The organism is uncultured Microbacterium sp. (genome assembly GCF_963521645.1).
Lineage (GTDB): Bacteria > Actinomycetota > Actinomycetes > Actinomycetales > Microbacteriaceae > Microbacterium.
This window is the reverse complement of the sequence record NZ_CAUQVQ010000003.1, coordinates 1-57671: the sequence shown is the minus strand read 5'-3', so window position 1 is coordinate 57671 and position 57671 is coordinate 1. Positions and strand designations below refer to the sequence as shown.

Here is a 57671-nt window from a genome sequence, read left to right as displayed (position 1 = left end):
GAAGAGGCGTGGGCGCGGGTTGCCCTCCTGCGGGACGGCAGTGAGCGTCCCGACTTCGACGTGACCGAAGCCGAGCGCCGCCAGGCCGCGCACACCGACGGCGTTCTTGTCGAAGCCTGCGGCCACGCCGAAGGGCGACGGGAAGGTGAGCCCGAGCGCGTCGACCTGAAGCGAGGGGTCGGGCTTGGTGAGGGCACGGGTCGCCCAGGAGAACGGCGGTGCTCCGAGGACACGGATCACGACCATGCCGGCGTGGTGGGCGAACTCGGGATCGAAGCGCGACAGGACAGCGCGGAAGAGCAGCGGATACATCCCTGCCAGATTACCGCTCGACAGGCTCCCGCTTCGCGTGATCGGCACGGAGGTCGGTGATCGCGCTCTCGAAGTCCTCCAGGGAGTCGAACGCCTGATACACGCTCGCGAAGCGCAGGTAGGCGACCTCATCGAGATCACGCAGAGGTCCGAGGATCGCGAGCCCGATCTCGTTCGTGTCGAGCTGGGAGACGCCCGTCTGACGGACCGCCTCTTCCACGCGCTGGGCGAGGACAGCGAGGTCCGCCTCGGTGACGGGTCGCCCCTGACATGCTTTCCGGACGCCCGAGATCACCTTCTCCCGGCTGAACGGCTCCATGACTCCCGAACGCTTGATCACGCTGAGGCTCGCGGTCTCGGTCGTCGTGAAGCGGCCCCCGCACTCGGGGCACTGGCGCCGTCTGCGGATCGACAGTCCATCATCGCTGGTGCGGGAATCGATGACCCGGGAATCCGAGTGACGGCAGAAGGGGCAGTGCATCTGACCGATCCTACGCGGTGAAACGCGCCTCGATCGCCTCGCCGTGTGCAGGAAGCACCTCGGTGTCGGCGAGAGCGACGACACCCTCTCGGACGGCCGCCAGCGCCGCCCTGTCGTAGCGGATGACCTGCTGCGGTCGCAGGAACGTGTAGGCGCCCAGACCCGGTGCATACCGAGCCTGTCCCCCGGTCGGCAGCACGTGGTTGCTTCCGGCCATGTAGTCGCCGAGGCTCACCGGTGTGTGCTCGCCGACGAAGACGGCTCCCGCACTCGTGAACGACGCAGCAGCCTGCTCTGCGTCGACGAGATGGAGCTCGAGGTGCTCCGGCGCGTAGGCGTTGCTGAACGCGGTCGCCGACGCGCGGCCGTCGACGAGGACGATCGCCGACTGGGGGCCGTCGAGGGCCGCGGCGACGCGCGTCGCATGTCTCGTCGCGGATGCCTGTGCGGCGACCTCGCGGGCGACCTGCTCCGCGAGCTCCACGGAATCGGTGACGAGCACGGCAGAGGCCTGCTCGTCGTGCTCGGCCTGGCTCACCAGATCCGCCGCGATCAGACGAGCATCCGCGCTCGCATCGGCGACCACGAGGATCTCCGTTGCACCTGCCTCGGAATCCGTGCCGACGACACCCGCGACGGCTCGCTTCGCGGAGGCCACATAGTTGTTGCCCGGTCCGGAGACGACATCGACGGGGTCGAGGCCGATTCCCGAGACACCGTGCGCGAACGCTCCGATCGCGCCCGCGCCGCCCATCGCATACACCTCGGTGACGCCCAACAGCGCTGCCGCAGCGAGGATCGTCGGGTGCACGCGACCGCCCTGGTCCGCTTGAGGCGGTGAGGCGAGGGCGATCTCGCGCACACCCGCGACCTGAGCCGGCACCACGTTCATGACGACGCTCGACGGGTATACGGCCTTGCCCCCGGGGATGTAGACGCCCACCCGGTGCACCGGCTGCCAGCGCTGCGTGATGATCGCGCCTTCGCCGATCTCGGTCACCCGAGCATCCGGCACCTGCGCTGCCGAGGCGAGCCGTACGCGACGGATCGCCTCTTCGAGCGCGGCACGGATCTCGGGCTGCAGCGCCTCGAGAGCGTCGGAGATGTGAGAGGCGGGCACACGCAGCTCGTGGCCGGTGACGCGATCGAAGCGCTCGGCCTGCTCACGCAACGCGGTCGCGCCTCGTCGCTGCACGTCGTCGACGATGCGGGCGGCGGTGTCGAGCGCTTCGGCGCGGGCCTGGGACGCGCGCGGCACGGCCGCGAGCATGTCAGCCGGCGAGAGCTCGCGCCCCCGCAGATCGATGGTTCGCACTGTCAGCCTCTCGTGATGTCTGCGATGTCGTGCAGGTATCCGATGCGTCCGTCGTCGTGACGAACGACGTATGCGCCACCGCGGTCCTCGATCACGAGGACCCACGCGCTCGGGCCGATGCGGAAGATGGCGTCGCCGCGCTCGTCATGCACGTCGCGCTCGGTCTGCGCGAGGATCCAGAACGGCTGCGTCGCGACCGAGTCGTCCCAGGCACGCCGGTCGTCATCGTCGATCGTGGGCATGACGGTCGTCTCCGCATCAGCCGCCCGCATCTCGGCGCTGTCGCCGAAGTTGTCGACCGAATCCTGATCGCTCCGCTCGACGGGCTGGGGGGCACCGATCTCCTGGGCGGTCGTGCCCATGAGCGACTCGATGCTCCCCGTGTCCGACACGATCTCCGGCTCCTGGTTCCAGGTGCGCCGGGAGTACGTCGGGACATAGTCGTCGCTCGGTGCCGGATCTTCGGTTCCCGTGTCACCGCCCGAGGCATGAGATGCGAGGGGCACCTGCTCGGCGAGGTCGAGACGTGCGACTTCATCGGTCGCCTGGTCCCGCGCGGAGTCCGTGTCGAACCGCTCGGAGCGCAGTGACGGCGTCGACGTCTGCGCTTCGTATGAGGGGGCCGTCTCGCCGAGGGGAAGGTCCGCATCGTGTCGCGCGCTGTCGTCGACGATGACCGGTGCCGCTGCAGCGCCACCCTCGGCCGTGCCCGCGTGCGGCGCGACGTCGGAGTCCTCCGAACCCGCAGGCGCGGGCTCGACCACCGGGCGGGGACGCGCGATGACCGGTCGGACCGGGTTCGCGTTGCGGTGCGCGAGAGTCACGAGCCGACCGTGGAAGTCTTCCTTGAGCCCCGGGATCAGCGGCGCGAACACCGTGAAGACCACGAGTGCGAGCGCCGCGATCAGCTGCACGATGCCGTTCCAGCTGAGAACGACGGATCCGATGTCGATGCTGACCGCCACGGAGTTCCAGAACTCCGCCAGCCAGAAGACGGCTGAGACCGAGAAGGCGACCGAGGCGAACTGGTCGATGCCGAGCGAGCCGACCCGGCGGATGCCGTCGGGCGAGAATCGACGGAGGACCAGGAGGAAGACCGCGACCGTGGGGAGGCCGATCGGCAGGATCCAGTGGATCCCGGTACCCCAGATCGAGGCTGGGCCGAAGTACGGGAAGAACGAGGCGACGAACCCGACGGCCCACGCTCCGACGATGAGCAGCTCGCGGAGCGTGAAGCCGAGGATGCCGTACTCCGGCGTCACCTCGTCGTCGTACAACACACCGTCATCGTCCGAGAATGTCTCGTCGGAGTCGGCCTCGTCGTGCGCGAGGAGGTCATCGTCCGTGCCCGAGGGCTCGTCGTTCTGGAACGGGGATTCCGTGCTCATGAAGGGGTCCTTTCGTCACGGTGCGTCACCGGGGGGGGTCTGCACCCAACGCGTCCTGATATTACCCGGGCAGTCCGAACGACCGCTCGGAAGAGCGCCGCGCGGAGACTCCGATCACCCCAGGCAGTTCGGCCCGAGCAGCGACTTCAGGTCGCCGAACAGGTCGGCAGAGACCTTGACCGGCATGGGCACCTCGAACACCTTGGCGGTGCCGCCGCGGTGCACGCGCAGCATCACCTCGGTCTCGCCGGCATGACGACGAAGGACATCGGCGAGCTCGTTCATCACGGGCTCCGTCGCCCGCTGCTCCGCGAGCACGAGGGCCAGCGGCCCCGCGGCATCGAAGGAACCCACGTCGGGAGCGAAAGCAGACTGCGCGTGCAGATTGAGCCCGTCGTCACGCTTGGACACCCGACCTCGCACGGCCAGGATCGAATCCTGCTGCAGTATGTGCTGGAACTCGGTGTAGGTCTTCCCCATGAACATCACGGTCACCTCGCCGTTGAAGTCTTCGACGGTGATCATGCCGTAGGGATTGCCACTGGCCTTCGCGACCCGGTGCTGCACGCTCGTGACGAGGCCCGCGACCGTGACCTGCTCGCCGTCCTGGAGATCCTCGGAGTTGATGAGGTTGTGGATCGAGATCGATGCGTGCTTCGCGAGCGGCACCTCGAGACCCGCGAGCGGGTGATCGGAGACGTACAGCCCGAGCATCTCTCGTTCGAAGGCGAGCTTGTCCTTCTTGGTCCATTCCGGGCGGGCAGGCACCTTTGCGGGCGCTGCCTCTTCCATTCCGTCGTACAGGCTGTCGAAGTCGAAGCCGATCGCGCCCTGCGCCTCGTTCCGCTTGCGGTCCACGGCGGCTTCGACAGCATCCTCGTGCACCTCGATGAGCGCGCGGCGCGAGTCTCCCATCGAGTCGAAAGCACCGGCCTTGATCAGGGACTCGACCGTCCGCTTGTTCGAGACATGCAGCGGGACCTTGTCGAGGAAGTGGTGGAACGACGTGAACCTCTCGTCCTTGCGCGCCGTGACGATGCCGTCGACCACGTTGCTTCCCACGTTGCGGACGGCGCCGAGGCCGAACCTGATGTCGTCGCCGACGGCCGCGAAGTAGTTGATCGACTCGGACACGTCGGGCGGCAGCACTCGGATGCCCATGCGGCGGCACTCGTTGAGATACAGCGCCATCTTGTCTTTGGAGTCGCCGACGCTGGTGAGGAGTGCGGCCATGTACTCGGCCGGATAGTGCGACTTGAGGTACGCGGTCCAGTAGGACACGAGGCCGTATGCTGCCGAGTGCGCCTTGTTGAAGGCGTAATCGGAGAACGGGAGCAGGATCTCCCAGAGGGCGTTCACCGCGCTGTCCGAATACCCGTTGGCGTGCATCCCGGCTTGGAAGCCCTCGAACTGCTTGTCCAGCTCGGACTTCTTCTTCTTGCCCATCGCGCGTCTGAGGATGTCGGCCTGACCCAGCGAGAAGCCCGCGACCCGCTGCGCGATCGCCATGACCTGCTCCTGGTAGATGATGAGGCCGTAGGACTCGTCGAGGATGTCGGCGAGCGACTCGGTGAACTCCGGATGGATCGGCGTGATCGGCTGCATGCCGTTCTTGCGCAGAGCGTAGTTCGTGTGCGAGTTCGCTCCCATCGGGCCCGGACGATACAGCGCGATGAGTGCCGAGATGTCACCGAAGTTGTCGGGCTTCATCAGACGCATCAGCGAGCGCATCGGGCCGCCGTCGAGCTGGAACACGCCGAGCGATTCGCCGCGGCCGAGGAGGTCGTATGCGCCGCGATCGTCGAGTTCGAGGTGCTCGAGATCGAGCTCCTCGTTACGGTTCATCCGGATGTTGTCCAGGGCATCGGAGATGATCGTGAGGTTGCGCAGACCCAGGAAGTCCATCTTGATGAGGCCGAGCGTCTCACACGACGGGTAGTCGAACTGGGTGACGATCTGCCCGTCCTGCTCGCGTCGCATGATCGGGATGATGTCGAGCAGCGGCTCGGACGACATGATCACGCCGGCGGCGTGCACGCCCCACTGGCGCTTGAGGCCCTCGAGGCCGAGCGCACGGTCGAAGACGGTCTTGGCCTCGGGATCGGTCTCGATCAGCGCTCTGAACTCGCTCGCCTCCTTGAAGCGAGGATGGGCCGAGTCGAACATGCCGTCGAGCGGCATGTCCTTGCCCATCACGGGCGGCGGCATCGCCTTGGTGAGACGCTCGCCCATGCTGAACGGGAATCCGAGCACACGGCCGGCGTCCTTGAGCGCCTGCTTGGACTTGATGGTTCCGTACGTGACGATCTGCGCGACCCGCTCGGACCCGTACTTCGCCGTGACATAGTCGATGACCTCGCCACGACGGCGGTCATCGAAGTCGACGTCGAAGTCGGGCATCGAGACGCGATCGGGGTTCAGGAAGCGCTCGAAGATCAGGCCGTGCTCGAGGGGATCGAGGTCGGTGATCCTCATCGCGTACGCGACCATGGACCCCGCGCCCGAGCCGCGGCCGGGGCCCACGCGGATCCCGTTGTCCTTCGCCCAGTTGATGAAGTCGGCGACGACGAGGAAGTAGCCCGGGAAACCCATCTGCAGGATGATCCCGGTCTCGTACTCGGCCTGCTTGCGCACCTTGTCGGGGATGCCCGCGGGATAGCGGTAGTGAAGCCCCGCCTCGACCTCCTTGATGAGCCAGCTGTCTTCGGTCTCACCGTCGGGAACGGGGAAACGCGGCATGAAGTTGGCCGCGGTGTTGAACTCGACCTCGCAGCGCTCGGCGATGAGCAGGGTGTTGTCGCACGCCTCCGGGTGATCGCGGAACATCTGCCGCATCTCCGCGGCCGTCTTGATGTAGTACCCGTCGCCGTCGAACTTGAATCGATTGGGGTCGTCGAGCGTCGAGCCGGACTGCACGCAGAGCAGCGCCGCATGTGCGTCGGCCTCGTGCTGATGGGTGTAGTGCGAGTCGTTCGTCGCGACGAGCGGGATGCCCAGATCCTTGGCCAGCCGCAGGAGGTCGGTCATGACCCGGCGCTCGATCGAGAGCCCGTGATCCATGATCTCCGCGAAGTAGTTCTCCTTGCCGAAGATGTCCTGGAACTCCGCCGCGGCCGCTCGCGCAGCGTCGTACTGCCCCAGCCGCAGTCGCGTCTGGACCTCGCCCGAGGGGCATCCCGTCGTCGCGATGAGTCCCTTGCCGTAGGTCTGGAGCAGCTCGCGGTCCATCCGAGGCTTGAAGTAGTAGCCCTCCATGCTCGACAGCGAGCTGAGGCGGAAGAGATTGTGCATCCCCTCGGTGCTCTGACTCCACATCGTCATGTGGGTGTAGGCCCCGGATCCCGAGACGTCATCGCTCTTCTGATCCGGCGATCCCCACTGCACCCGCGACTTGTCGCTGCGGTGCGTCCCGGGCGTGACGTAGGCCTCGAGGCCGATGATGGGTTTGACCCCGGCCGCATTGGCCGCCTTGTAGAACTCGAACGCCGCGAAGGTGTTGCCGTGGTCGGTGACGGCGATCGCCGGCATGCCGTAATCGGCGGCCGCCTGCGTCATCGCGCCGATCTTCGCCGCGCCGTCCAGCATCGAATACTCGCTGTGGACATGCAGGTGAACGAAGGAGTCGGATGCCATGCTTCGAGTCTACTTTCGGCATCCGACACCGGACGTCGTGTCGGATGCCGTCGACCGGTGACGTTCGGCGATCACCGAGGGGTGCGGGTCGCGAAGGCGACGGCTCAGGATTCGAGCGGCGCGATCACGAACCCGTGAGATCGAGCCGCATCAGCACGCGCGGAAAGCCGTCGAGGACGGACGCCGTGTCGGCCGCCTTCACGAAACCCGCGCTCTCGAACAGCGCGCGGGTGCCGACGTACGCCATCGTCTGATTCACCTTCCGGCCGCCGTTGTCGACCGGATAGCTCTCCACCGCGGGCGCGCCGCGCGTCTTCGCGTACGCGACCGCTCCGTCGATCAGCGCGTGGGAGACGCCCTGTCTCCGATACCCCGGCCGCACGCGGAAGCACCACAGCGACCACACGTCGAGCTCGTCGACGTGCGGGATCAGCCGGCTCCGCGCGAAACTCGTGTCGCGCCGGGGATGCAGCGCAGCCCACCCGACCGGCTCGTCGTCGAGATAGGCGACGACACCGGGCGGCGGATCCTGATGGCACAGGTCACGCACACGATCCGCGCGAGCCTGCCCCTTCAGCGCCACGTTCTCCGCGTTGCCGATGCGATAGCTCAGGCAGAAGCAGACGTTCGACGCGGGGTTCTTCGGTCCGACGAGTGTCGCGACGTCGTCGAACTCCGTCGCGGGGCGCACCTGGATGCTCATGCGCCCAGTGTCACGCACACCGCCGACAGTGTGTCGACGACGTGCTGTCACTCCCCGCGAAGGACGTCGAGAGCGTGTCGGAAGTCTTCGGGATACGGCGACTCGAACTGCACCCAGTCGCCCGATGCCGGGTGGGCGAAGCCCAGCCGGTGGGCGTGCAGCCACTGACGTGTGAGGCCGAGGCGCGCGGAGAGAGTGGGGTCTGCGCCGTAGAGGGGATCTCCCACGCAGGGATGACGGTGGGCGGCCATGTGCACCCTGATCTGATGCGTTCGGCCGGTCTCGAGGTGGATCTCGAGGAGTGACGCGCCGGGGAACGCCTCGAGGGTCTCGTAGTGGGTCACCGACGGCTTGCCGTCCGGGGTGACCGCGAACTTCCAGGAGTGGCTCGGATGACGTCCGATGGGGGCGTCGATCGTTCCCTCCAGGGGGTCGGGATGCCCCTGCACCACCGCGTGATAGACCTTCTCGACCGTGCGCTCCTTGAACGCGTGCTTGAGTGCGGTGTACGCAGTCTCGCTCTTGGCCACGACCATGAGGCCGCTCGTGCCCACATCGAGCCTGTGCACGATGCCCTTGCGTTCGGGGGCCCCGCTCGTCGACACCCGGAATCCGGCCGCCGCGAGGGCGCCGACCACGGTCGGTCCCTCCCATCCCAGCGAGGGATGAGCAGCCACGCCGGTCGGCTTGTCGACGACGATGATGTCGTCGTCGTCGTACACGATGCCGAGATCGGGCACCGCGATCGGAACGATCCGGGGCTCCTCCTTCGGCGTCCACTCCACGTCGAGCCATCCGCCTCCGCGGAGCCGGTCGGACTTGTCGAGAACCGCACCGTCGAGGCGCACGCCGCCGGCGGCTGCGACCTCTGCCGCGAACGTCCGCGAGAAGCCCATCATCTTGGCGAGGGCGGCGTCGACACGTGTTCCGTCGAGGCCGTCCGGAACGGGGAGAGAGCGTGACTCCACGGTCAACGTCCGTCGGACGCGGTCGCCCCCGCGGCGGCACTCGGACCGCCGTGTTCGCCGGTCGCCGGATGGTGCTCATCGGCGACGGCAGCGGCCTCGGCCTGCTCATCATTCTCGACGGGGGCATGGTCGCGCTCGCGCGTTCCGTCGAACCGCAGCCCCACGACCACGAGCAGGGCGACCGAGATCATGCCGGTGACGATGAAGATGTCCGCCACGTTGAAGATCGCGGGCATCATCCACGGCATCGAGATCATGTCGACGACGTGACCCATCGGGAAGCCTGGCTCCCGCAGCAGACGGTCGGTGAGGTTGCCCAGCACGCCGCCCAGCAGGCCGCCCAGGACCACGGCCCAGAGGCGCGATCGGAGACCGAACGCCTTCCACACGATCACCCCGGCGACGACCGCCAGCGCGATGGTGAAGATCCACGTGACATCGGCGCCGAGCGAGAACGCCGCACCGGGATTGCGCACGAAGTACAGCTGAAGGAACTCACCGAGAACCGGAACCGGCTCATGCAGCGGCAGGTTCTCGACTGTGAGGTACTTCACGAACTGATCGGCGGCCAGCACGACCGCTGCGAGAATCGCAACGATCGCGCCGGCCGCCGACCGACGAAGGGGAGGTCGTCCTGGCAAAAGGGGCGACCTACAGTCCGATCGCGGAGACCGGGGTGGAGTCCGTCGACGTCGACTTCTCGTCGAGATCGCGGAGCTGGCCCTCGATGTACCCGCGGAGCTGCGAGCGGTAGTCGCGCTCGAAGTTGCGGAGCTCGGTGATGCGAGCCTCGAGCGTGTTGCGCTCGCGCTCGAGACGAGCCGACTCTTCGCGCTGCTTGGCCTCGGCCTCGGTGCGGATGCGGTTGACCTCGCCCTCCGCCTCGGCGATGAGCTGGGCGCGCTTGGCCTCGCCCTCTGCGACGTGCTCGTCGTGCAGACGCTGAGCGAGCTCGATGATGCCTGCAGTGGCCGTGGCGGAGCCGGACGGAGCCGGCTCGGCCTGCGCTGCGGGAGCAGGAGCGGGAGTGGCCTCGGCGGCGGGAGCCTCAGCGGCAGCGGCGACGGGCGTCGCGCCGGACTCGAATGCTGCCAGCTTGGCCTTCAGCTCGGCGTTCTCCTCGAGGGCCTTGCGCCACTCGATGACGATCTCGTCGAGGAAGTCGTCGACCTCGTCGGGGTCGAAGCCGTCCTTGAAGCGGACGTGCTGGAACTGCTTGGTGACGACGTCATCCGGGGTAAGTGCCATGGTGGCTCCTTCGATGAGTTCGGTTGCCAGTTTCGAGAATGGCGTGGTCGAGAAGTGGCGCGAACCCGGGGGGCGCGCCTGGGAGCCAAGCATAGCCCCCGAGTCTGATCGTCGCGACGCCGCGACACCCATGCGCGGTGAAGTCGCGGGTGGATCAGAAGAAGATACCCACGATGTTCATCAGGATCAGCACGATGAGGATTGTGATCGAGAACCCGAAATCGAGAGAGATGGATCCGATGCGCAGCGGCGGGATGATCCGTCGGAAGAACCGGATCGGCGGATCCGTGATCGTGTAGACCACTTCCGCCGCGACCAGGCCCGCCCCCTTGGGACGCCACTCCCGATTGAACAGCGGGATGTAGTCGAGGATCAGGCGCGCGAAGAGCACGAGGAGATACAGCAGGAGCATCAGGTGGATGATGCTCGCGAAGACGGCGACGACCCCCACGGGTTACGAGTGGTCGAAGCCCGCAGACTCGGCGTCTGCGTGCGCGATGCCTCCGTGACCCGAGACCGCGATGTTCTCCGGAGACAGCAGGAAGACCTTCGAGGTGACCCGCTCGATGCGGCCGTACAGACCGAGCGACAGGCCGCTCGCGAAGTCGATCAGACGGCGGGCGTCCGCATCGCTCATCTGCGACAGGTTGATGATGACCGGCACACCCTCACGGAAGCTCTCGGCGATGAGCTGAGCATCGCGGTACTGCTTCGGGTGCACGGTGAGAATCTCGTTCACTGCCCCTCCTGCGGGCTGACGCACGGCGACGGGACGACGCAGCGGGGTGACGGGAGCCGGAGCCGGCTCTTCGCGGTCTCGATCACGGTCACGGTCACGCTGCTGAGCGCGGGCCGGAGCCTGCGTCTCCTCCTCGTAGACCTCTTCCTCGTCAGCGAGTCCGAGATACACCATGGTCTTCTTCAGTGGGTTACCCATCGTGTCCTCCGGTTCGAACGTTTCGGGCGGGTCTGTTCACAGGTTAACCCCGGTCGGGGCGGGGGCCCGTGATTGCGGAGCCGATCCGCAGGTGTGTCGCACCCGCCGCGATCGCCTCGGTGAAGTCGCCGGTCATCCCGGCGGAGATCCAGTCCGCGCGTGCATCGATCCGCCGGATCTCGTCGGCGACCGCCCGAAGGCGTGCGAACGCGGATTCCGGCGTCTCATCGAGTGGCGCGACCGCCATCACGCCGCGGAGGCGCAGTGACGACAGACCCATGATGTGCTCGGCGAGACGCGGGGCCGCAGCCGGCGTGACGCCCCCGCGGCCGGAATCCTCCGTCAGATTGATCTGCACCAGTACATCGAGGAGGTCGTCGTCGGTCGCGGCGCGATGCAGGGCGTCCGCGAGCCGCTCGCGATCCACGGAATGCACGGCATCTGCGCTGCGACGTATCGCCGACGCCTTGTTGGTCTGCGCCTGACCGATGAAGTGCCATCGCAGGTCGCCGAGCGAGCCGAGTTCGTCGCGCTTCGCCGAGAGCTCCTGCTGGCGGTTCTCCCCCACCTCGCGCACGCCGAGCGCGTGCAGCTCGGTCACGAGGGAGGCGGGGTGGAACTTGGTCACCACGATGCGGGTCAGCTCACCGGGATCGCGCCCCGCGGCTCGCGCGGCGTCGGCGATGCGCGCATCGATCGCCGACAGCCGTGCGGCCAGTTCGCTCACTTCAGGAATTCGGGGATGTCGATGTCGTCGTCCGCGAAGGCGGGCTCGATGCTCGTCTGCGTCGTCCGCTGCTGAACGGTCTCCGGCTCGCGAGTCTCGGCCGCCGGTGCCTTCTCCTCCTCGCGGGGAAGAGTCACCTCGGGCAGCGTCGCCGCCGCAGGACGGCTGACGACCATCGGGTCGAGACGCAGAGTGGGCTCGCCGCTGTCGAAGCCGGCGGCGATCACCGTCACGCGCACTTCGTCGCCCAGGGTGTCGTCGATGACGGTACCGAAGATGATGTTCGCCTCGGGGTGCGCCGCCTCCTTGACGAGGTCGGCCGCGTCGTGGATCTCGAAGATACCGAGGTTGGATCCGCCCTGGATCGACAGGAGCACGCCATGAGCACCTTCGATGCTCGCCTCGAGCAGCGGGGACTCGACGGCGAGCTCCGCCGCCTTGATCGCGCGATCGGCGCCTCGCGCCGATCCGATTCCCATGAGAGCGGATCCGGCACCCTGCATGACCGACTTGACGTCGGCGAAGTCGAGGTTGATGAGACCGGGAGTCGTGATGAGGTCGGTGATGCCCTGCACACCGGCGAGCAGCACCTGGTCGGCGGTCGCGAAGGCCTCGATCATCGAGATGCCGCGGTCGCTGATCTCGAGAAGACGATCGTTCGGCACCACGATGAGGGTGTCGACCTCTTCCTTCAGCTTCGAGACGCCGGCCTCGGCCTGGCTTTGTCGGCGGCGTCCCTCGAACGAGAACGGCTTGGTGACGACACCGATGGTCAGAGCGCCGATCGACTTCGCGATGCGCGCGACCACGGGAGCGCCACCGGTTCCGGTGCCACCGCCCTCGCCCGCGGTGACGAACACCATGTCGGCACCCGTGAGCGCCTGCTCGATCTCCTCGGCGTGGTCCTCCGCCGCGCGGCGGCCGACCTCGGGGTCGGCGCCCGCGCCGAGGCCGCGGGTGAGTTCGCGTCCGACGTCGAGCTTGACGTCGGCGTCGCTCATCAGCAGCGCCTGGGCGTCGGTGTTCACGGCGATGAACTCGACTCCGCGGAGCCCGAGCTCGATCATGCGGTTGACGGCGTTGACGCCGCCACCGCCGACGCCGACGACCTTGATCACGGCGAGGTAGTTCTGGTTCTGGCTCATGGCCGGCCTCCGAATAATCGAGCCTGTTATATGTGTGCGGGGAAACCGTGGGGTTGAACCTTAAACCTCAACTAGAGGTGTAAAGTATTTCCCGGTATTGGTTTCTCTTGTTCGAAGGTAAGCGCCGCACCAGCGCGCCAACGCAGCGACACGGGCGTGTCGCCCGTTTGCCGTCGAAAGATCAGCCGATGACGACCGCGTGCGGCGATGTCACGTCGATCGACGAGGCATCGGGCTTCGCGATCAGCGCCTTCGCGAGCGCCTCGCTCTTCAGCGGAGAGTTCTCCGAGCTGCCCCACACCACGACCAGACCCGAGTTCACGGTGAGCGTCACGTCGTCGGGCGTCGAGGCCCGCACTCCCGTGAGCCCGGCACGGACATCTGCCGGAAGCGACCTGATGACGAGCCCGGCACTCTCGAACGCGTCTGAGCCTGCGCCGCCCTCGATTTCCAGCACGGGCTGCCCAGCCGGCTGATCGGCCGTCGTGGACAGCGCGACTCCTGCGGCATCCACGAGAGTGAACCCGGCGTCGGAGCGGATGACTCCCACGGGCGTGCGCTCGACGATCCGCACCGTCAGGTCATGCGGCGGCTTGGCCTCGAGCGAGTAGCTCTCGATCAGCGGGAACGAGAGGAGCGCGGCTTTCACGGCGCTCGCGTCGACCAGGGCCAGCGGAGTGCCGATCTGGCCCGCGAGAGCCGCCTCGACGGCCGCGGGGTCCAGCGTGGTGGCGCCGACGACAGTGACCCTGTCGACGGCGAAGAGCGGGCTGTAGGCGGCTGCCGCGCTGCCTCCCACCAGCAGGGCGATCACGCCGATGACGCTCGCCCAGACGATCCGCCGGCGGCGGGAGCGCTGCGTGAATCTGCGGATCTCGGCACGCAGCGCCTTGCGGCGTGCACGCGCCGCGCGCCACACGTCCATGCTCGACGTCGATACGGCGCCGTCGGGCCCCGCTGCACTCTCCGGGCGCACACGTTCGTCGATCTCGGTGACGCGCGCTGCCGCGGAGTCGTCCGTCGCACGAGCGCGCGTATCGCGCGATCTCCGCGAGCGCTCTCGCTCGCCTCCCCTCGCCGGGCCCTCGGGCGCGGCGGGAAGCGGAGGTGGGCGGCGCATGGTCTAGGCCTCGGCGGTGCGCAGAGACTCGAGCACCTGCGGGATGATCTGGTAGACGTTGCCGCAGCCGAGCGTGACGACGACATCGCCGTCGCGAGCGATGGCGGCGGTGTAGTCCGCGGCCTGCTGCCAGTCGGCGACGAAGTGCACCCTGTCAGGATCGCGGAACGCTCCGCTGACGAGCTCACCCGTGACCCCGGGCACCGGATCCTCCCGGGCGCCGTACACGTCGAGCATGACGGTGTGGTCGGCGAACGTCTCGAGCACGTCGGCGAACTCCTGGTACATGTGCTGCGTGCGCGAGTAGGTGTGCGGCTGCTGGATCGCGATGATGCGTCCCGCTCCCGCGATCGACCGCATCGCCTCGAGCGCGGCCCGCACCTCGGTCGGGTGGTGGGAATAGTCGTCGTAGACGGTGACCCCGCGTTCCGTTCCGTGCAGCTCGAGCCTGCGGACCGTTCCCGCGAAACCCTCGACCGCGTGCACGGACTCCTCGAGCCCGTGGCCGAGTGCGAGCAGCACCGCCACAGCCCCGGCCGCATTCATCGCATTGTGCGCTCCCGGCACCGCGAGCTGCAGACGCACGCTCTCGGTCCCCCGCGTGATGGTGGCGGACACCGGGCCCGCCGTCACGATGCCCGTGACCCGCACGTCGGCGTCCTCAGCCTGGCCGAACGTGATGACGTTCGGGTGCGACAGGCCCGAGCCGACGCGCAGCGCACCCGCGTCGTCACTCGAGATCACCACAGCCTCGGTCGCCGCATCCGCGAATCGCACGAACGCATCGTGGAAGGCCTCGTCGGACCCGTAGTGGTCGAGGTGATCCGGGTCGACGTTCGTGATGAGCGCGACGGCGGTGTCGTAGAGCAGGAAGGTGCCGTCGGACTCGTCGGCTTCGATCACGAACAGGTCGCCCGCGCCTGTGGCGCTCGACACCCCGAGCTGCTCGATCACGCCGCCGTTCACGAAGTTCGGATCCGCCCCCAGCGCCTGGAGCGCGGTGACGATCATTCCGGTCGATGTCGTCTTGCCGTGCGCGCCGGCGACCGACACCAGACGGCGGGTGCCGATCAGCCAGTGCAGCGCCTGCGAGCGATGGATCACGTGCAGGCCACGCTGCTTCGCGAGGACGAACTCGGGGTTCTCCGGCCAGATCGCACCCGTGTGGATCACCGTGTCGGCGTCGCCGAGGTGAGCGGCGTCGTGTCCGACGTGAACCGTGGCCCCCGCGGCGGCGAGAGCGCGCAGATTGTCGCTGTCGGCACGATCGCTGCCCGACACGCGGATGCCGGCGTCGAGGAACATCTTCGCGAGTCCGCTCATGCCGGATCCACCGATGCCGATGAAGTGCGCCGCGGTGATCGACTCGGGAATCGGAAGGGAGAGGTCTGGTCTGATCATGTCGGGTTCAGTCTACTTTTCGCTGGGGACGTTACGACGTCGTGGGGAGGGTCGACGGCGGAGTCAGGAAGACGCGAGAGCCCGGTCGACGAGTGCGATGACGTTCTCGGTTCCGCTTCGGGTGCCGACCTTCTCGGCCGACCGTGCCATCGACGCGATCCGCTCCGGATCCCCGAGCAGCGGGATGACGGCACGGCGCACGGCATCGCCGTCGAATGTCGCATCGTCGAGCAGTCTGGCCGCGCCCGCGGCGACAGCCGATGCGGCGTTGAGCCGCTGCTCGCCGTTGCCCACCGAGTAGGGAACGTACAGCGCGGGAAGACCGAGCGCACTGATCTCGCTCACAGTCGCGGCGCCGGAGCGCGACACGATCAGGTCCGCGACCGCGAACGCGAGATCCATCCGGTCGACGTATCGGCGCACGACGTAACCCGGGACTTCGGGATCCGCCAGCTCGCTCCGCTCGCCCGTGATGTGCAGCAGCTGCCATCCGGCGGCGAGGACGTCTCCCCAGGAATCGGCGATCGCCTCGTTCAGTCGCTGAGCGCCCAGCGACCCACCGAAGACGAGCAGCACGGGATGCGCCGCGTCGAGGCCGAAGTACGCCGCCGCCTCATCGCGCGCGGCGACACGGTCGAGCTCGATGACCTCGCGCCGCAGGGGCATGCCGACGACCTCGCCGCCTCTGAGTCTGGTGCCCGCGAAGGCGACGCCGGTCGCGGCTGCACCTCGAGCGCCGAGCACGTTCGCGAGGCCCGGCTTGGCATTCGCCTCATGCACCACGAAGGGCACTCCCTCGCGGCGTGCGGCGACGTATGCGGGAGCCGACGCGTAGCCGCCGAACCCGACCACGACGTCGACGGCGTGCGCGCGCAGGTGCGCACGCACCTGGGCGATCGCGCGCCGGAACCGTGCGGGGAACGTCGCGGCCTGCGCGTTCGGACGACGCGGGAACGGGACCTTGTCGACGATGAGCAGCTCGTAGCCGCGTTCCGGGACGAGTCGGGACTCCAGCCCTTCGGCCGTGCCGAGCACCAGGACCTCGTCGTCGGACGTGCGCGCGCGCAGTCCGTCGGCGACGGCGAGCAGGGGGTTGACATGGCCGGCGGTTCCCCCGCCGGCGAGAAGGTACGTGGTCACCGTGTGACCTTACCCCGCCCTGCCGAGGATGCTCTGGCAGCCGTCCGCGCCTCGGCCACGGGAAGTGTGCGCGCGAACGACAGCAGCACGCCGCACGCGATGAGGACGGCGAGAAGGGCCGTGCCGCCCTGCGACATGAACGGGAGCGGCACGCCCATGACGGGGAACACCCCGATCACGACGCCGATGTTGAGCACGGCCTGGCCGGTGATCCACACCGTGATGCCGCCGGCGGCGACCCGGATGAACGGATCGTCGGTCTTCCGGATGACGTGGAACGCCCCCACCGTGAAGAGCGTGAACAGCGCGAGCACGACGATGCAGCCGATCAGCCCCAGCTCTTCGCCCACGATCGCGAAGATGAAGTCGTTGCCGGCGGCGGGAAGCCACCCGTACTTCTCCTGCGAGTTGCCGAGGCCGACCCCGAAGATGCCGCCCGATGCCATGCCCCACACGCCGTGGATCGACTGGTAGCAGTCGCCCGTGTAGGCCGACATGTCGGAGCAGGTCGCGGTGATGCGGCGCATGCGGTCGGGGCTCGTCACGGCGAGAGCGATCACAGCGACGATGCCGAGCAGCACGGGGAGGATGAATAGGCGGAGCTTGACCCCGGAGAAGAAGAGGCACCCGAGAAGCACGAGCACCAGCACCATCGCCGTACCGAGGTCCTTGCCCGCGAGCACCGTTCCGATCGCCAGGGCGCCGACGGGCACGACCGGGATGAACACGTGATGCCAGGTGCCGAGCATCGTGCGCTTGCGCATGAGCACGTAGCCGATCCACACCGCCAGCGCCAGCTTCAGGAACTCCGAGGGCTGCAGCGTGAATCCGGCGATCTTGATCCAGTTGCGGTTACCGCCGTCCTCGACGCCGAGGGGTGTGAAGACGAGGAGCTGGAGCGCTATCGCACCGAACAGAGCGGGCCAGGCCAGCCTCTTGAGGAAAGCGGTGGGTGCCCGCGAGATCAGGAACATCAGCGGAATGCCGAGAACGGCGAAGATGCCCTGACGGAGCGCGCCGTCCATCGGGTTCTCGCCGCGCGACACGGCGGTCGCGCTCGTCGCGGACAGCACCATGACGAGACCGAAGATCGTGAGCATGAGCGCTGCGGAGGCGATCATGAGGAACTCGGTCGACACCGGTGTGAAACGGCGGCCGAGTGAGATCCGGGCGGCGAGGCCTCGCGTCTGGCCCTCGGGCTCAGAGCGCGGGGGGCGTGCGACCTGCGTCATCGGCGCTCCCCCGGTCTATCCAGTCCTGCACCGCTTCGGCGAAGCGGCGTCCGCGATCCGCGTAGCCGGAGAACTGATCGAAGGATGCCGCGGCGGGGGCGAGAAGCACAGTGCCCTCTCCGTCGACGATCCCTGCCGCGATCTCGACGACACGGTTCATGACATGTCCAGTCTCGCCAGCATCCACCTGGAATACCGGCACCATCGGCGCGTGTCGCTCGAATGCCGCGACGACCTCGCCGCGAGCGACTCCGATCACCACGGCCGCTCGCGCCGTGCGGCCCGCTGTCGAGACGAGTTCCGAGAGATCGACGCCCTTGAGATCGCCGCCGACCACCCACACGGCGCCGGGGTAGGCGCGCAGCGATGAGGCTGCGGCATGAGGGTTCGTGGCCTTGGAGTCGTCGATCCAGGTGATGCCGTCGTGACGCGCGATGACCTGGATGCGGTGCGCATCGAGACGGAAGTCGCGAAGCGCCGCATGGATCGCTTCGGGTTCGACTCCCAGTGAGCGCGCCAGGGCACTGGCCGCGAGGATGTTCTGCACGATGTGCGGGGCTCCGAGCCCGGCCGCCTGCAGGTCCGCGATCGTGGTCAGCTCGAGCGCGCTGTGCCTGCGATCGTCGTGGAACGCGCGATCGACCAGCAGACCCTCCACGACACCGAGATCGCTCGGCCCCGGCGTGCCGAGATCGAATCCGATCGCCCGGGCGCCCTCGACGACATCGGCTTCCTCGACCATGACACGAGTGGCCTCATCGGCCTTGTTGTAGACGCATGCCACCCGCGTGTTGCGGTACACCAGCGCCTTCGCATCGCGGTAGGCGGCGGCGCTGCCGTGCCAGACGAGGTGATCGTCTGCGAGATTCAGGCACACGGAGGCGTAGGGGTACGGCTGCCCCTCGGGAGCGGAGAGTCCGAGGTACCACAGCTGATGACTCGACAGCTCGACCACGAGCACATCGAAGCCGGCGGGGTCGCGCACGGCATCGAGCACCGGGACGCCGATGTTGCCGCACGGCGCCGCACGCAGCCCGCCGGCGACCAGCAGCGTCGCCGTGAGCTGGGTGGTCGTGGTCTTGCCGTTCGTCCCTGTGATGAACACCCAGTCCGCAGGCGTGCCGTCGGGTCGGACGATCTTGTCACGCACCCGCCACGCGAGCTCGACGTCGCCCCAGATCGCGATTCCCGCGTCCTGAGCCCACCGGATCACCGGGTGCGACGGAGAGAACCCCGGCGAGGCGATGATCACCTCGGGGGCGAAGTCGCCGAGCGCGTGCGGCACCTCCTGGAGGGACCCGAGCTCGAGCCGGGCGCCGATGATCGGCAGCAGGCGCGCGTACTCCTCTTCAGCGGATTCGCTCAGCACCAGGACGTCGGCGCCGAGCTCGACGAGAGTGTCGGCCACCGAGAATCCCGTCATGGACAGCCCCAGGACGGCGACACGAAGACCCGCCCAGTCCGCGTTCCAGCTCGTCAGGCCCGCGAGCCGCGGCTCGACGGGCGGCCGCTGCTCAGCCGACACGGGTCAACCACTCGACGTAGAACAGGCCGACGGCGGACACCGCCAGCAAGCCGGCGATGATCCACATGCGCACCACGATCGTCACTTCGGACCACCCGCGCATCTCGAGATGGTGGTGGAAGGGGCTCATGAGGAAGAGGCGCTTGCCCCGCGTGATCTTGAAGTAGGCGCGTTGCAGGATCACCGATCCCGATGCGAGGACGAAGACGCCCGCGATGATCAGGAGGAGCAGTTCGGTGCGGGTGAGGATCGCCATCGCGGTGATCACACCGCCGATCGCCATCGAGCCCACATCGCCCATGAAGACCTTCGCCTTCGGCGCATTCCACCACAGGAAACCGATCAGGCTCGCGCCGAAGGATGCGGCGATGATCGCGAGGCTGAAGGGGTCGCGCACCTCATAGCATCCTGTGATCGCGGCCTTCTCGACGCCCTCGCCGACGCAGGACTGCTTGAACTGCCAGAAGGCGATGAGGCTGTAGGCGCTGACCACCAGGACACCGGCTCCGGCCGCGAGACCGTCGAGGCCGTCGGTGAGATTCACGCTGTTCGACGTCGCGACGCCGATCACGGAGATCCACAGCAGATACAGGGCCCAGCCCACCACCGCCGTGAACGCGAACAGGTTGAGCCACGGGATGTCGCGGAACAGCGAGATCGAGCCGGAGGCGGGAGTCTGATCGAACTGGTTCGGGAAGTTGAGGGCGACGATGCCGAACGGGATCATCACGACGAGCTGCCCGATGATCTTCCGCCAGCCCGACAGGCCCAGGCTCCGCTGGCTTCTCACCTTCATGTAGTCATCGATGAAACCGACCACGCCGAAGCCCACCATGAGCCACATCACCAGCAGTGCGGAGAGCGCGGGGGTTCCACCGCCCACATACACTCCCGTGAAGTATCCGACCATCGTGCCGACGATGAAGATCACGCCGCCCATGGTCGGTGTGCCGCGCTTCGCCTCGTGGCTCGGATTCTCGAGCGCCTCGGGCGTGCGGATGACCTGGCCCCAGCCCCACTTGCGGAAGAGCCGCAGGAAGACGGGTGTCAGGAAGAGAGTGAAGGCGAGCGATATGGCCGCCGCCATGATGAGGGACCTCACGAGAACAATTCTCCCAGACGATCGCCGAGATGCCGGAGGCCCACGGAGTTGGAGGACTTCACCAGCACGCGATCACCGTCGCGCAACTCGGTGCGCAGATACTCGAACGCCGCGTCCTGATCGGGGAAGAAGACCGCTTCGCTGTCCCACGATCCTTCGCCGATGGCGGAGATGAAGAGCCGGCGCGCTTCGGGTCCCACCACGACGATGCGCTGGATGTTGAGGCGCACGGCGAGCAGCCCGATCCGGTCATGCTCCTCCCCTGCCGTCTCACCGAGTTCGCTCATCGCGCCGAGTACGGCCACCGTGCGCTCCTCGGGGCCGGTGATCTGCGCGAGCGTGCGCAGTGCTGCGGCCATCGAGTCCGGGCTCGCGTTGTAGGCGTCGTTGATGATGCGCACCCGGTCGTTTCCGAGAGGCTGCATGCGCCAGCGCTCGGCGATCTCGACGGTCTCGAGACGGCCGACGGCTGTGGCGGCAGGCACTCCGAGCACGCCGGCCGCGGCGATGGCCGCGAGAGCGTTGCTGATGTGATGGGCACCGAGCACACGGAGTCGCAGCGGGATGCGCTCGCCCTCGCTCTCGATGACGCAGGTCGTCCCCGAGGCGGAGACCTCGAGGTCGTGAGCGCGCACGTCGGCGGCGTCGCTCTGACCGAATCCGACGACCGCCATGCCCCGACTCTCCGCGAGTGCGCGCATCGCGGCGACACGGGAGTCGTCGACGTTGAGCACAGCCGTCCCTGTGGGCGTCGCGGCGGAGACGAGCTCGGACTTGGCCTTCGCCGTCGCCTCGATGCCACCGAACCCGCCGGCATGCGCCATGCCCACCATCAGCACCACCACCACGTCCGGTTCGACGAGTCCCGCGAGACGCGCGATGCTGCCCGGAGCATCCGCACCGAACTCGCTGACGAGGAAGCGCGTGTCGTGCGTGACGCGGAGCATCGTGACCGGCGCGCCGACCTCGTTGTTGTACGAGGCGATCGGCGACACGGTCTCCCCCTCGTCGGAGAGGATCCGGGCGAGGAAGTTCTTGGTCGTCGTCTTGCCGTTCGATCCGGTGATGCCGACGATGCGGAGCCCGCCCCCGGCGCGCACACGCGCCACCACCTCACGAGCGAGATCCGCCAGGGCGGCGACGGCGTCCGGGACCACGATCTGTGTGATCTCGGCGTCGACGGGGTGCTCGACGATGGCGAGGCTCGCGCCTGCGTCGAGCGCCGCTCCGACGAAGTGATGACCATCGGTCTCGGCACCGGGCTTCGCGACGAAGATCGACCCGGGCGACATCTTGCGGGAATCGGTGTCGACGACGCCGTCGACGACGGTCTCGGCGGTGGCGGGTCCGGAGAGCCTGAGTTCACCCCCGAGGACGGCGGCGATCTCAGCAAGCGACAGGGCGATCATGACGTCTCCAGGCGCGGAAGCGCCGAACTATTCGAACTTGGGAAGAAGCGCGTCCATCGGAGTGGAGGATGGCATCACGCGGTAGGTCTTCATGGTCTGGGTCATCGCCTTCTGGAAGGCCGGGGCGGTAGCAGCAGACGATGTAATTCTAGTCGGCTCGTCGAGAGTCACCACGACGACGTACTGAGGATCGTCGACCGGGGCGAAGCCGACCATGCTCGTGTAGTAGATGCCCTGCTTGTAGCCGCCGTTGCCGTCGGGCACCTGGGCGGTTCCGGTCTTGCTCGTCACGCGGTAGCCGGGCACCTCGATGCGCTCGGCGTTGCCGCCCTGCACGGCGACGTTCTCGAGCATGCGCGTGAGGTCGGCCGCGGTCTGGGGCGCGATGATCTGCTCGTGCTCGGGGGCGTCCGGCGTGGTGACCGTTCCGTCGGAGGACGTGCACGACTCGATCAGCGACAGGTCGATCTTCTCGCCCCCGTTCGCGATGGCCTGATACGCGGCCGCCACCTGCGGCGCCGTGACCGTGAAGTACTGGCCGAAAGTGGTGGTGTACAGCGACTGGTTGTCCCAGTCGGCCGTCGGGTGCAGTTCGCCGCCCTCTTCATTGGGGAAACCGACGGTGGTCTCCCCCACGCCGAAACGCTGCAGGTAGTCGTAGCGCACATCGGGACTCACCATGGTGCCGAACTTCGACAGCGCCACGTTGGACGAGTCGATCAGCGCACCGGCGAGGGTGTACTGGAACGCGGGGTGCACGAAGGCATCGTTGATGACGGCGCCGTTCTCGAACTTCTCATGCGAGGAGGCCGAGACCGTCGGACCGGTCATCGTGACTCCGGCGTTCTCCATCACGGCCGCTGCCGTGACGGCCTTGAACGTCGAGCCCGGTTCGAAGGTGCGGGAGAACAGCAGGCTCCCCCAGGTGTCGGCTCCCGAGGCGTCGAGGTCGTTGGGATCCATCGTCGGCCACTCCGCTGCCGCCCTGATCTTGCCGGTCTTGACCTCCACGACCGTGACGGTGCCGCCCTTCGCGCCCTGTGCCTGCGCCTCTTCCGCGATCATCTGCTGCATGTACCACTGCAGGTCGCTGTTGATGGTCAGCTGCACGGATCCGCCGTCGATCGCGTCCGTGCGCGTCTCGCTGCCGGGGATGATCACGCCGTCCTTGCCGGTGCGGTAGCTCTCTTCGCCGTCCGTCGGAGCCAGGCACTGGCTGTCCATCTTCTCGATGCCGGCCTGCGCCTCCCCCTCGCCGTCCAGGTAGCCGATGACGTTCCCGGCCACGGCCCCGTTCGGATACACGCGGGTCTCACGAGCACTGAAGTGCAGGTAGGGCAGCCCCTGAGCCTTGAGCTCCTTGAGCTCGATGTGCTGCTCGGTGCTCAGCCCCTTCTTCACCTGGTACCAGCGCGAGTGGGGGTCTGCGGCATGCTGCGACTCGACGTCGGTGCGCAGAGTCTCGGCGTCGAGACCCGTGATCGCCGCGATCTTCTGCGCAGCCTCGGCCCACGGGATCTCGGGCGGGTTCTTCTCGTCGTCCTCCAGCAGGTACACCACCTGGGGGTCGAGGCTCCAGTCGTAGACGGAGACGCTCTCGGCCAGGATCGTGCCTTCGGCGTCGACGATCGAGCCGCGCTGGCCCGGAAGCGGCGTGCCCACCGAGATGTACTTGAGCGATTCGCTGACGTGCTCGTCGGCCCTGACTACCTGGATGTCGACGAGGCGGACGACGAACGCCGCGAGGATCGACAGGATGACGGCCAGCGCGACGACCGTGCGTCGCCGGGGACTCCGGGTGGCTCGTGTCGTCATGGGCTCTCTCCGTCAGTTCGCGATGGTCGGGGCGGTCAGCGGGTCGTGGGGCTCGGGAGGCCGTCGGTGATGGCGGGCGGCAGGTCCTGCGCCGGGGGCTGGACGCCATCCGTCGCGACGCCTCCGTTCGTCTCCGCGCTGTCGCCGCCCGCGTTCGGTGCGGCCACCGGGGCCTGCAGCAGCGCATTGCTCACCGCACCGGCACCGTTGGGGTTGATCGTGGACACTCCCCCTGCGCCGCTCACGGCACCGAAGACCGCGCCGTCGCTCAGACGCAGATACGAGGGTGATCCCGCGACGATCATGCCCAGCCCTGCAGCGCTCGTGGCGAGCGACTGCGGCGAGCTCATCCCGGTGAGATCCTCCTGCAGCGCATCCGTACGGAGGTCGAGTTCATGCTGCTGCGACGACAGGCCGGCCAGGACGAAGGAGTCCTGTGTGATCGCCAGCGAGAGGGCGATCTGGGCAGCGCCGATCGCCATCGCCCCAGTGAGGGCGACGAGCGCGTAGGCGAGCTTCGGCTTGCGACGGACGGGCGTGCCGGTGACGGGCTGCAGGCGGCGATCCGGGGTGCGCTCGGTCGCACGCTCGGGAGCTCCCGGCAGCGCACGAGGCTTGCGGACGGCGGCGTTGAGACTCATGCGCTCTCCCTGATCTTCTCGGCGGCGCGGAGACGCACCGGGATCGCGCGCGGGTTGCGCGCGCGCTCCTCGTCGTCTGCCTGCTCGGCACCGCGAGTGATGATCTTGAATCGTGGTGCGTGCTCGGGGAGCTCGACGGGGAGCCCCTTCGGAGCCGTCGATGCCGCACCCGCGGCGAAGGCCTGCTTGACCAGTCGGTCTTCCAGCGACTGATACGACATCACGACGATGCGTCCGCCGACGGAGAGCGCGTCCATGGCCGCGGGTATCGCATCGGCCAGGACGTTGAGCTCCGCGTTCACCTCGATGCGGAGAGCCTGGAACACGCGCTTGGCCGGGTGCCCCGCGCGCTGCGCCGCCGCGGGTGTGGCAGCGATGAGGATCTCGACCAGTTCGCCGGAGCGGGTGATCGGCGCCTTCTCGCGAGCCGCGATGATGAAGCGGGCGTAACGTCCCGCGAGCTTCTCCTCGCCGTAGCGCTCGAAGATACGGCGCAGGTTGCCTTCGCTGTAGGTCGCGATCACCTCGGCGGCCGTGATGCCCTTCGTCTGGTCCATCCGCATGTCGAGCGGGGCGTCTTTCGAGTACGCGAACCCGCGCTCGGCCTCGTCGAGCTGCAGGGAGGACACTCCGAGATCGAACAGGATGCCCGACGCGCCCTGCGCGTGCAGACCGATCTCGTCGTAGACGGTGTGCACGAGAGTGACGCGATCGGCGAAGCGGGAGAGACGCTCACCCGCGATCCGCAGCGCGTCGGTGTCTCGGTCGAGTCCGACGAGCCGGATGTTCGGGAATCGCTCGAGCAGCGCCTCTGAGTGGCCGCCCATGCCAAGGGTGGCATCGACGAGCACGGCGCCGTCGTGCTGGAGCGCGGGAGCGAGCAGCTCGATGCAGCGCTCGAGCAGTACGGGGGTGTGGATGTCGCGGAGGCTCATGATCTCTCTCGGGTGATCTCTGTATCTCGGTGACCAGGGCCCTGATCCCCCTCCGCTTCACGACCCGGCACCGGGGAAGTGTGTCGGGGCGGGAGCGGCGGGGCATCACAGCCGTGGTCAGAACAGTCCCGGGATCACCTCCTGCTCGAGTTCGGAGTACGACTCCTCGCCGGCCGCGAGGTAGGTGTTCCAGCTCTCCGCATCCCAGATCTCGGCGTGTGCGCCGACACCGGTGACGATGAGCTCCTTCTGCAGACCCGCGTACTGACGGAGGTGCGCGGGAATGGTGATGCGGTTCTGGCTGTCTGGCATCTCCGCACTCGCACCAGAGAGGAACAGGCGCATGAAGTCACGAGCCTGCTTGTTCGCGAGCGGCGCCTGACGGATCCGCTCGTGCATCGCCTCGAACTCGGCCGTGCTGAAGACGTAGAGGCAGCGTTCCTGCCCCCGGGTGACGACGATGCCGCCGCCGAGGTCTTCGCGGAACTTCGCGGGAAGGATGACCCGTCCCTTGTCGTCCAACTTCGGAGAATGCGTTCCCAGCAACATCAGCCATCACCCCCTCTCCGTCCGGCCAACTCGAGGTGCGCCCCACTTTACTCCACTTTCCTCCACAAACCTATGGCGAATACGACGAAAAGCGCCTTGTCGGCGCATTCGCGGAAATCCGATCCGCGGAATCTCGCACCACAGCGGGGTGGAGCGCCGGTGGAGGCCAGGTGGAGGAGATGCCTGAGTGGCCCTCCCCGCCAGGAGACCGTGGAGACGAACGGGCTCCGGGAACGACGAAGGCCCGGATGCTCAGAGCATCCGGGCCTTCGTGGAAGAAAGTGGGGGGAGGTCAGCGACCGCCCTGGCGCTTGTCCCATCGATCGTTCATGCGGTCCATGAAGGACGCGGAACTGTGCTGCTTCGCAGCGCGCTCGCGAGGAGCCGCCGACACGGGCCGACGGACGGGGGTGACGGCGAGCATGACCCCGCCGAGCATCGCCGCGAATCCGATCACACCGACGACGACACCCCACACATCGCCCAGCACGACTCCGACGATGAGTCCGCCCACGCCGGCGAGGAGCAGGAGGGCTCCGTACACGAGATTTCGGTAGCTGAGAGCTCGGTCGCCTGACGGCGCGCTCACGACATCGGCGTCGTTGTGCAGGAGATGGCGCTCCATCTCGTCGAGCAGACGCTGCTCCTGTTCGGAGAGTGGCATTTCGTCCCCCTCGGGTATCGTCCGTCCATTCTACGCGCGGTATGTCGCCTGGGGCTAGCTGCCGGACCTCGGATTGGCTTTACGTATGCTGGGAGTCGTGCCGTCCCCCACACTCGTCTCCGACGCCGTCGCCGACCGACTGAACACCTTCATCGAGAAGATGCGCGCAGAGTCTGCGGAGTACGGTCCCGATGCCGCCGCTCTGATCGACTCCGCCGCCGACACACTGGTGGGGGGAAAGCGTCTGCGTGCTCGTTTCTGCCATGCCGGCTGGGAGGGTGTGGCACGGTGGCACGGACGTCCCGCCGCGGAGTCGACGGCTCTGTGGGACGTCTGCGCCGCTCTCGAGATCTTCCAGTCGGCAGCGCTCGTGCACGACGACCTCATCGACAACTCCGACACTCGGCGCGGTCGCCCGGCTGCCCACCGCGCACTGGAGCGTTCGCACCGGGAATCCGGCTGGTGGGGCGACGCCGCTGCGTTCGGACGCTCGTCCGCGATCCTGCTGGGCGATCTGCTCGTCGCGTGGAGCGACGACCTCTTCGAAGATGCCGTCGCGGCACTCCCCCACGCGGCATCGGTGCGTCGCGAGTACGCGCGCATGAGACGTGACGTCACGGTCGGACAGTTCCTCGACATCGCGGAGGAGTCGGCGTGGAGTGTGAACGCCTCGGACTCGCACGTCGAGCGCGCGCTCCGGGTCGTCTCGCTCAAGTCCGCCCGCTACAGCATCGAGCAGCCGCTCGTCCTCGGTGCGTCGATCGCCGACGCCGAGGCCGACCAGGTTCTCGCGCTGCGCGGATTCGGGCATCCCCTCGGCATGGCGTTCCAGCTGCGCGACGACGTGCTCGGGGTCTTCGGCGACACGTCCGTGACCGGCAAGCCTGCAGGCGACGACCTTCGCGAGGGCAAGCGGACCGTGCTGGTCGCGCTGAGCCGTCAGACCCTCGGCGCCTCGACCCGCAACCTCTTCGACCAGATGCTGGGCGATCCGGATCTCACTCCCGAGCAGATCGAGTTCCTGCAGGCGACGATCTCTGCGTCTGGCGCCCTCGACCGGGTCGAGGCCATGATCTCGGAGTATGCGCTCGAGGCGGACCGGGCACTCACCGGTGCGCGGCTGGACGATGCGGCCGTGAACGATCTGCGCGACCTCGCTCGCGCGGCGACCGTGCGGGCGGCCTGATCAGGCGAGGGTGCGGGCGAGGCGACGGACCTCGCTCTTGTGCCCGGCGAGCAGTGCGGCGATCGGCGAGCGTCCGAGCGTCTCGTCGTCGGACAGCAGCCAGTCGACGACCTCGTCGTCCGTGAACCCCGCGTCCTGGAGCACGATGATCGTCCCTCTCAGCGAGGGCAGCGGGTGGCCGTCGACGATGAAGACTCCGGGCACCGTGAACACGCCGTTCCGGCGCGTGCCGACCAGGTAGTGCTCGTCGATGAGACGCCGGACTCGCCCGAGGGGCTGGTCGAGAGCCTCGACGAGATCGGGCATCGTGAGCCACTCGGTTGGGGTCACTCCCTGGTCGCCGATCTGCTCGGCGGAAGAGTGGTTCTCGACGGGGTGGTTCTCAGGCTGCGCAGACACCCTGCCACTATCTCACCTCTCGGCGCGCATCGCATTTCGTCACTTCTGTCCCATCCTTAACGTGTGTCACTTCTGTTGACTTCCGTATACAGACGTGACACCGTGGGCGGACGCCGACCGAGGGAGACGACCTTGACCACGCCCACCGCCGCGCGGCGAACGCGCTTTCTGAGACTCGGAGTCCCCGCAGCCGTCCTGGGGACGCTGTCAGGCGCTCTGGCCGCCGTGCCCGCATCCGCCGACGGCGCGCCCGCGGTGCACCGTCTCGCGGCGTCCACGCCCCGCGTCGTCCCCGCGGAGGCTGCGCCGGCGTCGTACACCGTGCAGTCGGGTGACACGATCTACTCGATCGCGACCCGCTTCGCGCTGCGCACCGCCGACGTGCTCGCCTGGAACGGCCTCGGCTGGAGATCCGTCATCCACCCGGGCCAGACGCTCTCCCTCACCCCCGGCGCGTCAACAACCCCGTCCCCCGCGAGCGCAGCCGCGACATCGGCTTCACACGTGGTGGCGGCAGGAGACACCGTGTTCGGCATCGCCCGCTCGCACGGCACGTCGGTTGACGCGATCCTCGCCGCCAACGGGCTCGACCGGTCATCCGTGATCTATCCCGGCCAGGCTCTCGCTCTCCCCGGCGGTTCGGCGCCCGCGCCCGCACCCGCCGCCGCGCCGCCGGCCGCACCGACGCCTGAAGCGGCGACGACCGGTGGAACGACGCACTCCGTCTCCGCGGGCGACACCCTCTTCGACATCGCGCGGACCTATGGGACGACCACCGCGACGCTGCTCGCGCTCAACGGGTTCGGCGCCGACGCGATCATCTACCCCGGCCAGAGCATTCTGGTCGCCGCTCCTGCTCCGGCGCCCGCACCCGCGGCGCCCGCACCCGCGGCACCGACCGGGCCACCGGCTCAGCTGTTCGCCGGCCTCGACGCGGAGCAGGCGGGCAACGCCCGGCTCATCATCGCGGTCGGTCGAGATCTCGGCGTCTCCGACCGCGCGATCGCGATCGGACTCGCCACGGCGATGGTCGAATCGAGCCTGCGCAATGTGACCTTCGGCGACAGGGACTCCCTCGGCCTCTTCCAGCAGCGCCCGAGCACGGGCTGGGGCACGCCCGAGCAGGTGACGGATCCCGACCGCAGCACCCGAGTGTTCTTCGGCGGCGCGAACGACCCGAACGGCCAGAACACGCGCGGCCTGCTCGACATCGGCGGCTGGGAGAGCATGCCCTTCACACAGGCAGCCCAGGCCGTGCAGATCTCGGCCTACCCCGAGCGCTACGGCCAGTGGGAGACGCAGGCCTACCAGTGGCTCGCACAGCACGGGTGACGCACGTCCCGGCAAACGCGCAGGGTCGAGGGGCGAGCCGCTCCCGTGGCTTTCAGGCAGTCGTCAATAGAATCTTGACGTGACGACCAATCAGCAGGCCGACCCCCTCATCGGGCGGCTCGTCGACGGTCGCTACCGAGTTCGTGCACGAATCGCGCGAGGTGGGATGGCGACGGTCTATGTCGCCACCGATCTGCGCCTCGAGCGCCGCATCGCGCTCAAGGTGATGCACGCGCACCTGAGCGACGATTCGGCCTTCCAGAGCCGATTCATCCAGGAGGCGCGCGCCGCCGCGCGACTCGCGGACCCCCACGTCGTCAACGTCTTCGACCAGGGTCAGGACGGCGAGCTGGCGTATCTGGTGATGGAGTACCTGCCGGGGATCACCCTCCGCGAGCTGCTGCGCGAACAGAAGCGGCTCACGGTACCGCAGACGATCACGATCATGGACGCCGTGCTCGCCGGACTCTCGGCCGCACACCGCGCAGGAATCGTGCACCGCGACGTGAAGCCCGAGAACGTGCTGCTCGCCGAAGACGGGCGCATCAAGATCGGCGACTTCGGTCTCGCGAGGGCCACGACGGCCAACACCGCCACCGGACAGCAGCTCCTCGGCACGATCGCCTATCTCGCGCCCGAGCTCGTGACTCGCGGCACCGCGGATGCGCGCAGCGACATCTATGCGCTCGGCATCATGCTGTACGAGATGCTCGTGGGCGAACAGCCCTACAAGGGCGAGCAGCCCATGCAGATCGCCTTCCAGCACGCGACCGAGTCGGTGCCGCGCCCCAGCGTGCGCAATCCCGGCGTGCCGGAGCAGCTCGACGAACTCGTGCTGTGGGCGACGGAGAAGTCCCCTGACGAACGCCCCGACGACGCGCAGCAGATGCTCGAGCGGCTGCGGGAGATCGAACGCGGTCTCGGCATCGCACCCGCCGTCGCCGCGGCGACGGCGCCGCAACGCGCCCAGTCCGACTCCTCGGATCTCACCAAGGTCATGCCGAGCACCATGGTGCTGCCGAGCCCGTCCGCACCCGCGACCGAGGCCGTCGACAACGCGACGCTGCTGCGGCGCCGGTCGTCGAAGCGGCGCGCCCGTGGAGCCTTCCTCCTCACCCTGGTCCTGCTGCTCGCCACGATCGCGGGCGGCGTGGGCTGGTGGTTCGGGTCCGGTCCGGGTTCGCTGATCGCGGTGCCCGCCGTCGCCGGACAGTCGTACGACGAGGCCGCGGCCGCACTGCAGGCCGAGGGCTTCGTGCCGGTGCGCGGCGAGGAGAACTCCATCGACGTCGCGCGCGACGTCGTCATCCGCACGGATCCTGATGAAGGCGCGCGGCTCGAGAAGGACACCGAGATCACCGTCTTCGTGTCGGTCGGTCCCGCGTCGCACACCGTCGAGCCCCTGAACGGCAAGACGGAGCAGGAAGCGAGGGACTACCTCGGTGGCATCGAGGTGAATGTGGCGGACAACCCGCTCATCCTCTTCTCGGATGCGGAGGCCGGACGCGTGATCAATGCGTTCGTGACCCCCCGCGACGGCGCCGAGGTCTACGGCTGCGGCGACGGATGCGACCTGCGCGAAGACGACTCGGTCGAGCTGTACGTCTCGGCCGGGGCATTGCCTGATGTAAGGGACATGAACGTCGACCAGGCCACCGATGCGCTCTCGGAGAAGGGCTTGGTCGTCGCCGATGAGCGAATCGAAGAGTTCAACGAAGAAATCGCCGAGGGTCGAGTTATCTCTTATGCGCCCCGGGGGGAAGAAGGAAACTGGCGCCCGGGCGATCGCATACAGCTCATTGTGTCTAAGGGGCCGACACCCGTAGCGATCCCAGATGTTGAGGGCTGGACAATCAGGTCCGCCGTTGCGGAGCTCGAAGGTCTCGGTTTCAAAGTGAATCCGGGAATCAAGGACACCGAATTGCCGCTCGGTGGCGGCTACTGGGACATCTACCGTGTGCGCGGGTATGACCCCTCAGGCTCGGCCCGCAGCGGTGCCACGATCACTCTGACGCCCGGTTTGTTATAGGTTCGACCCTCGCGAGATGTGAAGAGTCGCCCTCCCCCGATCGGGAGAGGGCGACTCTTTCGTGGGCGGCGGCTGCGCTCAGCGCTTCTCGAGCTCCTCCGCCACGAGGAACGCCAGTTCGAGCGACTGCATGTGGTTCAGGCGGGGGTCGCACAGGCTCTCGTAGCGGGTCGCGAGGGCCGCCTCATCGATGTGCTCCGAGCCGCCGAGGCACTCCGTGACGTCGTCTCCGGTGAGCTCCACGTGGATGCCGCCGGGGAAGGTGCCCGCTGCGCGGTGCGCTTCGAAGAAGCCGCGCACCTCGTCGACCACGTCGTCGAAACGACGCGTCTTGTAGCCGGTCGGCGTCGTGATGCCGTTGCCGTGCATGGGATCGGTGACCCACAGGGGCTGCGCGCCGGAGTCGCGGACCGCCTCGAGAAGAGGAGGCAGCGCGTCACGGATCTTGCCGGCACCCATGCGCGTGATGAACGTCAGGCGCCCGGGCTCGCGGTTCGGGTCGAGCTTGTCGATCAGCTGGAGTGCCGTCTCGGGCGTCGTGGTGGGTCCGAGCTTCACCCCGATCGGGTTGCGGATCTTCGAGAAGTAGTCGACGTGCGCGCCGTCGAGCTCACGCGTGCGCTCGCCGATCCACAGGAAGTGCGCCGACGTGTTGAACGGCGTGTCCGTGCGGGAGTCGATACGCGTCATGGGGCGCTCGTAGTCCATGAGCAGGCCCTCGTGGCCGGTGAAGAACTCGACGCGCTTGAGCTCGTCGAAGTCTGCTCCGGCGGCCTCCATGAACTTGATCGCGCGGTCGATCTCGGCGGCCATGCGCTCGTAGCGCTGGTTCGCCGGGTTCTGTGCGAAGCCCTTGTTCCAGGAGTGCACCTCGCGCAGGTCGGCGAAGCCACCCTGCGTGAACGCACGGATGAGGTTCAGCGTCGAGGCCGCGGTGTGGTAGCCCTGCAGCAGTCGGCCGGGATCGGCACGGCGCGATCCCTCGGTGAAGTCGTAGCCGTTCACGATGTCGCCGCGGTACGCGGGAAGCGTGACGTCGCCGCGCGTCTCGGTGTCGCTCGAGCGCGGCTTGGCGAACTGCCCCGCCATGCGTCCCATCTTCACGATGGGCATCGACGCGCCATAGGTCAGCACGACGGCCATCTGGAGGACGGTCTTGATCCTGTTGCGGATCTGGTCGGCGGTGGCGCCGGCGAACGTCTCGGCGCAGTCGCCACCCTGGAGCAGGAACGCCTGCCCGGATGCCGCCCGAGCGAGGCGATCACGGAGGTTGTCGACCTCACCGGCGAACACCAGGGGCGGGAGCGCCGCGATCTGCGCGGAGACCTCGGCGACGCGCTCGGCGTCGCCCCACTGAGGCTGCTGTTTGATCGGGAGCGAGCGCCACGCGTCAAGCGCGTCGATGTGGTGCTGGAGCATGAGTCCAGCCTAGTGCGCGCGGGTCGGGCCGGATGCCCTAGGAGCGCTGTGTGACGCGCGCGGGAAGCCGGTCCTTCACGGTCGACGCGTAGACGTCGTCGTACTCCTGCTCCCCCAGCCGCTGCAGCGCGACCATGATCTCGTCTGTGACGGATCTGAGGATGTATCGGTCGTTCTCCATGCCCGCGTATCGCGAGAAGTCCAGAGGCTCTCCGATGACGATCCCGACGCGGACGACCCGCGGAAGCCGCTGACCGATGGGCATCGCCGTGTCGGTGTCGACCATGATCACGGGGATGACGGGGACCTTGGCCTCCAGCGCCATGCGGGCGAGCCCGGTCCTGCCCCGATAGAGCTTGCCGTCGGGGCTGCGGGTGCCCTCCGGGTAGATGCCGAGCAGATCGCCGCTCCCGAGGACCTGCAGACCCGTGTTGAGGGACGCCTCGGACGCTTTGCCCCCCGATCGGTCGATCGGGATCTGTCCGGTCGCCTTCATGAAGAACTTGGTCGCCCAGCCCTTGATGCCGCGCCCCGTGAAGTAGTCGCTCTTCGCCAGGAAGGACATGGGCCGGTCGATCATGAGCGGAAGGAAGATCGAGTCGGCGAACGAGAGATGGTTGCTCGCGAGGATCGCCGCGCCGCTCGCGGGCACGTTCGCGCGACCCACGACCCAGGGGCGGAAGATCGCCTTGACCACGGGGCCGATCACGACGTACTTCATCAGCCAGTAGAACATCGAGGTGAAGTCTATCCCTGCGTCCGCGTGACGCCAGTGCCGTGCGCTCGACCACCTCAAGACGCGACTCAGTATCAACTGCCATGCGACCGAGTCTCATGCCCTAGACTCGTGTCCAACACCGTGCCCGACCGGTACCGAAGGAGCTGCCGTGGTCCAGTTTGAAGTCCCCGCCGTCGTCCCCGCCGACCCCGAAGGCAACATCGCCGACCTGCTCGTGAAGCGCGTGGAGGCGACCCCCGACCGCGCTCTGTTCTCCGTCCCGGAGGGCGACGGATGGCGCGACATCTCCGCGGCCGACTTCCAGACGGCGGTGATCGCCCTCGCGAAGGGGTTCGTCGCCGCCGGCATCCAGCCCGGTGAGAAGGTCGGCTTCCTGGCCCGCACGACCTATGACTGGACGCTGGTCGATTTCGCGCTCTTCTATGCGGGGGCCGTGATGGTTCCGATCTACGAGACCAGCTCCCCCTCCCAGATCCAGTGGATCCTCGAGGACTCGGGCGCGATCGCGCTGATCGTCGAATCCCCCGAGCACTTCGCCCGGGTCGACGAGGTCCGTGGCGACCTGCCCCTCATCCGCGAGGTGTGGCAGCTCCACCTCGGAGCGATCGGCGCGCTGACCGCACAGGGGGCCTCGATCCCGGATGCCGAGATCGAGCGCCTGCGCAGCATCGCCGTCGGCTCCGACATCGCGACCCTCATCTACACGTCGGGGTCGACAGGACGGCCGAAGGGTTGCGTCCTCACGCACAGCAACTTCGTCGAGTTGTCGCGCAACTCCGCCAAGGCGCTCGACGCGGTGGTGCAGACTCCCGGCTCGTCGACGCTGCTCTTCATCACGACCGCGCACGTGTTCGCACGCTTCATCTCGATCCTCAACGTGCACGCAGGCGTGCGCACGGGGCATCAGCCGGACACGCGTCAGCTCCTCCCCGCGCTCGGATCGTTCAAGCCGACCTTCCTGCTGGCCGTGCCGCGCGTCTTCGAGAAGGTCTACAACTCTGCGGAGCAGAAGGCCGAAGCAGGCGGGAAGGGCAAGATCTTCCGCGCTGCTGCCGATGTGGCCATCGAGCACTCCAAGCTGCTCGAGGCGGGAAAGAGCATCCCGTTCGGGATGAAGCTCAAGTTCGCGCTGTTCAACAAGCTCGTCTACGGCAAGCTGCGGGACGCGATGGGCGGTCGGATCGTGTACGCGGTCTCGGGTTCCGCTCCGCTCGGCGCCCGACTGGGCCACTTCTTCCACAGCCTCGGCGTGGTGATCCTCGAGGGCTACGGCCTCACGGAGACGACCGCGCCGGCCACGGTGAACCTCGCCGACAAGTCGAAGATCGGCACCGTCGGACCGGCTCTCCCCGGCGTCGGCGTGCGGCTCGCCGAGGACGGCGAGATCGAGGTGCGCGGCATCAATGTCTTCAAGGAGTACTGGAACAACCCCGAGGCGACCGCTGAGGCCTTCAGCGAAGGCGGCTGGTTCCACACCGGCGACATCGGCAGCTTCGACTCCGAGGGGTTCCTCACGATCACCGGTCGCAAGAAGGAGATCATCGTCACGGCAGGCGGCAAGAACGTCGCACCGGCCGCGCTCGAGGACCCGATCCGCGCCAACCCGATCATCGGCCAGGTCGTCGTCGTCGGCGATCAGCGCCCGTTCATCTCGGCTCTGATCACGCTCGACTCCGAGATGCTGCCCACGTGGCTCGCGAACAACGGACTCGACAAGGACATGCCGCTGTCGAAGGCTGCGAAGAACGACGCCGTGCGCGCCGAGATCCAGCGGGCGGTCGATCTGGCCAACTCGCACGTCTCGCGCGCGGAGTCCATCCGCAAGTTCACCGTGCTCGACACCGAGTGGACCGAGGCCTCGGGCCACCTGACACCGAAGCTGTCCATCAAGCGCAGCGTGATCATGACCGACTTCGCCGACGACATCGCGGCGATCTATGACGAGCCCGTGTCGACGACGAACGTCTCGATCGGCTGAGCGATGCATGAAGAAGGGCCCCGTCTCGGCGGGGCCCTTCTTCGTGCGCACTCAGAACCAGGAACTCTCGCGGACTTCGCGCATCGCCCGCTTGCGGGTCTCCGGCTCGAGCCTGGTCAGATAGAGCTTGCCGTCGAGGTGGTCGGTCTCGTGCTGCAGCGCCTGAGCGAGGAGCCCATCGCCCTCGAGCACGACCGGCGCTCCGTCGAGATCGATTCCCTCGACCCGCGCCCAGGGATGACGGAGCGCGTCGTGCCAGAGTCCCGGCACCGAGAGGCACCCTTCCCCCGTCGGCTCGGGATCGCCGCGCACCTCGGTCAGAACCGGATTGATGACGTAGCCGATGTCTCCGTCGATGTTGTAGCTGAACGCTCTGAGGGCCACGCCGATCTGAGGCGCCGCGACGCCGGCCCTTCCGGGAATCTCGACCGTGTCGAGCAGATCCGCGATGAGCGCGCGCACTCCGTCGTCGATGTGATCGATCGGCGTGCACACCGTGCGCAGCACGGGATCGCCGAACACCCTGATCTCGCGGACGGCCATCAGGCGCCCTTGGCCCGGAGGCCTTCGACGAGGAGAGCGGCCAGCTCCCGGGCCGCGACCCGCGTCTCGGGCTGCAGGTTCGAGAACACGATCGTGCCGCCTCCGGCGATCTGGGAGTCGTACGGCATCCGCACGACGTGAGCCGCCCGCGTGCGGAAGTGCGCTTCGAGCTCGTTCAGCCGCACCAGCGGCGCGCCGGGGGTCGACTGGTTCAGCACGACGACCGCCTCGCGGGCCTGCTCTGCGTAGCCGTTCGTCTCGAGCCATGTCAGCGTCTCGGAGGCGAGCCGTGCCTCGTCGACGCTGAGTCCGGAGACGATCACGATCTGGTCGGCGAGGTCGAGCGTCGCCGACATCACCGAATGGACGATGCCCGTGCCCGTGTCGGTGAGCACGAGCGAGTAATAGTGCGCAGCCACGCCGGCGACATCGCGGTAGTCGCTGTCGCTGAAGGCCTCAGCGATGCGCGGATCCGGGTCGGACGCGAGCACGTCGAGCCGCGTCGCGTCGCGAGCGACGATCGCCGAGATGTCGTGGTACCCCCGCACCTCGTCGCGGATGCGCACCAGGTCACGCACGGAACGAGAATGCTGAGGGCGCTCGACGCGATCCGCGAGGGTCCCGCGGTCGGGGTTGGCGTCCACGGCGATCACCCGGTCGTCGCGCGCATCCGCGAGCGCCATGCCCAGCAGGGCGGTGATGGTCGTCTTCCCCACGCCGCCCTTGCGGGACAGCACCGGCACGAATCGAGCACCACCGACGAGTGGTGCCGCGATGCGCGCCGAGAGCGCCTTGCGCGCCCGTGCCCGCTTGCCGTCGCCGATGTTGATCCGACGGCCGGAGATCGTGTACAGGAAGTGGCTCCATGCACCTTCGGGCTCGGGCTTGGTCACCCGGTGCGGGTCGAGCAGCCGATCGGCGGTGAGGAGGTCGGCCGTCTCCCGGGAGGAATCTCCCCCCAGCTGATCGAGTCGTTTGGACGAAAGGTGAGCATCCGCTCGGGCGGAGCGGGTCTGCCGCGCGGGGGCGGCGTCTGACTTCGGCGAGTCCACGCGAGCGGCCTCCGTCTTCTCGGTCGGGGTGTGTGCGGCGGTCACGGTCGGGATCGCGCCCGTGCGAATCGACGCCCGCGTGCGGACATCGGCCTTCGCCTGCGCGACGAACGCCGCCGCGACGGCTGCTTCCTCGGCCACGGCGTCCGCCTCGATCAGCGCCGTCGGCTCGGGTGTGACCACGGCGACCTCGTGTTCTGGCACCGGCTCCGTTTTTGGCTCCGGCTCGAGCTCGGTCTCCGGTTCGGACTCGGCCTCCGGTTCGGGCTCCGGCTCAGGCTCAGGCTCGGGCTCCGGCTCAGGCTCAGGCTCAGGCTCAGGCTCCGGCGCAGGCTCCGGCTCAGGCGCAGGCTCCGGCGGAAGCTCGATGATGATCGGCTCCATCGGGAGCCGCTGCTGATCACCGGCGCTCACCGTCTCGGCCGCCTTTGCGGCGGAGACGGGCTCGTCGACGATGAGGTCGGCGACGATCTCTCCCTCGACGACACCGTCGTCGCCGAGGTCGTCATCGTCGTCCTTCGGCAGCTGCACGCTCACCTGCGCGGTGCCGTCGAGGATGCCGATCACCGCCGTATCCATCGACGCGGCGTCATCGAGCATCCCGCGGGACTCGTCGTCCGGCGATTCTGCCCTCTTCTTCGGGGTCACGTTGTCACTCCAAGCCTGCGCGGGCCTCGGGTGTGCACGAAAGAGTGCGCGACCCGCGCCCGCACAAGATTAGTGCGCAGGACGGATGACGACCAAAAGGTCGCCCGCATCGACCTGCTGTGTGGCGCCGATTGCACGCCGTTCGACGACTCCGTCGACGGGCGCGGTGATGGCCGCCTCCATCTTCATCGCCTCGATCGACGCGACCGGTTCTCCCGCTCTCACGGCGGATCCGACGTCGACCTTGAGCGTGACGACGCCGGAGAACGGCGCCGCCACCTGACCTGGCACCGAGGTGTCGGCCTTCTCCACCTCGTGGGCGTCGACCGCGACAGAGCGATCGCGCACGAACACGGGGCGCAACTGGCCGTTCAGTGTGGTCATGACGGTGCGGATGCCCCTGTCATCCGCGTCGCCGATGGCCTCGAGACCGACGTACAGCTGCACGCCCCTGTCGATCTCGACGAGATGCTCCTGCCCCTGGACGAGCCCATAGAGGTAATCGCCTGTGTCGAGCACCGAGACGTCGCCGTACTGCTCGCGCGTCCGAGTGAACTCGCGCGTCGGCGTCGGGAACAGCAGCTCGTTCAGGCGCGCGCGACGCGTCGGGCTGTCACCCGCGAGAGCCGCTTCATCATCGGCCGAGATCTGGGTGAGCCCCGTCCGCACCGTGCGACCGGCCAAGACTTTGGAGCGGAAGGGCTCCGGCCATCCGCCGGGCAGATCGCCGAGCTCGCCCGCCATGAAGCCGACGACCGAATCGGGAACGTCGTACTTCTCCGGGTTCGCTTCGAAATCGGCAGGATCGGCTTTGACCGCGGCGAGATGGAGCGCGAGGTCGCCGACCACCTTCGACGAGGGAGTGACCTTCGGGACGCGTCCGAGGATGCGATCCGCCGCGGCGTACATGTCCTCGATCAGCTCGAAATCGTCGGCGAGCCCCAGCGCTATGGCCTGCTGGCGCAGGTTCGAGAGCTGCCCGCCGGGGATCTCATGGTGGTAGACGCGCCCCGTCGGCCCGGGCAGTCCGGATTCGAAAGGTGCGTAGAGCCGCCGCACCGCCTCCCAATACGGCTCGAGGTCGGAGACGGCACCGAGATCGATGCCGCTGTCGCGATCGGTGTGCGCGAGCGCCGCGACCAGCGACGACAGCGACGGCTGGCTGGTCGTCCCCGAGAGCGGCGCCGACGCGGCATCCACCGCATCGACCCCGACGGCGCTGGCTGCGAGCAGCGTGGCGAGCTGCCCCCCGGGGGTGTCGTGCGTGTGCAGGTGCACCGGCAGGTCGAATCGCTCCCGAAGCGCGCTCACGAGCCGCGCGGCGGCCGCAGGACGCAGCAGCCCGGCCATGTCCTTGATCGCGATGATGTGCGCGCCCGCCTCGACGATCTGCTCGGCCAGACGCAGGTAGTAGTCGAGCGTGTAGAGGTTCTCGGCCGGATCGAGCAGGTCGCCCGTGTAGCAGAGCGCGACCTCTGCGACAGCTGTGCCGGTGGCGCGCACGGCGTCGATGGCGGGGCGCATCTGCTCCACATCGTTCAAGGCGTCGAAGATGCGGAAGATGTCCAAGCCGCTGGCTGCCGCCTCGCGCACGAAGGCCTCGGTCACCGCGGTCGGGTACGGCGTGTAGCCGACGGTGTTCCGCCCCCGCAACAGCATCTGGATGGCGATGTTGGGAAGCGCGGCACGAAGCTTGTCGAGGCGCTCCCACGGATCCTCGCCGAGGAAACGCAGCGCGACGTCGTAGGTCGCGCCGCCCCATGCCTCCACCGAGAGAAGGCCGGGAGTGAGCTGCGAGATGTGAGGAGCGGCGGCGACGAGATCCTTCGTGCGCACCCGGGTGGCGAGCAGCGACTGATGCGCGTCGCGGAACGTGGTGTCGGTGATCGCGAGCGCCGTCTGCTCGCGGAGGCTGCGCGCGAAGCCCTCCGGGCCGAGCTCCCGCAGACGCTGACGCGACCCGGCGACCGCAGGCGCATCCGGGTCGAGCGAGGGCAGTTTCGAGCGAGGATCGATGACGCCGGGGTGGGAGCCGTTCGGCTTGTTGACCGTGACGTCCACCAGCCAGTTCAGGATCCGCGTCCCGCGGTCCTTGGACTCGCGGCCCTTGAGCAGCTCCGGACGCTCGTCGATGAAGGACGTGCTCACGTCGCCGGCGATGAACGCGTCGTCATCGAGCAGAGCCTGGAGGAACGGGATGTTGGTGGAGACGCCACGGATGCGGAACTCCGCCAGCGCTCGTCGCGCGCGGGCGACGGCAGCCGGGTAGTCGCGGCCCCGGCACGTGAGTTTGGCGAGCATGGAATCGAAGTGCGGACTGATCTGGGCGCCCTGGTGCACGGTCCCGCCGTCGAGGCGGATGCCGGCGCCGCCCGGCGAGCGGTACGTGGTGATCTTGCCCGTGTCCGGCCGGAACCCCTGAGTCGGATCCTCGGTCGTGATCCGGCACTGCAGAGCGGCTCCGCGGACATGCAGGTTCTGCTGCTGCAGCCCCAGCTCGGCGAGCGACTGGCCGGCGGCGATGCGCATCTGGCTCTGCACGAGGTCGACGTCGGTGACCTCCTCGGTCACGGTGTGCTCGACCTGGATCCGCGGGTTCATCTCGATGAACACCACTTCGCCCGCGCGCTCCCCCGCCGTCTCGAGGAGGAACTCGACGGTTCCCGCGTTCTCGTACCCGATCGACCTGGCGAACGCGACGGCGTAGCCGTGCAGCGCTGTGCGGATGCCCTCGTCGAGATTCGGGGCGGGCGCGATCTCGACGACCTTCTGGTGACGACGCTGCACCGAGCAGTCGCGCTCGAAGAGGTGCACGGTCTCGCCGGACTTGTCGGCGAGGATCTGCACCTCGATGTGGCGGGGACGCACGACGGCCTGTTCGAGGAACATCCTCGGATCGCCGAAGGCGCTCTCGGCCTCGCGCATCGCCTCGGCCAGCGCGGGTGCGAGCTCCGCGGCCTTCTCCACTCGCCGCATGCCGCGCCCTCCGCCTCCTGCCACGGCCTTGGCGAACAGGGGGAAGCCGATGTCAGCGGCCTGGGCGACGAGCGTCTCGACGTCGTCGGACGCCTCCGTCGAGCGAAGCACCGGAACCCCCGCCTCGACGGCGTGCCGCTTGGCCTCGACCTTGTTGCCGGCCATCTCGAGCACGTTCGCGGGAGGGCCCACGAAGACGATTCCGCTGGCCGCGGCCTTCTCGGCGAGTTCGGGATTCTCGGACAGGAACCCGTAACCCGGGTAGATCGCGTCGGCGCCCGCCTCCTTGGCGACCCTGATGATCTCGTCGACGTCGAGATATGCGCGCACAGGGTGCCCGCGCTCCCCGATCTCATAGGCCTCGTCGGCCTTGAGCCGATGCATCGACCCGCGGTCCTCGTGCGGGAACACCGCGACGGTTCTCGCCCCGACCTCGTAGGCCGCTCGGAAGGCACGGATCGCGATCTCGCCGCGGTTCGCCACAAGGATCTTCGTGAACATGCACACCTCTGAAAGCTCGATGCACGACGCGAACGACGCGCATGGGGCGGGGCTGAGTGTGCACCCAGCCTAGGGGAAGGTAACGTGGTGTTCGTGCACGTACTCAGCGTCAGCTCTCTCAAGGGAGGCGTCGGCAAGACGACCGTGACCCTCGGCCTGGCCTCAGCGGCCTTCGCCCGTGGTGTCCGAACGCTCGTCGTCGACCTCGACCCGCAATCCGATGTGTCCACCGGCATGGACATCCAGGTGGCCGGACGACTCAACGTCGCCGATGTCCTGGCGAACCCGAAGGAGAAGGTCGTCCGTCAGGCGATCACAGCCAGCGGCTGGGCCAAGGTGCACCCGGGAACCATCGATGTGCTGATCGGCAGCCCGTCGGCGATCAACTTCGACGGCCCGCACCCGAGCGTGCGCGACGTGTGGAAGCTCGAAGAGGCGCTCGCTGCGGTCGAGGCGGACTACGACCTCGTCCTGATCGACTGTGCTCCGTCGCTCAACGCTCTGACCCGCACCGCATGGGCGGCGAGCGACCGCGTCATGGTGGTGACCGAACCCGGACTGTTCTCCGTGGCCGCTGCCGATCGCGCGCTGCGCGCCATCGAGGAGATCCGCCGAGGTCTCTCCCCTCGCCTCCAGCCGCTGGGCATCGTCGTCAACCGCGTGCGCCCGCAGTCGATCGAGCACCAGTTCCGCATCAAGGAGCTCCGCGACATGTTCGGACCTCTCGTGCTCTCCCCTCAGCTCCCGGAGCGCACTTCTCTGCAGCAGGCGCAGGGTGCCGCGAAGCCCCTGCACATCTGGCCCGGCGACTCCGCTCAGGAACTCGCGGCCGACTTCGACTCGCTGCTCGACAGGATCATCCGCACCGGACGCATTCCGGTTCCGGAATCGGGCCCGCAGGCCTGACCACCGGAGACGACAACGGTCATCCTCTTCACGAGGATGGCCGTTCGTCGTTCAGGGGGCGCGGATCGGCGAGCCGTCGACGAGCGATCGGACACACCCGGCCGCGATGGATCGGGATGCTCAGGCGGAGCGCTGAGACCGACGCACGGAGAGCTCGTCGACCGGATCCGGCGCGGCGGTGTCGAAGGCGACGAGCGTGGACTCGACCTCGCGCAGGACCTTGCCGACCGCGATGCCGAAGACGCCCTGACCACGGCTGACCAGGTCGATGACCTCGTCGTTCGACGTGCACAGATACACCGACGCGCCGTCGCTCATGAGGGTCGTTCCCGCGAGGTCGCGGATTCCGGCGCGACGGAGTTCGTCGACCGCGGTGCGGATCTGCTGCAGCGAGATACCCGTGTCGAGCAGACTCTTCACGAGCTTGAGGACGAGGATGTCGCGGAAGCCGTAGAGACGCTGCGAACCCGACCCGCTCGCACCGCGAACCGTGGGGACGACCAGCTCGGTGCGAGCCCAGTAGTCCAGCTGGCGATAGGTGATGCCGGCGGCACGAGCGGCCACCGCGCCGCGGTACCCGACCTCGTCGTCCATCGCCGGGAGACCGTCGGTGAAGAGGAGTTCGGGTACGAACCGCGGGTCGCCTGCACGCTCATCCGCATTCATCTGGAAATCCTCCCTGGAGCTGTTATCTCCACGCTAGAGCAGCCCCCGTGCACCGGCAATGACATCCGCGCGGCCGCGAAGGTGTGTCGCAATCAGTTCGTTACGAAAGCAGACGCGTGAGCGCTTCCTTGACGAACAGGGAGCGCACCTCGTCGATCTTCGCGGCGAGTGTCGGGGCCATCTCGCTCGCCTTGGCCCGCGATGGCGCGTCAGTGCGTCGCAGCAGAGCCGACATGGCCGATTCGATCAGCGCGACCTCGCGTTCCGCGCCCTGCCGCAGCGCCCGCAGATGACGCGGCTCGATGCCGTGACGGTCGAGCGCGACGAGTCCGCGCAGGAGCGTGACGGTCGCCTCGGAATATGTCTCCTGAGCGATGATCACCCCGGTGCTGATCGCGTCGTTGAGGAGCTGAGGCCCTGCGCCGGCGGCCGACAGCAGCTCTTCGCGTCGGTAACGGCGCGGCGCCGGCGCGATCGACGGAGGCGGCGCGAACACCGCCGAATCGCCGTTCGCCTCGGCCTCATCGAGCTGCTCGCGGATGACGCTGAGCGGAAGGTAGTGATCGCGCTGCAGGGTGAGACCGAGCCGCAGACGCTCGATGTCGGCCTGCGAGAACTTGCGATAGCCCGACTCGGTCCGCGACGGAGAGACGATTCCCTGCACCTCGAGGAAGCGCAGCTTGCTGGAGGTGAGTTCGGGGAACTCCGGTGTGAGTCGTGCCAGCACCTGGCCGATGCTCAGAAGGCCCGCGGACGCGGAGCGTTCACGGGCTGAGGATGCCGCCATCAGGCGTTCGCTGCGGCGCGATCGGCGGGTGAGGCGAAGAAGTTCAACCGGAACTTCCCGACCCGCAGCTCGGAGCCGTCGACGAGGGGGCTGCGGTCGACGCGTTCGCCGTTCACGTACGTTCCGTTGAGCGACCGCTGGTCGATGATCTCGAAGGATGCGCCCGATCGGGTGATCTCGGCGTGACGACGAGACACCGTGACGTCATCGAAGAAGATGTCCGCCTCGGGGTGGCGTCCGACCGTGGTCACGTCCGTGTCGAGGAGGTAACGCGCACCGGCGAGGGCGCCCGAGCGCATCAACAGCAGAGCGGAGCCCGACGGGAGCGCCGCGATGGCACTCTGCTCGACCTCCGTCAGCTCGACCCCGAAGGGCACGAAGGAAAGATCCGAATCGTGTCCGAACGTCTGCGTCACATCGTGTCGCTGCTCGCCGGAACGGTGGATCGCGGCATCACCGGCCTGTCGGCCCTCGCTGTCTGTCACTTCTGCCCTCCTAGTGCTCCAGACTAACGGATCACGGCGAGGTCGCGGCATCCGGATTCCCACTCAGGCCGCGCATACCGCGACTTCCTAAGCTGGACCCGTGAAAACCGACGCCCGACGCCTCCCTGCAACTCCGATCGCCCTCGCCGCGGCCCTTCTGACCGCCTTCCTGGTGCTCGTCTCGCCACTGTCGGCGTCGGCGCACGACAGCCTGATCTCCTCGTCCCCGGAGGCGGGCGCAACGGTCGAGACTCTGCCGTCGGAGCTGACGCTGACCTTCAGCGCGAAGCTCATCGACGGCGACGGAGCCACCGAGGTCACCGTCATCGATCCATCCCGCGCATCCGTGACGGACGGTCCGGCGACCGTCGACGGGGCCGTCGTCACCCAGCCGCTCGTCGCCGAGGCCGCCGCCGGGGAGTACGAGGTCACGTGGAAGGTCGTCTCGAGCGACGGGCACCCGACGTCGAAGACTTTCACCTTCACGGTCGCCACGTCGACCCTGGGCGCGCCCACCGCCCCCGAGAACACCGCGACCCCGGAGCCGACGCCGTCGCAGACCGCCGCACCCGCACCCGCACCCACGACCAGTGACACGGCTGCCCCCGGTGACGAGCCGTCCGGCTCTGAGCAGCCCTCCGAGTCGACCGCCTGGATCTGGATCGTCGCGATCGTCGGCTTCCTGATCCTCGTCGTCGCAGTCGTGATCACGATCGCTCTCAGAGGACGCGGTTCCGCCGACTCGGAGCTCTCCTCCGACGCATCGGGCGGAGACTCCGACGCACCCTCGGAGCGATAGGCTTAAGGCATGCCACACTACGACGTCGTCATCCTTGGTGCAGGTCCTGGCGGATACGTCGCTGCGGTTCGCAGCGCGCAGCTCGGTCTGTCCACCGCAATCATCGAGGAGAAGTACTGGGGTGGTGTGTGCCTCAACGTCGGCTGCATCCCGTCCAAGGCACTCCTGAAGAACGCGGAGCTCGCTCACACGCTCAACCACAAGGCCGACTTCTTCGGCATCTCGGGTGAGTTCACGATCGACTACGGCAAGGCGTTCGATCGCAGCCGCGTCGTCGCCGACGGGCGCGTCAAGGGCATCCACTTCCTGATGAAGAAGAACAAGGTGACCGAGTACGACGGTCGCGGCACCTTCACCGGCCCGAAGGCGATCTCGGTCGCCAAGGCCGACGGCAGCACCGAAGAGGTCACCTTCGACAATGCGATCATCGCGACGGGCTCGAAGGTCCGCCTGCTGCCGGGCGTGCAGCTCAGCGACAACGTCGTGACCTACGAGGAGCAGATCCTCAGCCGCGAGCTCCCCAAGTCGATCGTCATCGTCGGCGCCGGCGCCATCGGCATGGAGTTCGCCTATGTCATGACGAACTACGGCGTCAAGGTGACGATCATCGAGTTCCTCGACCGCGCGCTCCCCAATGAGGATGCCGACGTGTCGAAGGAGATCACGAAGCAGTACAAGAACTACGGCGTGGACATCCTGACCTCCACCAAGGTCGAGTCCGTCGTCGACAACGGCTCGTCCGTGACCGTGTCGTACACCGGCAAGGACGGCCAGCAGTCGTCGATCGAGGCCGACAAGGTGCTCATGTCGGTCGGCTTCGCCCCGAACGTCGAGGGCTTCGGCCTCGAGGCGACGGGTGTGAAGCTCACCGAGCGCGGCGCGATCGACATCGACGACCACATGCGCACCAACGTCGAGGGCATCTACGCGATCGGCGATGTGACCGCCAAGCTGCAGCTCGCCCACGTCGCCGAAGCCCAGGGTGTGGTCGCGGCCGAGACCATCGGCGGCGCGGAGACCCAGACCCTCGGCGACTACCGGATGATGCCCCGCGCGACGTTCTGCTCGCCGCAGGTCGCCTCGTTCGGCCTCACCGAGCAGCAGGCGAAGGACGAGGGGCGCGAGATCAAGGTCGCGACGTTCCCGTTCATGGCCAACGGCAAGGCGCACGGTCTCGGCGAGCCCGTCGGATTCGTCAAGCTGATCGCCGACGCCGAGCACCTCGAGCTCATCGGCGCCCACATGATCGGACCGGACGTGTCGGAGCTCCTGCCGGAGCTGACGCTGGCCCAGAAGTGGGACCTCACGGCTCTCGAGCTGGCACGCAACGTGCACACGCACCCGACGCTGTCGGAGGCGCTGCAGGAGGGCTTCCACGGCCTCGCAGGTCACATGATCAACTTCTGATCGCTCGCGATCGCTCGAAGGCCCGGCACGCTCACGCGTGGCCGGGCCTTCGAGCGTCACGAGCCGGCGTCGTCGATCCTGCGCAGCTCCAGCCGCGAAGGGAGACCGAAGCGCACCGTCCAGCCGACGGGCACGAGCGAGACGAGCTCCCGCCGCGTGTACGAGCGGCGGATGCTGATGAGGCCGTCCTCCCGGATGAACGAGCGACGGAACAGCGTGCCGGCGAGGATCCACGTCACCGCGTCGTACAGCGCATAGGCGAGGCGCGTGCGCGCGATGTCGCGATGGACCACGACTCCACCGGCTGCGACGAGTGCGGCCGAGTCGCGCATCAGCCCGTCGAGCTCGGCTCCGGTGAGATGATGCAGCACGTGATTCGAGAAGACCACGTCGTATTGCTCCCCCTCCGCCACGAGGTCGGATGAGAACGCGCAGCGGTAGCGGATGCCTGCACCTGCATCCTGCTGCGCCGCCCAGCGGATCGCTCGGTCGTCCGCGTCCAGGGCGGTGATCTCCGCGTCGAACCCCGCTCGCCGCAGCCGGGCCGCGATCATCCTGCACACGTCTCCCCCGCCTGCGCCGATGTCGAGGATCCTGACCGGGCCGCGGCGGGCACGCGGCAGGATCTCTCGTCGGTACAGCAGACCGGGTCGGGAGACGAGTGCATTCACCAGGCGGAATCGCGCATAGGTGCGCTCGAGCATGTCGATGTCGGCATCCGGGTCGTCCATGAGCTCGCGCGCCTCGGTGGCGCGCGTCGAGAGGTCGTGTTTCACGAGACGCCGGTCGCGACCGTCATCAGCGCGCTCTCAGCCGTCAGCCCCGGGCCGAAGGCCATCGCCGCGACGCGGGATCCTTCGGTCGCACCGTCGTCGAGGATGCGCTTGATCACGAACAGCACCGTCGCACTCGACATGTTGCCGTTCTCGCGCAGCGTCTCGCGGGACGGGTGCAGCTGAGCATCGCTGAGATTCAGCCGCTCCTGCACGCGGTCGAGGATGCTGCGCCCTCCGGGGTGGATGGCCCAGTGCTGCACCCGCTCGCCCACACACCCCTCGTCGAACGCCGCCGCGAGCTCGCCCTCGCGGGTGTACAGCGGACGGATCGCTCCGATGATGGTCTCACCGATGATCTGAGGCACCTTGGTCGACAGGATCATCTCGAAGCCGTGGTCGCCGATCGTCCAGGCCATGTCCTTCTCGCCCTCTGCGGCGATCGCGGTGTGGAAGCCGTCGAGACGAACCGCGGGAACGGGTGTCGCGAGATCGCGCGCGGTCACGATGCCGGCGGCGGCGCCGTCTGCGAACAGCGAGTTGGCGACGATCAGATCGGGGTCTTCGGAGGAGCGGAGATGCACCGTGCACAGCTCGACGCTGACCACCAGCACCACCGCCGTGGGGTCGGCCGCGCAGAACTGGCTCGCGGCTCGGAGTGCAGGCAGCGCGGCGTAGCAGCCCATGAACCCGAGGTGATACCGCTGCACGCTGTCGGAGAGCCCGAGTCCTCGCACGATCTCATACTCGGGCCCCGGCGCGTGGAAGCCCGTGCATGACGCCGTGATGACGTGTGTGATGTCGGCGGCGACGATGTCAGGGTCGGCGTCGAGGGCGCCGCGCGCCACCTCCACGAAGAGACGCGACGCCTCCCGTGTGTAGACGTCGTTGCGCGCGGCCGTGCCCGGAGACTGCAGGAGCCCGGTGCCACGATCGAAGAAGACGGTCTCCTCCGTGGTCGCGGTCGGCGACAGCTCTGCGATGACGGTGTGACGGCCGTCGATGCCCGATTGGTTGAAGGACGCTCCGATGATCCGCTGCGCGAGGCGTCCGACGTCGGGCTGCGACGCGAACATGTCGCGTACCTCGTGCTGCTGGATGACGGTGTCGGGAACGATCGTCCGCAGCGAGCGGAGTACGGCGGAGCGGGTCATGCCTGTCACTCAAGCACGACCGCGCATCCGCACGGAAGGGGCTTGCATCGTGGGTCAGAAACCCAGAGCGCGGGCGAGCTTGGAGCCGGATGACGCATCGCGCCCTCCGACCTCGGAGATCGCTCTCTCCACAGCCTCGAAGAGTGCTTCTCTCCCCGCGGCGTCAGAGGGAGCGGCCGGGCCGAGTTCGACCTCCCACTCCCGCCATCGCCGATGCTCGTCCTGTCTCAGGTCGGTCGCACGCACGTGGTCGTCGACGAATTCGGCGACCACGCCGCCGCTGCCCGAGAGCAGGTACGCCGTGCGAGTGTTCTCGATCCGCGCGAGCGGCGTCAGCGGACCTGTCGCCCATCGCGCGACGGCGGCGGTCACCGCATCCGGGATGCTCCCGTCACCGTCGAGCGGCCATCCGATCTCGAGGCGGCCATCGCCTTCGCGCGGCCCCTTGATGTGCCATCCGGCGTCGGGGCCTCCCGTACGGCGACGCAGAGCGACCCCCGAGCGTGAGAGCTGGGCGTCGGCGGTGTCGAAGTAGCGGGCGTCGAGCTCGCGCACCTCACCGGACGACACGGCGTCCACTCCGGGGATCCCCACCCACGCGGGGAGCGGGGTGCTGTCGTCCACGTCGTACTTGCGCTCGACCTCGACGACCCTGGACGGCTCGGAGTGCGACTGCGGAGCGGGGTGACTCTCAGTCATCCGAGGGGTTGATCTCCTCGAGCGCCTCGTCGTACCAGTAGTCGATCTCGGTGGGACCGTCGGTGTCGCCGGTGTTCTGCTCGTCACCGCGGCGGTTGTACACCACCTGCGTCTCGCTGTAGGGGACGATCAGCTTGTCGTCGGCGTCGTCGAGGGGAATGATCTGCCCGTCGAGCGGGCCTCCGTGGAGTCGTGCGAGTGCCATGTGCTTCACCCTAACCCCGTCAGGGCGATCGGTGCGTCATGCCACGAGGATGCCGAGCATCGCGCCGACGATCATCCAGGGCCCGAACGCGATGCGCGTCGACCGATCCGCTCGGCGCAGTGACACCAGCACCATGGCGTACAGCGACCCGAGCACGAACGCGGCGGCGGCCCCCACGGCGAGCGCCTGCCACCCGTGCCAGCCGAGGACGAGACCGATCACGGCGGCGAGCTTGACGTCGCCGCCCCCCATTCCCTCGTGACTGATCAGGCGAAGCAGCGCATAGAAACCGCCGAGGATCAGCATGCCGGCACCGGCTCTCGCCGCACTCGCGGTCTCTCCCAGGAGCGCATCGAGGAGAACGAGAGCGAGGAGCGTGACGAGGGTGGGCAGCACGATCCGGTCGGGCAGGCGGTGCGAGCGGACGTCGATGACGAGGAGGACGCAGCCCACCGCGAACAGCGCGAGGTGCACGACGATCACTGCCAGAGTGCGGGGATCCATCCGGGAAGGGTAGAAGAGATCCCCGCTGCGCGCGGAGCGGTGTGGATAACGCCGCCCGATGCGCCGCGCCCGATGGCGATCGCGTTCTGCGAATGTCGGACGTTCGAAATAGAGTCATCATCTGCAGTTGATTTACTAGTACATATATTCGAGGATGGATGCATGGGGATCGGGCTCGAAGCGGTGACCGCGCTCTCTCCGGCAGGCGACTCTCGCGCCGGAGAGGTCTTGCGGCTGCGACGGGAGATCAGCCGCATGCAACGGCGGCGCAGCGATCTTCCGCTGCTCCCCCTCGACACGGCTTTCTCCTCCCTGCTCCCCGAACAGGGCCTGCAGACGGGAACCGCCTACACGGTCTCCCCCTCGCCGAGCCTGGTGCTCGCCCTCCTCAGCGCGGCCTCGCGGCGAGGGCTCTGGTGCGCGGTGGTCGGCATGCCCACGCTGGGCGTCGAGGCAGCAGCGGCATTCGGCATCGCACTGCCCCGCCTGATCCTCGTCCCCGAGCCGGGAGAGCGATGGCTGGCTGCGACGTCCGCGCTGGCCGAGGTCGTCCCGCTGATCGCAGTGCAGCCGGGCAGCCGCGCACGCGATGCCGACGTGTCGCGCCTGGGCGCGCGTCTGCGCGATCGCGGAGGCACCCTTCTCGTCACCGAATCCGTTTCCGCCGGTGCCTGGCCGCAGAGCGAGGGCACGATCCGCCTCCATGACCAGCAGTGGGAGGGCATCGGCGAAGGGTGGGGGCTGATCGAGGGATCCACGGCCACGGTGACCGCGACGACACGGCACAGCCCCCTGCCGACGAGCGTTCGCGTGCGTCTCCCCGGTCCCGGGGGCGGTATCGAGGAGCTGCCCGCCGAGGCCCCGACGAAGACGGCGACCGGCTTGACCGCACTGCCGGGTCTGCGCGATCAGGGAGATGCGCAGGAGTACCGGCGTCTGGCGGTGGCAGGATGACCGCCCCGTTGCGCGTGCTCGTGCTGTGGTTCCCGGATTGGCCGCTGCGCGCAGCGCTGGGCGGACCACCGCCCCACGCACCGACCGCCCTCATCCATGCGAACAGCGTCATCGCGTGCACGGCCTCGGCTCGTGAGCACGGAGTGCGTGCGGGGCAGCGCCGCAGGGTCGCACAGGGCCATCTCTCCTCACTGCGGGTGCTGCCCCACGACCCGGCTCGAGACGAGCGTGCGTTCATGCCGGTGATCCAGCTCATCGAGAAGAGCGCCCCCGGCGTGGCGATGCTGAGACCGGGGCTCGCCGCCGTGCGCGCCCGCGGCATATCGCGCTATCACGACGGCGAGGAGGCTGCCGGAGAGAGTCTGATCAGGATGCTGGCCGATGCCGGCTTCCCCGAGGTGCGCGTGGGCATCGCCGACGGCCCGTTCACAGCCGAGCTCGCAGCCAGAGGACCCACGGCCTGCACCGTCGTGCCACCCGGCCGCGCCCAGGAGTTCCTCCACCCTCTTCCCGTGCAGGTCCTGCGCGACGAGCAGCTCACCGGCCTGCTGGTGAGACTCGGCGTTCGCACGCTGGGCGGGTTCGCTGGGCTCGACGAGATCGAGGTGCGTGATCGATTCGGCGAGCGCGGTGCCCGCCTGCACGCTCTCGCCGCCGGCGCCGACTCCCGAGAGGTGGTCCCCCGTCCACCCGATCCAGAGCTGGTGCGCTCGATCGAGTTCGAGTCCCCTCTGGCCGGTGCCGATCAGGTGGCGTTCGCGGTTCGGCAGACCGCCGACTCGGTCATGCTCGCACTGGGCGAGGCATCGGTCGTGTGCACCGAGGTCCGCATCGATCTGACCGACGACAACGGAGCCGTGTTCTCCCGCCCGTGGCTGCATCCCACCTGTTTCGACGCCGCCGACCTCGTCGACAGGGTCCGCTGGCAGCTGGAGGCGTTGGCCGCCGAATCCGCCAAGGGCCCCGTCGACGAGGCGCGGACGTTCGGGGGCATCACTCTGGTGCGCATCGTTCCCGTTGCGGTGGACGACGCCGCCCACCATCAGCCCGGTCTCTTCGGTTCCGGCACCGACGAGCGCCTGCATCATGCCGTATCCCGAGTGCAGACCATGCTCGGTCATCAGGGGGTGGTCACCGCGGCTCTCTCGGGCGGCCGCTGGCTCGCCGACCGCCAGGTGCTCACTCCCTGGGGAGAGCGGCCCGTCGCTCCCCGAGACCCCGAGCAGCCCTGGCCCGGCAGCCTGCCCGACCCGCTGCCGGCGGAGGTGTTCCTGCCCCCTCGACCGATCGGAGTCCGTTCCGAGGCCGGGGAGACGATCGCCGTCGATGACCGTGGTGCGTTGTCCGCCGCCCCGTCTCACATCGATGGCGACGACGTGCGGGCGTGGGCAGGGCCCTGGCCGATCCATGAACGACGCTGGGATCCGTCGGGGGGCAAGAGAGGGCATCGACTTCAGATCGTCGACGGTCACGACCGCGCCTGGCTCGTCTTCTCCGCCGGGGGCCGCTGGTGGGCCGAGGGGAGGTACCGCTGATGGGGTGGCACAACCCACCGATGACGTGGAGCGAGCTGGAGCGGGCTCTGAGCGGCGAGGAGTCCCCCCATCCGATCGGCGGGGAGCCTCCGACGATCCGTCCCGATCCCGGGCCGGTCAGCACTCGCCGCACGCGCACTCCGCCGCCGACGATGACGCGACCGGACGACGCCGTCCCCTATGCCGAGCTGCACGCGCACTCTTCGTATTCGTTCCTCGACGGCGCCTCATCGCCCGAAGACCTCTTGGCCGAGGCCGAACGGCTCGGCATCACAGCCCTGGCGCTCACCGATCACGACGGCTTCTACGGGGCGGCGCGCTTCGCCGAAGTCGCCGAGCTCATGCAGGCCGAGGTGCAGACGGTGTACGGGGCCGAGCTGTCACTCGGACTCGACGCACCGCAGCGCGGATCGGCAGACCCGGTCGGAGAGCACCTGCTCGTGATCGCCGACGGTCTGGAGGGGTATCACCGGCTCTCGGGCGCCATGACCGCCGCTCACCTCCGCGGCGGAGAGAAGGGTCGCCCTGTCTACGACCTCGATGAGCTGGCGGCGATGGCCGACGGGCAGTGGACGATCCTCACGGGATGCCGCAAGGGCGGTGTGCGACGCGGTCTCGAATCCGGGGATGCGCTGACCCCTCTGCGAAGGCTCGTCGACCTGTTCGGCCAGGATCATGTCGCCGTCGAGCTGTTCGATCACGGCGACCCGCTCGACACACGCCGCAACGATGCACTGGCTGATCTCGCCCGCAGACTCAGACTCCCCGTGCTGGCGACCAACAACGTGCATTACGCGACCCCGGAGCGGGCGTCGCTCGCCGAGGCTGTGGCAGCCGTGCGGGCCGTGCGGAGCATGGACGATCTCGACGGCTGGCTGCCCTCACACGGCGGCGCGCACCTGCGCAGCGGGGCGGAGATGACGGCGCGCTTCCGGCGTTATCCGGGGGCGATCTCATATGGGCTCGAACTCGCAGCAGCATCTGCTTTCCCGCTCCGCCGCGCACGCCCTGCCTTGCCTCGGCAGAAGGTCCCCGAAGGGCACACTCCCATGAGCTGGCTGCGGCAGCTGGTGTGGCAGGCGGTCCCCTCGAAGTATCCGAACCTGGATGCCGACGGGCATCGCCGGATCGAGCGTGAACTCGACGTGATCGAAGAGAAGGACTTCCCCGGTTACTTCCTCATCGTGCACGGCATCGTCACCGAGGCGAAGCGTCGTCGCATCCTCTGCCAGGGACGGGGCTCCGCCGCGGCGAGTGCGGTCTGCTACCTGCTGGGGATCACCGCGGTCGATCCCATCCTGTATCGGCTGCCGTTCGAGCGGTTCCTCGCCACCACCCGGCAGGAGGAGCCTGACATCGATGTGGACTTCGACTCCGACCGCCGTGAGGAGATCATCCAATGGGTGTACGGCGAATACGGGCGAGAGCGCGCGGCCCAGGTCGCCAACGTCATCCAGTACCGTCCGAAGAACGCCGTGCGCGACATGGCGAGGGCGCTCGGATACTCACCCGGCCAGCAGGACGCGTGGTCGCGGCAGGTCGACGGCTGGAGCTCGGGTCTGGAGATGGCCGAGGAGCACGACATCCCGCAGAACGTCATCGACTATGCAGGCGAGCTGCTGAAGGCCCCCCGACACCTCGGCATCCACTCCGGGGGCATGGTTCTCACAGCGAGACCCGTCGGCGAGGTCGTCCCCGTGGAGCATGCGCGCATGGAGAATCGCACGGTCATCCAGTGGGACAAGGACGATGCCGCCTGGATGGGCCTCGTGAAGTTCGACCTGCTGGGTCTCGGGATGCTGGCTGCTCTGCAGCACTGCTTCGATCTCATCCACGATGCCACGGGCGAGGAGTGGAAGCTCGAGACGCTTCCGAAGGAGGAGCCCGCCGTCTACGACATGCTGTGCAGGGCGGATTCCATCGGAGTGTTCCAGGTCGAGTCGCGAGCACAGATCGGTCTGCTCCCCCGATTGCAGCCCCGCGCCTTCTACGATCTCGCGATCCAGATCGCCCTGATCCGCCCCGGTCCCATCCAGGGCGGAGCAGTGCATCCTTTCGTCCGTCGCAAGATCGCGAAGGATACGCTCGACGAGGAGAACCGTGCGCGAGTCGACCGCGGCGAGGACCCGGTGGTGCTCGAGATCCCCTATCCGCACAGCGACCTCGAACCGATCCTGAAGAGGACGTTGGGCATCCCGATCTTCCAGGAGCAGCTGATCCAGATGGCCACCGCCATCGGCGACTGCACCGCTGACGAAGCAGACCTCCTGCGGCGCGCCATGGGATCCAAGCGCGGCCTCGAGAAGATCGAGAAAGTGCGCGACAAGCTCTATGCGGGCATGTCTCGGCGCGGCCTGACCACCGAGCAGTCCGATCGCATCTACGCGCAGATCCAGGCGTTCTCGAACTTCGGATTCGCCGAGTCGCACTCGCTGTCGTTCGCCCTTCTCGTCTATGCGAGCTCGTGGCTCAAACTGCACTATCCCGCGGCGTTCCTCGCAGGACTCCTGCGATCACAACCCATGGGCTTCTACTCCGCCTCGACCCTGACCGCTGATGCGCGGCGACACGGCGTCGAGGTGCGACGACCCGACCTGCATGCCTCCGGCGCCACCGAGATTCTGGAGCCCCTCGACGGCGATGCACCGCTGCGGGCGCCGACGGGCCTCGATTCCTGCAGCGATCCGGCGCAACCGCAGGTGCCGCGATTCGATCGGTCCCGCCCGGACGAATCGGCGCAGCACCGCAGAGACGGCGCCTATGCGGTGCGCCTCGGTCTCAGCGGCGTACGCGGGATCGGCATGCCACTGGCCAGACGCATCGTGGCGGAGCGCGACGCCGAGGGCCCTTACCGCGACTTGAACGATCTGGTGAGGCGCACCGATGCCACGGCCGCGCAGCTCGAGGCCCTGGCGACGGCCGGCGCCTTCGAGTGCCTCGGACTCCAGCGCCGTGAAGCGATCTGGCTCTCCGGCGCAGCGGCTGAAGACCGCGCACAGTATCTCCCCGGTACGACCGTGGCCGTGCAGCCGCCACTGTTCAGCGACCAGTCCAGCTATGAGCGCCTCTCCGCCGATCTCTGGTCGACCGGCGTCTCGACCGACGACCATCCGATGTCCCATTTTCGTGACGCACTGCGTGAACGCGGGGTGCTCTCGTCCGCGGATCTTCAGAAGCATGAGGTCGGGCGACGGGTCGAGGTGGCGGGGCTCGTCACGCATCGGCAGCGTCCGGCGACGGCAGCAGGCGTCACCTTCCTCAACCTCGAAGACGAGAGCGGTCTCGTCAACGTGATCTGCTCCACGGGAGTATGGGGGCGCTATCGGCGAATCGCCCGTGATTCGCCGGCGCTCATCATCCGAGGCATCCTCGAACGCTCGGCAGAGGGCGTCGTGAATGTGCTGGCCGACGCTTTCGAAGATCTCCGCACCGGGGTGTCGCACCGTTCACGCGATTTCCGGTGAGGATGTCACCAGAAGCGTTCGGGTTCGGGCTCGGGTACGCGGTCGCCGCCTCCCCAGCGTGCGGCCTGCGCCTTCGCCGCGTCGACCGCCGCGTCTGCGCCCAGAAGCGCCGCTTCCGCTCCCGCTGCTCCACTGCCGTCTCCGTCGGTGTCCACCGCGAGCGCCGTGTAGGTGGCGTGACCGCCGATCGTCACCGTGCAGTCGACGACCCGTCCGAACCAGCGCGTGAGGTCGCCCCGGGACGCGCCCTCCCGGCGATAACGGATACCCGTCTCGAGGTCGACGATGAGGAGCACAGCCGGCTTCCCCGTCGCCTCGACGATGTGCTCGGTCACCTCGACGCGATGGCCGACCGGGATCGCGACCTGCGCTTCCAGCACGAGCTTCCTGTCCATGACCCCACTCTATGAGTCAGTCCTCTCACGGCAACCCCGGAATTGGGAAGAAACATTCGTATATTTCTTTGTCCCCCAAATGGCGGACACAGACATTTAGCGATATTCTGCTTCCAGTAGCGGGGGCTACCGGCTGAATCGTGGGGAATCAGTCGATGAGAGCAGCGAGAGTTTCGCCGCCTCCCCTACCGTCCGGGACGGACGGTGAGCCCTCTCGAGCGATCCAACTGGGGTGGATGACTCGGGAGGGCAACCATCCCGGAAGACGCGCGAGCGACAAAGAGCACCGCCCGCCGATCCTCCGGCACGCGGTGCTCTCGTCTGATGGTGAGACGCGGGCTCAGCCGCCCGAAGGGTTCTCCAGGGGCTTGCCGTCGTCGTCGGTCGTCTCGTCCTCCAGGATCTCGTCTGTGCTCTTCGACGAGGTCTCCGATGTGTCGTCCGAGTTCGAATCGTCGGGGGCGCCGCCGGACGCCGTGTCCGCTTCCTCGTCTGCGCCCGGGGTCCCGTGCGTGTTCTGCAGATCACTCATTGTCATCTCCTTTGTTGGGATGCGTGGGAATCATGACGCTACGCACGCGAATCCGATCGGCCGAGGGGGTTGACCGAGCGCAGAACGCTTCCCCCCGAACTCACGGGGTCGCATAGAGGTGCGGGTACTGCGGCACGATCCAGCCGCTGTCCCTGGTGCTTCGTGCAGCGGAACCGGTGAAGTCGCCCGTCAGTCCGCGTCGACATGCAGGTCAGGAGACGTGGGCGTCGTTCCCGGTAGCGTCGGAGCATGGTGACTTTGGACCGCAGTCTGGTGCGCCCGACCGCCGACCTGTCGTTCGCGGATCAGGGCGTAGGCACACCGGCGGTGATCCTCACGCACGGCGCGGGCGTCGACAACTCGATGTTCGATGCCCTCGCCGCCTCACTCTCTGCGCGTGGCGCCAGGGTGATCGTCTGGGATCTGCGAGGCCACGGGCAGTCGACGCTCCGCGACGACACGCGCTTCACCGCCCGCGATGCACTCGATGATCTCGGTGCGCTGCTCACCGAGTGCGGCGTCGACGCGCCCGTGCTCGTGGGTCATTCTCTCGGAGGCAATCTCGTGCAGGCTTTCGCGAAGGAGCGCCCGGAGCTCGTGGGTGGAATCATCATCCTCGACTCGGCATGGAACGCCGGACCGCTCACGTGGCTCGAGCGGGTCGCGCTCCGGAGTGCCCGTCCGCTGCTCGCTCTGGTGCCCGCAGCCGCGCTTCCGCGTCTGATGGCGCGGGCCTCGGCCGTGTCCGCCGATGCGATCAGCCGCACGGAGGCGGTGTTCGCCCGCATGCCCAAGCACGTATTCCTCGATGTCTGGGCAGCCACCGCCGCGTTCATCGCCCCGGACCCCGCATACCGCTCCCCTGTGCCGATCGCCCTCGTGCGAGGAGACCGCGACCGAACGGGGAACATCGCCACGGCGACGACACGGTGGGCCGCAGCCGAGAACATCACCGAGCACGTCATACCTGAGGCCGGCCACATGGTCACCTGGGATGCGCCGGACGAAGTGTCCCATGTCACCATCGACATCCTCACGGACTGGGGCCTCGTGCCGGAACGACAGGACGCAACCTCGGAGTGACGACAGAGGCAGACTCAAGGGGCTTCCCCCACATGCAGAAGGCCCGGAGACTCTTGCGAGTTTCCGGGCCTTTCTCGGTCGGGCTGACAGGATTTGAACCTGCGACCCCTTGACCCCCAGTCAAGTGCGCT

Annotated in this window: 52 protein-coding genes (1 of these 52 running past the window's edge); 11 read left to right on the top strand and 41 right to left on the bottom strand. The window is 68.0% G+C overall.

Going from position 1 to position 57671, the window contains the following annotated elements; all coding sequences use genetic code 11:
- From RWO82_RS01795 to RWO82_RS01675, 25 genes are all read right to left on the bottom strand, one after another.
- A protein-coding gene (locus RWO82_RS01795; protein ID WP_314422496.1) for a quinone-dependent dihydroorotate dehydrogenase crosses the window boundary here: on the bottom strand, window positions 1-312 show its beginning. The gene continues 711 nt to the left of window position 1, outside the view; 312 of the gene's 1023 nt are visible here — the first part of the coding sequence; the start codon lies at window positions 310-312; the stop codon falls past the left edge of the window.
- Between the two features lie 10 nt (window positions 313-322).
- Entirely contained in the window at window positions 323-793 is a 471-nt protein-coding gene (gene nrdR / locus RWO82_RS01790) for a transcriptional regulator NrdR (RefSeq protein WP_314422494.1), read from the bottom strand.
- Between the two features lie 10 nt (window positions 794-803).
- Complete coding sequence (gene hisD / locus RWO82_RS01785; RefSeq protein WP_314422492.1) at window positions 804-2108, bottom strand: histidinol dehydrogenase; 1305 nt, start codon at window positions 2106-2108, stop codon at window positions 804-806.
- 2 nt (window positions 2109-2110) lie between these two features.
- Window positions 2111-3496 carry a hypothetical protein gene (locus tag RWO82_RS01780; RefSeq protein ID WP_314422488.1) on the bottom strand — a complete coding sequence of 462 codons (1386 nt, stop codon included), beginning with the start codon at window positions 3494-3496 and terminating at the stop codon, window positions 2111-2113.
- 114 nt (window positions 3497-3610) lie between these two features.
- Window positions 3611-7129: a DNA polymerase III subunit alpha gene (dnaE, locus tag RWO82_RS01775; RefSeq protein ID WP_314422485.1), complete on the bottom strand. Its 3519-nt coding sequence runs from the start codon at window positions 7127-7129 to the stop codon at window positions 3611-3613.
- 124 nt (window positions 7130-7253) lie between these two features.
- Window positions 7254-7832, bottom strand: a complete 579-nt coding sequence (locus tag RWO82_RS01770; protein ID WP_314422484.1) for a GNAT family N-acetyltransferase — start codon at window positions 7830-7832, stop codon at window positions 7254-7256.
- Between the two features lie 47 nt (window positions 7833-7879).
- Window positions 7880-8800: an RluA family pseudouridine synthase gene (locus RWO82_RS01765; RefSeq protein ID WP_314422482.1), complete on the bottom strand. Its 921-nt coding sequence runs from the start codon at window positions 8798-8800 to the stop codon at window positions 7880-7882.
- A 2-nt stretch (window positions 8801-8802) separates the two neighbouring features.
- On the bottom strand, window positions 8803-9441 hold the full coding sequence (gene lspA, locus RWO82_RS01760; RefSeq protein WP_399540696.1) for a signal peptidase II: 639 nt from the start codon (window positions 9439-9441) through the stop codon (window positions 8803-8805).
- Window positions 9442-9451: 10 nt separating this feature from the next.
- Window positions 9452-10048 (bottom strand): DivIVA domain-containing protein, encoded by a 597-nt coding sequence (locus tag RWO82_RS01755; protein WP_314422479.1) that lies wholly within the window; start codon window positions 10046-10048, stop codon window positions 9452-9454.
- A gap of 154 nt (window positions 10049-10202) precedes the next feature.
- Window positions 10203-10499, bottom strand: coding sequence for a YggT family protein (locus RWO82_RS01750; protein WP_314422477.1), 297 nt, complete (start codon window positions 10497-10499; stop codon window positions 10203-10205).
- Between the two features lie 3 nt (window positions 10500-10502).
- The gene (locus RWO82_RS01745) at window positions 10503-10985 is read right to left on the bottom strand and encodes a cell division protein SepF (protein WP_314422476.1); all 483 of its coding nucleotides are present in this window, start codon (window positions 10983-10985) and stop codon (window positions 10503-10505) included.
- Window positions 10986-11028: 43 nt separating this feature from the next.
- Window positions 11029-11712, bottom strand: coding sequence for a YggS family pyridoxal phosphate-dependent enzyme (locus RWO82_RS01740; RefSeq protein ID WP_314422474.1), 684 nt, complete (start codon window positions 11710-11712; stop codon window positions 11029-11031).
- Window positions 11709-12857 (bottom strand): cell division protein FtsZ, encoded by a 1149-nt coding sequence (ftsZ, locus tag RWO82_RS01735; RefSeq protein WP_314422472.1) that lies wholly within the window; start codon window positions 12855-12857, stop codon window positions 11709-11711. Before ftsZ ends, RWO82_RS01740 begins: the two co-directional genes overlap by 4 nt.
- A gap of 181 nt (window positions 12858-13038) precedes the next feature.
- Window positions 13039-13782 (bottom strand): FtsQ-type POTRA domain-containing protein, encoded by a 744-nt coding sequence (locus tag RWO82_RS01730; protein ID WP_314422470.1) that lies wholly within the window; start codon window positions 13780-13782, stop codon window positions 13039-13041.
- A 198-nt stretch (window positions 13783-13980) separates the two neighbouring features.
- The gene (gene murC / locus RWO82_RS01725) at window positions 13981-15378 is read right to left on the bottom strand and encodes a UDP-N-acetylmuramate--L-alanine ligase (protein WP_314422467.1); all 1398 of its coding nucleotides are present in this window, start codon (window positions 15376-15378) and stop codon (window positions 13981-13983) included.
- A 63-nt stretch (window positions 15379-15441) separates the two neighbouring features.
- Window positions 15442-16518 carry a UDP-N-acetylglucosamine--N-acetylmuramyl-(pentapeptide) pyrophosphoryl-undecaprenol N-acetylglucosamine transferase gene (locus RWO82_RS01720; protein WP_314422464.1) on the bottom strand — a complete coding sequence of 359 codons (1077 nt, stop codon included), beginning with the start codon at window positions 16516-16518 and terminating at the stop codon, window positions 15442-15444.
- The gene (ftsW, locus tag RWO82_RS01715; protein WP_314422462.1) at window positions 16515-17750 is read right to left on the bottom strand and encodes a putative lipid II flippase FtsW; all 1236 of its coding nucleotides are present in this window, start codon (window positions 17748-17750) and stop codon (window positions 16515-16517) included. The genes RWO82_RS01720 and ftsW overlap by 4 nt, the downstream gene beginning before the upstream one ends.
- Window positions 17719-19275 carry a UDP-N-acetylmuramoyl-L-alanine--D-glutamate ligase gene (gene murD, locus RWO82_RS01710; protein WP_314422461.1) on the bottom strand — a complete coding sequence of 519 codons (1557 nt, stop codon included), beginning with the start codon at window positions 19273-19275 and terminating at the stop codon, window positions 17719-17721. Before murD ends, ftsW begins: the two co-directional genes overlap by 32 nt.
- The gene (gene mraY, locus RWO82_RS01705; RefSeq protein ID WP_314422459.1) at window positions 19265-20377 is read right to left on the bottom strand and encodes a phospho-N-acetylmuramoyl-pentapeptide-transferase; all 1113 of its coding nucleotides are present in this window, start codon (window positions 20375-20377) and stop codon (window positions 19265-19267) included. Before mraY ends, murD begins: the two co-directional genes overlap by 11 nt.
- Window positions 20374-21786 (bottom strand): UDP-N-acetylmuramoyl-tripeptide--D-alanyl-D-alanine ligase, encoded by a 1413-nt coding sequence (murF, locus tag RWO82_RS01700; RefSeq protein ID WP_314422456.1) that lies wholly within the window; start codon window positions 21784-21786, stop codon window positions 20374-20376. The genes mraY and murF overlap by 4 nt, the downstream gene beginning before the upstream one ends.
- Window positions 21787-21813: 27 nt before the next feature.
- Entirely contained in the window at window positions 21814-23601 is a 1788-nt protein-coding gene (locus RWO82_RS01695) for a penicillin-binding protein 2 (protein WP_314422454.1), read from the bottom strand.
- A gap of 35 nt (window positions 23602-23636) precedes the next feature.
- Window positions 23637-24242, bottom strand: coding sequence for a hypothetical protein (locus tag RWO82_RS01690; protein ID WP_314422452.1), 606 nt, complete (start codon window positions 24240-24242; stop codon window positions 23637-23639).
- Complete coding sequence (gene rsmH / locus RWO82_RS01685) at window positions 24239-25177, bottom strand: 16S rRNA (cytosine(1402)-N(4))-methyltransferase RsmH (protein ID WP_314422450.1); 939 nt, start codon at window positions 25175-25177, stop codon at window positions 24239-24241. The genes RWO82_RS01690 and rsmH overlap by 4 nt, the downstream gene beginning before the upstream one ends.
- Before the next feature lie 117 nt (window positions 25178-25294).
- Entirely contained in the window at window positions 25295-25726 is a 432-nt protein-coding gene (gene mraZ / locus RWO82_RS01680) for a division/cell wall cluster transcriptional repressor MraZ (protein ID WP_194763448.1), read from the bottom strand.
- A gap of 292 nt (window positions 25727-26018) precedes the next feature.
- Complete coding sequence (locus tag RWO82_RS01675; RefSeq protein ID WP_314422447.1) at window positions 26019-26390, bottom strand: DUF3040 domain-containing protein; 372 nt, start codon at window positions 26388-26390, stop codon at window positions 26019-26021.
- A gap of 85 nt (window positions 26391-26475) precedes the next feature.
- Between RWO82_RS01675 and RWO82_RS01670 the strand changes: the two genes are divergently transcribed.
- On the top strand, window positions 26476-27576 hold the full coding sequence (locus RWO82_RS01670) for a polyprenyl synthetase family protein (protein WP_399540695.1): 1101 nt from the start codon (window positions 26476-26478) through the stop codon (window positions 27574-27576).
- On the opposite strand, the gene RWO82_RS01665 is transcribed toward RWO82_RS01670, so the two are convergent.
- A complete protein-coding gene (locus RWO82_RS01665; protein ID WP_399540698.1) occupies window positions 27577-27921 on the bottom strand; it encodes an Rv2175c family DNA-binding protein in 345 nt (114 codons plus the stop codon).
- 186 nt (window positions 27922-28107) lie between these two features.
- Between RWO82_RS01665 and RWO82_RS01660 the strand changes: the two genes are divergently transcribed.
- Together RWO82_RS01660 and pknB are read left to right on the top strand one after the other, a co-directional pair.
- Window positions 28108-29307, top strand: a complete 1200-nt coding sequence (locus RWO82_RS01660; RefSeq protein WP_314422442.1) for a LysM peptidoglycan-binding domain-containing protein — start codon at window positions 28108-28110, stop codon at window positions 29305-29307.
- Window positions 29308-29386: 79 nt separating this feature from the next.
- Window positions 29387-31336, top strand: coding sequence for a Stk1 family PASTA domain-containing Ser/Thr kinase (gene pknB / locus RWO82_RS01655; RefSeq protein WP_314422440.1), 1950 nt, complete (start codon window positions 29387-29389; stop codon window positions 31334-31336).
- 78 nt (window positions 31337-31414) lie between these two features.
- On the opposite strand, the gene RWO82_RS01650 is transcribed toward pknB, so the two are convergent.
- Window positions 31415-32755, bottom strand: coding sequence for a class II 3-deoxy-7-phosphoheptulonate synthase (locus RWO82_RS01650; RefSeq protein WP_314422438.1), 1341 nt, complete (start codon window positions 32753-32755; stop codon window positions 31415-31417).
- Window positions 32756-32792: 37 nt separating this feature from the next.
- Complete coding sequence (locus RWO82_RS01645) at window positions 32793-33491, bottom strand: lysophospholipid acyltransferase family protein (RefSeq protein ID WP_314422437.1); 699 nt, start codon at window positions 33489-33491, stop codon at window positions 32793-32795.
- Between the two features lie 151 nt (window positions 33492-33642).
- Between RWO82_RS01645 and RWO82_RS01640 the strand changes: the two genes are divergently transcribed.
- Window positions 33643-35472 (top strand): long-chain fatty acid--CoA ligase, encoded by a 1830-nt coding sequence (locus RWO82_RS01640; RefSeq protein WP_314422435.1) that lies wholly within the window; start codon window positions 33643-33645, stop codon window positions 35470-35472.
- A gap of 51 nt (window positions 35473-35523) precedes the next feature.
- On the opposite strand, the gene def is transcribed toward RWO82_RS01640, so the two are convergent.
- The 3 genes from def to RWO82_RS01625 all read right to left on the bottom strand — a co-directional run bounded on the left by def (window position 35524) and on the right by RWO82_RS01625 (window position 41192).
- Window positions 35524-36015, bottom strand: a complete 492-nt coding sequence (def, locus tag RWO82_RS01635) for a peptide deformylase (RefSeq protein ID WP_314422433.1) — start codon at window positions 36013-36015, stop codon at window positions 35524-35526.
- Window positions 36015-37715 carry a MinD/ParA family protein gene (locus tag RWO82_RS01630; protein WP_314422431.1) on the bottom strand — a complete coding sequence of 567 codons (1701 nt, stop codon included), beginning with the start codon at window positions 37713-37715 and terminating at the stop codon, window positions 36015-36017. The genes def and RWO82_RS01630 overlap by 1 nt, the downstream gene beginning before the upstream one ends.
- 69 nt (window positions 37716-37784) lie before the next feature.
- On the bottom strand, window positions 37785-41192 hold the full coding sequence (locus tag RWO82_RS01625) for a pyruvate carboxylase (RefSeq protein ID WP_314422429.1): 3408 nt from the start codon (window positions 41190-41192) through the stop codon (window positions 37785-37787).
- 93 nt (window positions 41193-41285) lie between these two features.
- Between RWO82_RS01625 and RWO82_RS01620 the strand changes: the two genes are divergently transcribed.
- Window positions 41286-42098 (top strand): ParA family protein, encoded by an 813-nt coding sequence (locus RWO82_RS01620; protein WP_314422579.1) that lies wholly within the window; start codon window positions 41286-41288, stop codon window positions 42096-42098.
- Between the two features lie 120 nt (window positions 42099-42218).
- Here the strand turns inward: RWO82_RS01620 and RWO82_RS01615 are convergent, their stop codons facing one another.
- The 3 genes from RWO82_RS01615 to RWO82_RS01605 all read right to left on the bottom strand — a co-directional run bounded on the left by RWO82_RS01615 (window position 42219) and on the right by RWO82_RS01605 (window position 44036).
- The gene (locus RWO82_RS01615; RefSeq protein ID WP_314422426.1) at window positions 42219-42764 is read right to left on the bottom strand and encodes a MerR family transcriptional regulator; all 546 of its coding nucleotides are present in this window, start codon (window positions 42762-42764) and stop codon (window positions 42219-42221) included.
- Window positions 42765-42864: 100 nt separating this feature from the next.
- On the bottom strand, window positions 42865-43551 hold the full coding sequence (locus tag RWO82_RS01610; RefSeq protein WP_314422423.1) for a MerR family transcriptional regulator: 687 nt from the start codon (window positions 43549-43551) through the stop codon (window positions 42865-42867).
- Window positions 43551-44036: an FHA domain-containing protein gene (locus RWO82_RS01605; RefSeq protein ID WP_201470141.1), complete on the bottom strand. Its 486-nt coding sequence runs from the start codon at window positions 44034-44036 to the stop codon at window positions 43551-43553. Before RWO82_RS01605 ends, RWO82_RS01610 begins: the two co-directional genes overlap by 1 nt.
- 100 nt (window positions 44037-44136) lie before the next feature.
- On the opposite strand from RWO82_RS01605, the gene RWO82_RS01600 reads away from it, so the two are divergent.
- The gene (locus RWO82_RS01600; RefSeq protein WP_314422418.1) at window positions 44137-44835 is read left to right on the top strand and encodes a copper resistance protein CopC; all 699 of its coding nucleotides are present in this window, start codon (window positions 44137-44139) and stop codon (window positions 44833-44835) included.
- Between the two features lie 9 nt (window positions 44836-44844).
- The gene (lpdA, locus tag RWO82_RS01595) at window positions 44845-46242 is read left to right on the top strand and encodes a dihydrolipoyl dehydrogenase (RefSeq protein ID WP_314422416.1); all 1398 of its coding nucleotides are present in this window, start codon (window positions 44845-44847) and stop codon (window positions 46240-46242) included.
- A 56-nt stretch (window positions 46243-46298) separates the two neighbouring features.
- Here lpdA and RWO82_RS01590 read toward each other — a convergent pair whose 3' ends face one another.
- From RWO82_RS01590 to RWO82_RS01570, 5 genes are read right to left on the bottom strand one after another with little or no spacing between them, the layout of a single operon-like run.
- Window positions 46299-47018, bottom strand: coding sequence for a methyltransferase domain-containing protein (locus RWO82_RS01590; RefSeq protein ID WP_314422415.1), 720 nt, complete (start codon window positions 47016-47018; stop codon window positions 46299-46301).
- On the bottom strand, window positions 47015-48169 hold the full coding sequence (locus tag RWO82_RS01585; RefSeq protein ID WP_314422413.1) for a type III polyketide synthase: 1155 nt from the start codon (window positions 48167-48169) through the stop codon (window positions 47015-47017). The genes RWO82_RS01590 and RWO82_RS01585 overlap by 4 nt, the downstream gene beginning before the upstream one ends.
- 54 nt (window positions 48170-48223) lie before the next feature.
- Window positions 48224-48868 carry a CYTH domain-containing protein gene (locus RWO82_RS01580; protein WP_314422411.1) on the bottom strand — a complete coding sequence of 215 codons (645 nt, stop codon included), beginning with the start codon at window positions 48866-48868 and terminating at the stop codon, window positions 48224-48226.
- Window positions 48861-49073 (bottom strand): response regulator, encoded by a 213-nt coding sequence (locus tag RWO82_RS01575; protein WP_314422409.1) that lies wholly within the window; start codon window positions 49071-49073, stop codon window positions 48861-48863. Before RWO82_RS01575 ends, RWO82_RS01580 begins: the two co-directional genes overlap by 8 nt.
- Window positions 49074-49109: 36 nt before the next feature.
- Complete coding sequence (locus RWO82_RS01570) at window positions 49110-49577, bottom strand: A24 family peptidase (protein WP_314422405.1); 468 nt, start codon at window positions 49575-49577, stop codon at window positions 49110-49112.
- A 162-nt stretch (window positions 49578-49739) separates the two neighbouring features.
- On the opposite strand from RWO82_RS01570, the gene RWO82_RS01565 reads away from it, so the two are divergent.
- Genes RWO82_RS01565 through RWO82_RS01555 form a run of 3 tightly spaced genes read left to right on the top strand, consistent with a single transcriptional unit; the run spans window position 49740 to window position 55530 of the window.
- Entirely contained in the window at window positions 49740-50531 is a 792-nt protein-coding gene (locus RWO82_RS01565) for a hypothetical protein (protein ID WP_314422403.1), read from the top strand.
- Window positions 50528-52066: a DNA polymerase Y family protein gene (locus RWO82_RS01560; protein WP_314422402.1), complete on the top strand. Its 1539-nt coding sequence runs from the start codon at window positions 50528-50530 to the stop codon at window positions 52064-52066. Before RWO82_RS01565 ends, RWO82_RS01560 begins: the two co-directional genes overlap by 4 nt.
- Window positions 52066-55530: an error-prone DNA polymerase gene (locus tag RWO82_RS01555; protein ID WP_314422399.1), complete on the top strand. Its 3465-nt coding sequence runs from the start codon at window positions 52066-52068 to the stop codon at window positions 55528-55530. The genes RWO82_RS01560 and RWO82_RS01555 overlap by 1 nt, the downstream gene beginning before the upstream one ends.
- Window positions 55531-55535: 5 nt before the next feature.
- Here the strand turns inward: RWO82_RS01555 and RWO82_RS01550 are convergent, their stop codons facing one another.
- Both RWO82_RS01550 and RWO82_RS01545 read right to left on the bottom strand, forming a co-directional pair.
- On the bottom strand, window positions 55536-55925 hold the full coding sequence (locus tag RWO82_RS01550) for a hypothetical protein (protein ID WP_314422397.1): 390 nt from the start codon (window positions 55923-55925) through the stop codon (window positions 55536-55538).
- A gap of 340 nt (window positions 55926-56265) precedes the next feature.
- Window positions 56266-56457, bottom strand: a complete 192-nt coding sequence (locus tag RWO82_RS01545) for a hypothetical protein (RefSeq protein WP_314422395.1) — start codon at window positions 56455-56457, stop codon at window positions 56266-56268.
- 249 nt (window positions 56458-56706) lie between these two features.
- On the opposite strand from RWO82_RS01545, the gene RWO82_RS01540 reads away from it, so the two are divergent.
- Window positions 56707-57540, top strand: coding sequence for an alpha/beta hydrolase (locus RWO82_RS01540; protein ID WP_314422393.1), 834 nt, complete (start codon window positions 56707-56709; stop codon window positions 57538-57540).
- The last annotated feature ends 131 nt before the right edge of the window (window positions 57541-57671 follow it).

What these genes read in the sequence shown, in the direction of transcription:
- nrdR (WP_314422494.1), bottom strand. Translation starts at nt 793, where the DNA reads ATGCACTGCCCCTTCTGCCGTCACTCGGATTCCCGGGTCATCGATTCC.
- RWO82_RS01780 (WP_314422488.1), bottom strand. Translation starts at nt 3,496, where the DNA reads ATGAGCACGGAATCCCCGTTCCAGAACGACGAGCCCTCGGGCACGGAC.
- dnaE (WP_314422485.1), bottom strand. Translation starts at nt 7,129, where the DNA reads ATGGCATCCGACTCCTTCGTTCACCTGCATGTCCACAGCGAGTATTCG.
- RWO82_RS01770 (WP_314422484.1), bottom strand. Translation starts at nt 7,832, where the DNA reads ATGAGCATCCAGGTGCGCCCCGCGACGGAGTTCGACGACGTCGCGACA.
- RWO82_RS01755 (WP_314422479.1), bottom strand. Translation starts at nt 10,048, where the DNA reads ATGGCACTTACCCCGGATGACGTCGTCACCAAGCAGTTCCAGCACGTC.
- RWO82_RS01745 (WP_314422476.1), bottom strand. Translation starts at nt 10,985, where the DNA reads ATGGGTAACCCACTGAAGAAGACCATGGTGTATCTCGGACTCGCTGAC.
- ftsZ (WP_314422472.1), bottom strand. Translation starts at nt 12,857, where the DNA reads ATGAGCCAGAACCAGAACTACCTCGCCGTGATCAAGGTCGTCGGCGTC.
- RWO82_RS01730 (WP_314422470.1), bottom strand. Translation starts at nt 13,782, where the DNA reads ATGGACGTGTGGCGCGCGGCGCGTGCACGCCGCAAGGCGCTGCGTGCC.
- murC (WP_314422467.1), bottom strand. Translation starts at nt 15,378, where the DNA reads ATGATCAGACCAGACCTCTCCCTTCCGATTCCCGAGTCGATCACCGCG.
- ftsW (WP_314422462.1), bottom strand. Translation starts at nt 17,750, where the DNA reads ATGACGCAGGTCGCACGCCCCCCGCGCTCTGAGCCCGAGGGCCAGACG.
- murF (WP_314422456.1), bottom strand. Translation starts at nt 21,786, where the DNA reads ATGATCGCCCTGTCGCTTGCTGAGATCGCCGCCGTCCTCGGGGGTGAA.
- RWO82_RS01695 (WP_314422454.1), bottom strand. Translation starts at nt 23,601, where the DNA reads ATGACGACACGAGCCACCCGGAGTCCCCGGCGACGCACGGTCGTCGCG.
- RWO82_RS01690 (WP_314422452.1), bottom strand. Translation starts at nt 24,242, where the DNA reads ATGAGTCTCAACGCCGCCGTCCGCAAGCCTCGTGCGCTGCCGGGAGCT.
- rsmH (WP_314422450.1), bottom strand. Translation starts at nt 25,177, where the DNA reads ATGAGCCTCCGCGACATCCACACCCCCGTACTGCTCGAGCGCTGCATC.
- mraZ (WP_194763448.1), bottom strand. Translation starts at nt 25,726, where the DNA reads ATGTTGCTGGGAACGCATTCTCCGAAGTTGGACGACAAGGGACGGGTC.
- RWO82_RS01675 (WP_314422447.1), bottom strand. Translation starts at nt 26,390, where the DNA reads ATGCCACTCTCCGAACAGGAGCAGCGTCTGCTCGACGAGATGGAGCGC.
- RWO82_RS01670 (WP_399540695.1), top strand. Translation starts at nt 26,476, where the DNA reads ATGCTGGGAGTCGTGCCGTCCCCCACACTCGTCTCCGACGCCGTCGCC.
- RWO82_RS01650 (WP_314422438.1), bottom strand. Translation starts at nt 32,755, where the DNA reads ATGCTCCAGCACCACATCGACGCGCTTGACGCGTGGCGCTCGCTCCCG.
- RWO82_RS01645 (WP_314422437.1), bottom strand. Translation starts at nt 33,491, where the DNA reads ATGTTCTACTGGCTGATGAAGTACGTCGTGATCGGCCCCGTGGTCAAG.
- def (WP_314422433.1), bottom strand. Translation starts at nt 36,015, where the DNA reads ATGGCCGTCCGCGAGATCAGGGTGTTCGGCGATCCCGTGCTGCGCACG.
- RWO82_RS01625 (WP_314422429.1), bottom strand. Translation starts at nt 41,192, where the DNA reads ATGTTCACGAAGATCCTTGTGGCGAACCGCGGCGAGATCGCGATCCGT.
- RWO82_RS01615 (WP_314422426.1), bottom strand. Translation starts at nt 42,764, where the DNA reads ATGAATGCGGATGAGCGTGCAGGCGACCCGCGGTTCGTACCCGAACTC.
- RWO82_RS01610 (WP_314422423.1), bottom strand. Translation starts at nt 43,551, where the DNA reads ATGGCGGCATCCTCAGCCCGTGAACGCTCCGCGTCCGCGGGCCTTCTG.
- lpdA (WP_314422416.1), top strand. Translation starts at nt 44,845, where the DNA reads ATGCCACACTACGACGTCGTCATCCTTGGTGCAGGTCCTGGCGGATAC.
- RWO82_RS01585 (WP_314422413.1), bottom strand. Translation starts at nt 48,169, where the DNA reads ATGACCCGCTCCGCCGTACTCCGCTCGCTGCGGACGATCGTTCCCGAC.
- RWO82_RS01580 (WP_314422411.1), bottom strand. Translation starts at nt 48,868, where the DNA reads ATGACTGAGAGTCACCCCGCTCCGCAGTCGCACTCCGAGCCGTCCAGG.
- RWO82_RS01575 (WP_314422409.1), bottom strand. Translation starts at nt 49,073, where the DNA reads ATGGCACTCGCACGACTCCACGGAGGCCCGCTCGACGGGCAGATCATT.
- RWO82_RS01570 (WP_314422405.1), bottom strand. Translation starts at nt 49,577, where the DNA reads ATGGATCCCCGCACTCTGGCAGTGATCGTCGTGCACCTCGCGCTGTTC.
- RWO82_RS01565 (WP_314422403.1), top strand. Translation starts at nt 49,740, where the DNA reads ATGGGGATCGGGCTCGAAGCGGTGACCGCGCTCTCTCCGGCAGGCGAC.
- RWO82_RS01560 (WP_314422402.1), top strand. Translation starts at nt 50,528, where the DNA reads ATGACCGCCCCGTTGCGCGTGCTCGTGCTGTGGTTCCCGGATTGGCCG.
- RWO82_RS01555 (WP_314422399.1), top strand. Translation starts at nt 52,066, where the DNA reads ATGGGGTGGCACAACCCACCGATGACGTGGAGCGAGCTGGAGCGGGCT.
- RWO82_RS01550 (WP_314422397.1), bottom strand. Translation starts at nt 55,925, where the DNA reads ATGGACAGGAAGCTCGTGCTGGAAGCGCAGGTCGCGATCCCGGTCGGC.
- RWO82_RS01545 (WP_314422395.1), bottom strand. Translation starts at nt 56,457, where the DNA reads ATGAGTGATCTGCAGAACACGCACGGGACCCCGGGCGCAGACGAGGAA.
- RWO82_RS01540 (WP_314422393.1), top strand. Translation starts at nt 56,707, where the DNA reads ATGGTGACTTTGGACCGCAGTCTGGTGCGCCCGACCGCCGACCTGTCG.